Source organism: Actinomadura sp. CNU-125 (assembly GCF_001942465.1).
Taxonomy (GTDB): Bacteria; Actinomycetota; Actinomycetes; order Streptosporangiales; family Streptosporangiaceae; genus Spirillospora.
Genome location: NZ_MKJY01000033.1, coordinates 1 through 55,040 on the forward strand (window position 1 = coordinate 1; position 55,040 = coordinate 55,040).

General features: G+C 72.2%; 54 protein-coding genes, 1 tRNA gene and 9 pseudogenes (1 of these 64 running past the window's edge). 41 read left to right on the top strand and 23 right to left on the bottom strand.

Annotation, left to right across the window (positions count from 1 at the left end; genetic code table 11):
- The 4 genes and pseudogenes from BJF79_RS52800 to secF all read left to right on the top strand — a co-directional run.
- Positions 1 to 514 (top strand): helix-turn-helix domain-containing protein (locus BJF79_RS52800; protein ID WP_143219702.1); only part of this gene is annotated, 514 nt, incomplete at its 5' end.
- A 109-nt stretch (positions 515 to 623) separates the two neighbouring features.
- Positions 624 to 1,124: a hypothetical protein gene (locus tag BJF79_RS65240; RefSeq protein ID WP_316043270.1), complete on the top strand. Its 501-nt coding sequence runs from the start codon at positions 624 to 626 to the stop codon at positions 1,122 to 1,124.
- Positions 1,025 to 1,567, top strand: a pseudogene (locus tag BJF79_RS65245) (SecDF P1 head subdomain-containing protein); the annotation flags it as partial. The gene BJF79_RS65240 and the pseudogene BJF79_RS65245, both read left to right, overlap by 100 nt.
- A gap of 193 nt (positions 1,568 to 1,760) precedes the next feature.
- Positions 1,761 to 2,858, top strand: a complete 1,098-nt coding sequence (gene secF / locus BJF79_RS65250; RefSeq protein WP_316043266.1) for a protein translocase subunit SecF — start codon at positions 1,761 to 1,763, stop codon at positions 2,856 to 2,858.
- Positions 2,859 to 2,909: 51 nt separating this feature from the next.
- Here secF and BJF79_RS04890 read toward each other — a convergent pair whose 3' ends face one another.
- The 3 genes from BJF79_RS04890 to BJF79_RS04900 form a co-directional block, all read right to left on the bottom strand.
- Positions 2,910 to 3,992, bottom strand: coding sequence for a DUF4190 domain-containing protein (locus BJF79_RS04890; RefSeq protein WP_075895215.1), 1,083 nt, complete (start codon positions 3,990 to 3,992; stop codon positions 2,910 to 2,912).
- Positions 3,993 to 4,080: 88 nt separating this feature from the next.
- Positions 4,081 to 4,545 carry a hypothetical protein gene (locus tag BJF79_RS04895; RefSeq protein WP_143219703.1) on the bottom strand — a complete coding sequence of 155 codons (465 nt, stop codon included), beginning with the start codon at positions 4,543 to 4,545 and terminating at the stop codon, positions 4,081 to 4,083.
- Between the two features lie 686 nt (positions 4,546 to 5,231).
- Positions 5,232 to 6,035 carry a hypothetical protein gene (locus tag BJF79_RS04900; RefSeq protein WP_075895217.1) on the bottom strand — a complete coding sequence of 268 codons (804 nt, stop codon included), beginning with the start codon at positions 6,033 to 6,035 and terminating at the stop codon, positions 5,232 to 5,234.
- Positions 6,036 to 6,193: 158 nt separating this feature from the next.
- Here BJF79_RS04900 and BJF79_RS04905 point away from each other — a divergent pair, with 158 nt between their 5' ends.
- The gene (locus BJF79_RS04905; RefSeq protein WP_075895218.1) at positions 6,194 to 6,430 is read left to right on the top strand and encodes a hypothetical protein; all 237 of its coding nucleotides are present in this window, start codon (positions 6,194 to 6,196) and stop codon (positions 6,428 to 6,430) included.
- A 122-nt stretch (positions 6,431 to 6,552) separates the two neighbouring features.
- Here BJF79_RS04905 and BJF79_RS04910 read toward each other — a convergent pair whose 3' ends face one another.
- The 3 genes from BJF79_RS04910 to BJF79_RS04920 all read right to left on the bottom strand — a co-directional run bounded on the left by BJF79_RS04910 (position 6,553) and on the right by BJF79_RS04920 (position 11,009).
- On the bottom strand, positions 6,553 to 7,662 hold the full coding sequence (locus BJF79_RS04910; protein WP_075895219.1) for a DUF4190 domain-containing protein: 1,110 nt from the start codon (positions 7,660 to 7,662) through the stop codon (positions 6,553 to 6,555).
- A gap of 82 nt (positions 7,663 to 7,744) precedes the next feature.
- Entirely contained in the window at positions 7,745 to 9,007 is a 1,263-nt protein-coding gene (locus BJF79_RS04915) for a DUF4190 domain-containing protein (RefSeq protein WP_075895220.1), read from the bottom strand.
- Positions 9,008 to 9,122: 115 nt separating this feature from the next.
- Positions 9,123 to 11,009, bottom strand: a complete 1,887-nt coding sequence (locus BJF79_RS04920; protein ID WP_262401545.1) for a glycoside hydrolase family 15 protein — start codon at positions 11,007 to 11,009, stop codon at positions 9,123 to 9,125.
- Between the two features lie 330 nt (positions 11,010 to 11,339).
- Here BJF79_RS04920 and ppdK point away from each other — a divergent pair.
- The 7 genes and pseudogenes from ppdK to BJF79_RS04955 all read left to right on the top strand — a co-directional run bounded on the left by ppdK (position 11,340) and on the right by BJF79_RS04955 (position 19,474).
- Positions 11,340 to 14,028, top strand: a pseudogene (gene ppdK, locus BJF79_RS04925) (pyruvate, phosphate dikinase).
- Positions 14,029 to 14,239: 211 nt separating this feature from the next.
- Positions 14,240 to 14,845 (top strand): YdcF family protein, encoded by a 606-nt coding sequence (locus BJF79_RS04930; RefSeq protein ID WP_316043267.1) that lies wholly within the window; start codon positions 14,240 to 14,242, stop codon positions 14,843 to 14,845.
- 37 nt (positions 14,846 to 14,882) lie between these two features.
- A pseudogene (locus BJF79_RS04935) lies at positions 14,883 to 16,144 on the top strand (deoxyguanosinetriphosphate triphosphohydrolase).
- Positions 16,145 to 16,236: 92 nt separating this feature from the next.
- A complete protein-coding gene (locus tag BJF79_RS04940; protein ID WP_075895221.1) occupies positions 16,237 to 17,463 on the top strand; it encodes an NAD(P)/FAD-dependent oxidoreductase in 1,227 nt (408 codons plus the stop codon).
- A 161-nt stretch (positions 17,464 to 17,624) separates the two neighbouring features.
- On the top strand, positions 17,625 to 18,077 hold the full coding sequence (locus tag BJF79_RS04945) for a GtrA family protein (protein ID WP_075895267.1): 453 nt from the start codon (positions 17,625 to 17,627) through the stop codon (positions 18,075 to 18,077).
- Positions 18,007 to 18,939, top strand: coding sequence for an RNA polymerase sigma factor SigJ (sigJ, locus tag BJF79_RS04950; RefSeq protein ID WP_262401546.1), 933 nt, complete (start codon positions 18,007 to 18,009; stop codon positions 18,937 to 18,939). Before BJF79_RS04945 ends, sigJ (BJF79_RS04950) begins: the two co-directional genes overlap by 71 nt.
- Positions 18,940 to 19,042: 103 nt before the next feature.
- Positions 19,043 to 19,474, top strand: a complete 432-nt coding sequence (locus BJF79_RS04955; protein ID WP_262401559.1) for a carboxymuconolactone decarboxylase family protein — start codon at positions 19,043 to 19,045, stop codon at positions 19,472 to 19,474.
- A gap of 234 nt (positions 19,475 to 19,708) precedes the next feature.
- Here the strand turns inward: BJF79_RS04955 and BJF79_RS04960 are convergent.
- Positions 19,709 to 20,407: pseudogene (locus tag BJF79_RS04960) on the bottom strand (LLM class F420-dependent oxidoreductase); the annotation flags it as partial.
- A 272-nt stretch (positions 20,408 to 20,679) separates the two neighbouring features.
- On the opposite strand from BJF79_RS04960, the gene BJF79_RS04965 reads away from it, so the two are divergent.
- Positions 20,680 to 20,946, top strand: a complete 267-nt coding sequence (locus BJF79_RS04965) for a MerR family DNA-binding protein (RefSeq protein ID WP_262401547.1) — start codon at positions 20,680 to 20,682, stop codon at positions 20,944 to 20,946.
- Here the strand turns inward: BJF79_RS04965 and BJF79_RS58500 are convergent.
- Positions 20,901 to 21,956 (bottom strand): maleylpyruvate isomerase N-terminal domain-containing protein, encoded by a 1,056-nt coding sequence (locus tag BJF79_RS58500; protein WP_262401548.1) that lies wholly within the window; start codon positions 21,954 to 21,956, stop codon positions 20,901 to 20,903. The two genes, BJF79_RS04965 and BJF79_RS58500, sit on opposite strands and share 46 nt — an antisense overlap.
- Before the next feature lie 54 nt (positions 21,957 to 22,010).
- Here BJF79_RS58500 and BJF79_RS04980 point away from each other — a divergent pair, with 54 nt between their 5' ends.
- Positions 22,011 to 23,444 carry a PLP-dependent aminotransferase family protein gene (locus tag BJF79_RS04980; protein WP_262401549.1) on the top strand — a complete coding sequence of 478 codons (1,434 nt, stop codon included), beginning with the start codon at positions 22,011 to 22,013 and terminating at the stop codon, positions 23,442 to 23,444.
- Here BJF79_RS04980 and BJF79_RS58505 read toward each other — a convergent pair.
- Positions 23,425 to 24,237, bottom strand: coding sequence for a hypothetical protein (locus BJF79_RS58505; RefSeq protein ID WP_262401550.1), 813 nt, complete (start codon positions 24,235 to 24,237; stop codon positions 23,425 to 23,427). The genes BJF79_RS04980 and BJF79_RS58505 overlap by 20 nt on opposite strands.
- 23 nt (positions 24,238 to 24,260) lie before the next feature.
- Positions 24,261 to 24,707, bottom strand: coding sequence for an ABC transporter ATP-binding protein (locus BJF79_RS58510; RefSeq protein WP_262401551.1), 447 nt, complete (start codon positions 24,705 to 24,707; stop codon positions 24,261 to 24,263).
- Between the two features lie 163 nt (positions 24,708 to 24,870).
- Here BJF79_RS58510 and dnaG point away from each other — a divergent pair.
- From dnaG to BJF79_RS05000, 5 genes and pseudogenes are all read left to right on the top strand, one after another.
- Positions 24,871 to 25,992: pseudogene (gene dnaG / locus BJF79_RS04990) on the top strand (DNA primase); the annotation flags it as partial.
- The gene (locus BJF79_RS66510) at positions 25,956 to 26,576 is read left to right on the top strand and encodes a hypothetical protein (protein ID WP_410050050.1); all 621 of its coding nucleotides are present in this window, start codon (positions 25,956 to 25,958) and stop codon (positions 26,574 to 26,576) included. The pseudogene dnaG and the gene BJF79_RS66510, both read left to right, overlap by 37 nt.
- A complete protein-coding gene (locus BJF79_RS58515) occupies positions 26,483 to 26,914 on the top strand; it encodes a hypothetical protein (RefSeq protein WP_262401560.1) in 432 nt (143 codons plus the stop codon). The genes BJF79_RS66510 and BJF79_RS58515 overlap by 94 nt, the downstream gene beginning before the upstream one ends.
- A gap of 71 nt (positions 26,915 to 26,985) precedes the next feature.
- Positions 26,986 to 28,131, top strand: a complete 1,146-nt coding sequence (rpoD, locus tag BJF79_RS04995) for an RNA polymerase sigma factor RpoD (protein WP_075895224.1) — start codon at positions 26,986 to 26,988, stop codon at positions 28,129 to 28,131.
- Positions 28,132 to 28,294: 163 nt separating this feature from the next.
- On the top strand, positions 28,295 to 28,765 hold the full coding sequence (locus BJF79_RS05000) for a YbjQ family protein (RefSeq protein WP_075895269.1): 471 nt from the start codon (positions 28,295 to 28,297) through the stop codon (positions 28,763 to 28,765).
- A 55-nt stretch (positions 28,766 to 28,820) separates the two neighbouring features.
- Here the strand turns inward: BJF79_RS05000 and BJF79_RS05005 are convergent, their stop codons facing one another.
- Entirely contained in the window at positions 28,821 to 30,068 is a 1,248-nt protein-coding gene (locus BJF79_RS05005; RefSeq protein ID WP_083733173.1) for a molecular chaperone DnaJ, read from the bottom strand.
- A gap of 164 nt (positions 30,069 to 30,232) precedes the next feature.
- On the opposite strand from BJF79_RS05005, the pseudogene BJF79_RS05010 reads away from it, so the two are divergent.
- The 10 genes and pseudogenes from BJF79_RS05010 to BJF79_RS05055 all read left to right on the top strand — a co-directional run bounded on the left by BJF79_RS05010 (position 30,233) and on the right by BJF79_RS05055 (position 39,844).
- Positions 30,233 to 30,807, top strand: a pseudogene (locus tag BJF79_RS05010) (TerD family protein).
- A gap of 77 nt (positions 30,808 to 30,884) precedes the next feature.
- Complete coding sequence (locus tag BJF79_RS05015) at positions 30,885 to 31,463, top strand: TerD family protein (protein WP_075895225.1); 579 nt, start codon at positions 30,885 to 30,887, stop codon at positions 31,461 to 31,463.
- Positions 31,464 to 31,540: 77 nt separating this feature from the next.
- Complete coding sequence (locus BJF79_RS05020; protein WP_075895226.1) at positions 31,541 to 32,647, top strand: DUF475 domain-containing protein; 1,107 nt, start codon at positions 31,541 to 31,543, stop codon at positions 32,645 to 32,647.
- A gap of 108 nt (positions 32,648 to 32,755) precedes the next feature.
- A complete protein-coding gene (locus BJF79_RS05025) occupies positions 32,756 to 33,334 on the top strand; it encodes a TerD family protein (RefSeq protein ID WP_075895227.1) in 579 nt (192 codons plus the stop codon).
- 28 nt (positions 33,335 to 33,362) lie between these two features.
- Positions 33,363 to 34,577 carry an HpcH/HpaI aldolase/citrate lyase family protein gene (locus BJF79_RS05030; RefSeq protein ID WP_262401561.1) on the top strand — a complete coding sequence of 405 codons (1,215 nt, stop codon included), beginning with the start codon at positions 33,363 to 33,365 and terminating at the stop codon, positions 34,575 to 34,577.
- Positions 34,578 to 34,603: 26 nt separating this feature from the next.
- On the top strand, positions 34,604 to 35,986 hold the full coding sequence (locus tag BJF79_RS57000) for a phosphoribosyltransferase family protein (RefSeq protein WP_075895228.1): 1,383 nt from the start codon (positions 34,604 to 34,606) through the stop codon (positions 35,984 to 35,986).
- On the top strand, positions 35,983 to 37,095 hold the full coding sequence (locus BJF79_RS57005; RefSeq protein ID WP_075895229.1) for a cysteine protease StiP family protein: 1,113 nt from the start codon (positions 35,983 to 35,985) through the stop codon (positions 37,093 to 37,095). The genes BJF79_RS57000 and BJF79_RS57005 overlap by 4 nt, the downstream gene beginning before the upstream one ends.
- The gene (locus BJF79_RS05045) at positions 37,092 to 37,898 is read left to right on the top strand and encodes an HAD family hydrolase (protein WP_075895230.1); all 807 of its coding nucleotides are present in this window, start codon (positions 37,092 to 37,094) and stop codon (positions 37,896 to 37,898) included. Before BJF79_RS57005 ends, BJF79_RS05045 begins: the two co-directional genes overlap by 4 nt.
- A 106-nt stretch (positions 37,899 to 38,004) precedes the next feature.
- Positions 38,005 to 39,312 carry an amylo-alpha-1,6-glucosidase gene (locus BJF79_RS05050; RefSeq protein ID WP_075895231.1) on the top strand — a complete coding sequence of 436 codons (1,308 nt, stop codon included), beginning with the start codon at positions 38,005 to 38,007 and terminating at the stop codon, positions 39,310 to 39,312.
- Positions 39,313 to 39,349: 37 nt separating this feature from the next.
- Positions 39,350 to 39,844 (top strand): hypothetical protein, encoded by a 495-nt coding sequence (locus BJF79_RS05055; protein WP_075895232.1) that lies wholly within the window; start codon positions 39,350 to 39,352, stop codon positions 39,842 to 39,844.
- Positions 39,845 to 39,857: 13 nt separating this feature from the next.
- Here BJF79_RS05055 and BJF79_RS05060 read toward each other — a convergent pair whose 3' ends face one another.
- Positions 39,858 to 40,127, bottom strand: coding sequence for a YtxH domain-containing protein (locus BJF79_RS05060; RefSeq protein ID WP_075895233.1), 270 nt, complete (start codon positions 40,125 to 40,127; stop codon positions 39,858 to 39,860).
- Between the two features lie 147 nt (positions 40,128 to 40,274).
- Here BJF79_RS05060 and BJF79_RS05065 point away from each other — a divergent pair.
- Positions 40,275 to 40,347: transfer RNA gene (locus BJF79_RS05065), tRNA-Asn, on the top strand.
- A 50-nt stretch (positions 40,348 to 40,397) separates the two neighbouring features.
- Here BJF79_RS05065 and BJF79_RS05070 read toward each other — a convergent pair.
- On the bottom strand, positions 40,398 to 41,210 hold the full coding sequence (locus tag BJF79_RS05070) for a class I SAM-dependent methyltransferase (RefSeq protein WP_262401552.1): 813 nt from the start codon (positions 41,208 to 41,210) through the stop codon (positions 40,398 to 40,400).
- A gap of 66 nt (positions 41,211 to 41,276) precedes the next feature.
- On the opposite strand from BJF79_RS05070, the gene BJF79_RS05075 reads away from it, so the two are divergent.
- Positions 41,277 to 41,705, top strand: coding sequence for a helix-turn-helix domain-containing protein (locus tag BJF79_RS05075; protein WP_075895234.1), 429 nt, complete (start codon positions 41,277 to 41,279; stop codon positions 41,703 to 41,705).
- An 11-nt stretch (positions 41,706 to 41,716) separates the two neighbouring features.
- Here the strand turns inward: BJF79_RS05075 and BJF79_RS05080 are convergent, their stop codons facing one another.
- The 3 genes from BJF79_RS05080 to BJF79_RS05090 are packed head-to-tail and all read right to left on the bottom strand — an operon-like array spanning position 41,717 to position 42,999.
- Positions 41,717 to 42,028 carry a hypothetical protein gene (locus tag BJF79_RS05080; protein WP_075895235.1) on the bottom strand — a complete coding sequence of 104 codons (312 nt, stop codon included), beginning with the start codon at positions 42,026 to 42,028 and terminating at the stop codon, positions 41,717 to 41,719.
- Between the two features lie 40 nt (positions 42,029 to 42,068).
- Positions 42,069 to 42,383 (bottom strand): hypothetical protein, encoded by a 315-nt coding sequence (locus tag BJF79_RS05085; RefSeq protein WP_143219706.1) that lies wholly within the window; start codon positions 42,381 to 42,383, stop codon positions 42,069 to 42,071.
- Between the two features lie 4 nt (positions 42,384 to 42,387).
- Positions 42,388 to 42,999, bottom strand: a complete 612-nt coding sequence (locus tag BJF79_RS05090) for a TetR/AcrR family transcriptional regulator (protein WP_075895237.1) — start codon at positions 42,997 to 42,999, stop codon at positions 42,388 to 42,390.
- An 83-nt stretch (positions 43,000 to 43,082) separates the two neighbouring features.
- Between BJF79_RS05090 and BJF79_RS05095 the strand changes: the two are divergent.
- The 4 genes and pseudogenes from BJF79_RS05095 to BJF79_RS66515 all read left to right on the top strand — a co-directional run.
- Positions 43,083 to 43,906 (top strand): annotated as a pseudogene (locus tag BJF79_RS05095) (SDR family NAD(P)-dependent oxidoreductase).
- Positions 43,903 to 44,367, top strand: coding sequence for a hypothetical protein (locus BJF79_RS05100; RefSeq protein WP_262401553.1), 465 nt, complete (start codon positions 43,903 to 43,905; stop codon positions 44,365 to 44,367). The pseudogene BJF79_RS05095 and the gene BJF79_RS05100 overlap by 4 nt, the downstream one beginning before the upstream one ends.
- Positions 44,367 to 44,726: pseudogene (locus BJF79_RS05105) on the top strand (NAD(P)-dependent oxidoreductase); the annotation flags it as partial. The gene BJF79_RS05100 and the pseudogene BJF79_RS05105, both read left to right, overlap by 1 nt.
- Before the next feature lie 74 nt (positions 44,727 to 44,800).
- Positions 44,801 to 44,914, top strand: a pseudogene (locus tag BJF79_RS66515) (NAD(P)H-binding protein); the annotation flags it as partial.
- Here BJF79_RS66515 and BJF79_RS05115 read toward each other — a convergent pair.
- Both BJF79_RS05115 and BJF79_RS05120 read right to left on the bottom strand, forming a co-directional pair.
- Positions 44,884 to 45,723, bottom strand: coding sequence for a carboxymuconolactone decarboxylase family protein (locus BJF79_RS05115; protein WP_410050051.1), 840 nt, complete (start codon positions 45,721 to 45,723; stop codon positions 44,884 to 44,886). The pseudogene BJF79_RS66515 and the gene BJF79_RS05115 overlap by 31 nt on opposite strands.
- Positions 45,720 to 46,121, bottom strand: a complete 402-nt coding sequence (locus BJF79_RS05120) for a hypothetical protein (protein WP_075895241.1) — start codon at positions 46,119 to 46,121, stop codon at positions 45,720 to 45,722. The genes BJF79_RS05115 and BJF79_RS05120 overlap by 4 nt, the downstream gene beginning before the upstream one ends.
- 164 nt (positions 46,122 to 46,285) lie before the next feature.
- Here BJF79_RS05120 and sigJ (BJF79_RS05125) point away from each other — a divergent pair, with 164 nt between their 5' ends.
- Positions 46,286 to 47,233, top strand: coding sequence for an RNA polymerase sigma factor SigJ (gene sigJ, locus BJF79_RS05125; RefSeq protein ID WP_075895242.1), 948 nt, complete (start codon positions 46,286 to 46,288; stop codon positions 47,231 to 47,233).
- A 109-nt stretch (positions 47,234 to 47,342) separates the two neighbouring features.
- Here the strand turns inward: sigJ (BJF79_RS05125) and BJF79_RS05130 are convergent, their stop codons facing one another.
- The gene (locus BJF79_RS05130) at positions 47,343 to 47,858 is read right to left on the bottom strand and encodes a hypothetical protein (protein ID WP_075895243.1); all 516 of its coding nucleotides are present in this window, start codon (positions 47,856 to 47,858) and stop codon (positions 47,343 to 47,345) included.
- A gap of 104 nt (positions 47,859 to 47,962) precedes the next feature.
- Between BJF79_RS05130 and BJF79_RS05135 the strand changes: the two genes are divergently transcribed.
- Positions 47,963 to 48,667 (top strand): TetR/AcrR family transcriptional regulator, encoded by a 705-nt coding sequence (locus BJF79_RS05135; RefSeq protein WP_075895244.1) that lies wholly within the window; start codon positions 47,963 to 47,965, stop codon positions 48,665 to 48,667.
- 6 nt (positions 48,668 to 48,673) lie between these two features.
- Here the strand turns inward: BJF79_RS05135 and BJF79_RS05140 are convergent, their stop codons facing one another.
- Positions 48,674 to 49,117, bottom strand: a complete 444-nt coding sequence (locus tag BJF79_RS05140) for a hemerythrin domain-containing protein (protein WP_316043271.1) — start codon at positions 49,115 to 49,117, stop codon at positions 48,674 to 48,676.
- Positions 49,118 to 49,413: 296 nt separating this feature from the next.
- On the opposite strand from BJF79_RS05140, the gene BJF79_RS05145 reads away from it, so the two are divergent.
- Positions 49,414 to 50,637: a CynX/NimT family MFS transporter gene (locus BJF79_RS05145; protein ID WP_075895245.1), complete on the top strand. Its 1,224-nt coding sequence runs from the start codon at positions 49,414 to 49,416 to the stop codon at positions 50,635 to 50,637.
- Positions 50,638 to 50,731: 94 nt separating this feature from the next.
- Positions 50,732 to 51,268, top strand: a complete 537-nt coding sequence (locus BJF79_RS05150; RefSeq protein ID WP_075895246.1) for a DUF6939 family protein — start codon at positions 50,732 to 50,734, stop codon at positions 51,266 to 51,268.
- Here BJF79_RS05150 and BJF79_RS55105 read toward each other — a convergent pair.
- A complete protein-coding gene (locus tag BJF79_RS55105; protein ID WP_158079089.1) occupies positions 51,243 to 51,413 on the bottom strand; it encodes a hypothetical protein in 171 nt (56 codons plus the stop codon). The two genes, BJF79_RS05150 and BJF79_RS55105, sit on opposite strands and share 26 nt — an antisense overlap.
- A gap of 64 nt (positions 51,414 to 51,477) precedes the next feature.
- On the opposite strand from BJF79_RS55105, the gene BJF79_RS05155 reads away from it, so the two are divergent.
- Together BJF79_RS05155 and BJF79_RS05160 are read left to right on the top strand one after the other, a co-directional pair.
- Entirely contained in the window at positions 51,478 to 52,629 is a 1,152-nt protein-coding gene (locus tag BJF79_RS05155) for a sensor histidine kinase (protein WP_075895272.1), read from the top strand.
- On the top strand, positions 52,614 to 53,234 hold the full coding sequence (locus BJF79_RS05160; protein WP_075895247.1) for a response regulator transcription factor: 621 nt from the start codon (positions 52,614 to 52,616) through the stop codon (positions 53,232 to 53,234). The genes BJF79_RS05155 and BJF79_RS05160 overlap by 16 nt, the downstream gene beginning before the upstream one ends.
- Here the strand turns inward: BJF79_RS05160 and BJF79_RS05165 are convergent.
- Positions 53,219 to 54,043: a siderophore-interacting protein gene (locus BJF79_RS05165; RefSeq protein ID WP_075895248.1), complete on the bottom strand. Its 825-nt coding sequence runs from the start codon at positions 54,041 to 54,043 to the stop codon at positions 53,219 to 53,221. The two genes, BJF79_RS05160 and BJF79_RS05165, sit on opposite strands and share 16 nt — an antisense overlap.
- Positions 54,044 to 54,054: 11 nt before the next feature.
- Positions 54,055 to 55,040, bottom strand: the 3' portion of a protein-coding gene (locus BJF79_RS05170) for an ABC transporter substrate-binding protein (protein ID WP_075895249.1). Its footprint extends 37 nt past the window's final position; 986 of the gene's 1,023 nt are visible here — the last part of the coding sequence; its start codon lies beyond the right edge, outside the window; its stop codon occupies positions 54,055 to 54,057.

Below are 55,040 nucleotides of genomic sequence, written 5' to 3' on the forward strand. Positions count from 1 at the left end.
CCGGACGGCCGCGCGCGTCCTCGCGCCGGGGCGCTGCGCGTGCTGGCGGCGGCCGTCCCGGACGAGCGGACGCGCACCCTCCGCGAGGCGGCGCGGACGGCGGAACGCGGCGGGGACCGGCTGGAGCTGGCCCGGATCCTGGCCGACCTCGCCGCGTGCCACCGGATCGAGCGGCCCCGCCGCGCCCGCGAACTCGCCCGGCGGGCCGGGGAACTGGCCGCCGAGTGCGGCGCGGCCGGGATCGGCGGCGACCGGGTCCGGCCGCCGCGACCGGACCCGGCGGCGCGCCGACGCCCGCGCCGACCCGTTCACCGAGTTGAGCGACGCGGAACGCCGGGTCGCGGCGCTCGCCGCGGAGGGCTGGACCAACCGGCAGATCGCCAAGCGCCTGCACGTCACCACCAGCACGGTCGAGCAGCACCTGACCCGCGTCTACCGCAAACTGCGGATCAACCGCAGGACCGACCTTCCGCTGGACCTGGCCGGAATTCCGCCGCGCGACTTTCTCGCCTGATATCGCGGATTCACCGCCTCGCGGCGTTGGACGCCCTGACACGCTCGGGTGCGCCGGTTATTATTTCTTTGCCCTCGTAGCCCAATTGGTAGAGGTACTGGCGTTCGCCGTGCTCGCCGCATCGCTCTACTTCGCGCTGAAAGAACCGGCCCGGCTCGGCCTCGACCTGCGCGGCGGCACGCAGATCGTCCTTGAGGCGCAGGACACGCCGCAGGTCAAGGCGGACCGCGAGTCCACCGACCGGGCCCGCGAGGTCCTGCAGCGCCGGATCAACGCCCTCGGCGTCGCCGAATCGTCGATCACCCGCTCCGGCGAGCGGCGGCTGATCGTCGAACTGCCGACGTGCAGGACCCGTCCGGCGCCGCCGAGGTCATCGGCCGCACCGCCCAGCTCACCGTGCACCCGGTCCTGCCGCAGACCACCGGCGAACTGCAGAAGGGCCAGCAGCGGATCAACGACGAGAGCGGCCAGCCGATCATCATCGGACCGGCGAAGCTCACCGGCGACCAGATCGGCGGCGCCGAGGCCGTCTACGACCCGCAGAACCTCAGCGGCTGGGCCGTCACCCTGGACTTCCGGGCGAACGGCGACGACATCTGGCAGAAGATGACCGCCGAGGCCGCCTGCAAGACCGGCGACGAGCGGCGCGCCGCGATCGTCCTGGACGGGCGCGTCATCTCCTCCCCGGGCGTCGTGCAGAGCGTCCCGTGCGGGGTCGGGATCAGCGGCGGATCCACCCAGATCACCGGCGACTTCACCCCCGACGAGGCCAAGGACCTTGCCGCGCTGATCCAGGGCGGCTCGCTGCCCGTCCCCGTCAAGATCATCGAGCAGCGGGTGATCGGCCCGACGCTGGGCGAGGAGGCCATCGACGCCAGCGCCCGGGCCGCGATCATCGGCATCGCGCTGACCGCCCTGTTCATCACCGCCGTGTACCGCATCGCCGGCTTCCTGTCGATCATCGCGCTCTGCGCGTACGCGCTGATCTCCTACGCCGCGCTCGTCGCCATCGGCGCGACCCTCACCCTCCCCGGCCTCGCCGGGTTCGTCCTCGCCATCGGCATGGCCATCGACGCGAACGTCCTGGCGTTCGAACGGGCCAGAGAGGAACGCGGCATCCGCCCCGGGGCGACCTCCGCGGCTGGCCCTGGCGACCGGCTTCGACAAGGCGTGGTCGGCGATCGCCGACTCCCAGATCACGACCCTGCTGGCCGCCGCGCTGCTGTTCTTCCTCGCGTCCGGCCCGGTGAAGGGCTTCGGTGTCACCCTCAGCATCGGCGTCATCGCCTCGCTGATCTCCGCGATGCTGCTCAGCCGGGTGCTGACCGAAGTCGCCGCCACCTGGATGCCGCGGGTGATGAAGTCGCGCGCCGGCGGCCTCAGCGGACCCGGCCGCATCCGCCGCTGGCTGGAGAACAGCGGACCCGACCTGATGAAGCGCCGCAAGCTCTGGCTCGGGATCTCCGGACTCGCCGTCGTCCTCGCCGTCACCGGCATCGCCACCCGCGGCCTGAACTTCGGCGTCGAGTTCACCGGCGGCCGCATCGTCGAGTACTCCACGACCAAGCCGGTCGACATCGACGTCGCGCGCTCGGCCGTCTCCGACGCCGGGTTCCCCCGCGCGATCGTCCAGACGTCGGGCGACCAGGACATCTCCGTCCGCACCAGCGACCTCACCAACGAGGACGTCGAGAAGATCCAGAAGTCGCTCGCGGAGGAGGGCGGCGGCGCCACCAAGCAGCGCGACGAGCTGATCGGACCGAGCCTCGGGGACGAGCTGCGGCAGAAGGCGCTGATCGCGCTCGGTGTCGCGCTGCTCGTCCAGCTCGCCTACCTGACCATCAGGTTCCGCTGGACGTTCGGTGCCGGTGCCGTCCTCGCGATGTTCCACGACGTGCTGATCGTCGTCGGCGTCTTCGCGTGGCTCGGCAAACCCATCGACGGCGTGTTCCTCGCCGCCCTGCTCACCGTCATCGGATACTCGGTCAACGACTCCGTCGTCGTGTTCGACCGCGTGCGCGAACTGTGGGGCGCCAACCCGAAGAAACCGTTCGCCGAGATCGCGAACCAGGGCGTCCTGCAGACGATCCCGCGGACCATCAACACCGGCATGGGCGCCCTGTTCATCCTCGCGGCGCTCGCCGTCCTCGGCGGCGACTCGCTCACCGACTTCGCGATCGCGCTGCTGATCGGCATCGTCGTCGGCACGTACTCCAGCGTGTTCACCGGGACGCCGCTGGCGGTCGTGTTCGAACGGTACGCCAAGTCTCCGCCGCCGCACGCGAAGACGAAGTCCCGCCCGTCCCGTCCCCGCTCGTCGGGCGACTCGGGCGCCGTCGTCTGACGGCCCGCGTGCCGCCGGTGCCCGCGAAGGGCCCGGCGGCACGCCCCGTCCCTACTTCCGCACGATCGACTTCTTCAGCGGCGTGCCGCCCGGTAGGCCGACGAGGCAGACGGTCTCCCGCTGCCGCTCCCAGCTCGAAGAGGTCGGCATGAGGGGGACGACGGCGTACTCGCGGCCCGGCACTTCATTGATCGAGTCCCAGAGCCGTGCCTCACAGCCCTTCCCCGACTTCTCGGCGATGTACTCGTCGCTGGGAATCCAGTCGGGATCGCCGTCCTGGTACGGGACGTCGAAGGTCGCGTACACCTGGTACAGATGCGGTTCCGTGCAGGGAGCGGTCTTCACCGAGTCGAAAAGCCACCTGTGCACGTCGTCTTCCGGCCGATTTTCGACGCACATGCCGATCCGCAGGTCCCGGTACGACGTCCGACCTTTCTCGAGCGTCTCGGCGAGCGGCGACTGGAGGACCCCGGCGCCGGTGTAGTGCACCGAGCAGGAGACGCTGCCGGCATTCTCCGAGCCCGGCTCCAACACGTGGACGTACACGTCGAGATCCTCAAAGAAGGTGCTCGTCGCAAGATGTGTCGCCTTCTCGCTGCACAAGGCTTCGGCCGTCTCGCGTGAGGGCGCAGGTTCTGCGGACGTCCCCGCCGCGCCGACCGGTACCAGTGCGACGACCTCCCCTCGGTGCGAGGCGTTGCACGGACGTGCGTCCACGAGGGCGGTCCGCACTTCGTTTCCGAACCAGGTGTAGCAGTCGCCCGCCTCCAACGTCGAGAGGTGGACTTTCTCCGCTTGCGTAGTGGTATCGGACGAGCTGTTGTCGGCGGGGGAGACCGTCACGATCAGCACGACGACGGCCGTCCAGGCCATGGCCCAGGCGAGGGCCGCGGCCAGCCCGCCGATGGCGAGGCCCCGGCCTCTGCGCGTCCGGACGAGCGCGGCGACGCCGAACGCGATCGCGACGGGGACGATCCCGAGCAGGCCGGTGACGAGCGCGGTGATCGCGAGCCGGTTCGCGCGCGGTGGCCCCGCGGCGTCCGGAGCGCCGGCGTCCAGGGCCTCGTGGACGGTCTCGCGGGTGCTCTGTACGGGGGATTCGTCAACGCTATCAGCGTCTGGTGGCGTGGTCACCGGAGCGACAATAATGATCTTCTATAACAAGAGGCGCATTTCTGTCGTATGACGCCGAAACGTAACCAAATCCGGCGGCTTCCTGTCCTTACCCGGAGACGATCGACTTCTTCAGCCGCGTGCCGCCCGGCAGGCCCACGAGGCAGGTCGTCTCCCGGTCGGAGTTCCATGCCTGCGAGCTCGGCGGGAGGTAAGCGATCTCGTACTCGACGCCCGGCACCTCGTCGATCGCGTCCCAGAACCGGTCGTCGCAGCCGTTCCTGGACACCTTGTCGATGTACTCCTGGTCGGGGATGATCGAGGGATCCCCGTCCTGGTAGGGGACGTCGAAGTTCGCGTACACCTGGTAGAGGTGCGGCTCGGTGCAGGGCACCGTCCGCACGTACCTGGCGATCCAGGACCCGCCATATCCCCCGTCGAGGTCCTTGACGCACTCGCCGACCCCTAGGTAGATGTTCTCCTTCAACGCGTCGTCCAGGGTGTCCGCCAGCCGGGTGTCGAGCGTCCCGGCGCCGAGGTAGTGCATCGCGCACGACGTGCGGGTCGTCCTCACCGAGGGTCTCCGGCGCGTGCACGTACATCTTGAGGTCGGCGAAATAGCGGCTCTTGGAGAGGTAGGCGCTCCTGTCCCGGCAGATCGCGTTCTCGTCCTGGCCGAAGGCGCCGAACGCCATCCGGGCGATGACCTCGCCCCGGTGCGGCTCGGTGCAGGGCACCGCCTCCACGAGCGCGAGCCGGACCTCGTCCGGCGCGAAACCGGTGTAGCAGTCGCCCTCGCGGAGCGTCGCGATGTGGACCTTGCCTCCGTCCGTGACCTGGCCGGACGCGTTCCGGTCGACGGAGTACGTCGACACCGCGACGGTCGCCGCCACGACGATGACCGCGCCCCACACGAGCGAGGCGGCCAGCCCGCCGATGGCGAGCCCCCGTCCCTTGTGCGCCCGGCGCCGCACCTGGACGAGCGCCGCGATGCCGAGCCCGATCGCGACCGGGACGAGCCCGAGCAGCCCCGTGACCAGGGCGGTGACCGCGAGCGGGCTCGTCGGCGGCCGTTGCGGCCCGAAGGGCCCCGGCGCGGGCGGGGGAGGAGGCCCCCAGGCGGCCGCGGCGGGCGGCGGCGGGACGGAGACGGGCGGTCCGGTGTCTTCGGCGCGCGGGGCGTCCGGCAGCGCCCAGACGGTCGGGGCGGCTTCGGACGTCTGCGGGGGAGGGGTTTCCATGTCGTCGGTGCTCATGCCGTCAGCCCGTGACGATCGACTTCTTCAGAGGGGTGCCGTCCATCAAGCCGACGAAGCACACCACGCCGCGGCTGATGCTCCAGGAGAATTCGGTCGGGACGATCCACGTGATCTCGTAATCGAGCTGCGGCGCGTTCCTGAGCGCCGCGTCGAATCGCCTGTCGCACTGCTGCTCCCCCTGCTTGTCGAGGAACGTCTGTGAGGGGGCCTTGCCGGAGCCCGCCGCGTTCTTGGGGATGTCGAACTCGGCGTACACCTGGTACCGGTGCGGGGCGTTGCAGGGGAGGAGCTTCACGGCCCCGGTGACCAGGGATTCCTCGCCGTCCTCCTCGATCTCCGCGAGGCAGTCGCCGATCGTCAGCTCGCCGTAGGTCCGCCGGTCGGCGTCCACCGTGTCGGCCAGCGGGACGTCGAGCGTGCCGGACGCGGTGTAATGCATGGCGCAGACGACCTCCCCGTTCTCGTCGGCCGAGGTCAAGCCGCCTGGCTCGGGCAGGTACACGTACGGGTAGAGATCGGCGTAGAAGCGGCTCTTGCTCACCCACTCGGTCTCGCCCTGGCAGTACAGGTCGGCCCGCTCGAACATGGTGCCGGAGCCGAAGTCCTCGACCGGCCCGACCGGCAGGCGCGCGGTGATCTCGCCCCGGTGGGGTTCGTCGCACGGCACCGCCTCCACGAGCATCACCTCCTCGGCGTCCGGTGCGAACCCGGTGTAGCAGTCGCCCTTCTTCAGCGCCGCGAAGTGGACCCTGCCCCCGTCCGTGATCGCGCCCGACGCGTCCCGCTCGACGCTGAACTCCGACACGACCGCGCCGCCCGCCGCGACGATCCCGATCGTGCTCCAGACCCGCCGCGACGAGGCCGCCGATCGCGAGGTTCCGGCCCCGGTGCGTCCGGCGTCGCGCCTGCACGAGCCCGGCGATGCCGAACCCGATCGCGACGGGGACGAGTCCGAGAAGCCCGGTGACCAGCGCGACGATCGAGTGCGGGCTCGTCTTCGACGGCTCGGCGAGCGGCGGTGGCCCGGGCATCGGGCCACCGAACGGCCCCGGCGGGACGGCTCCGGGCGGCGGGGGCGGGAACGCGCCCCCGGCGTGCGCCGGGGGTGCCGCGAAGGCTGCCGGCGGGGCGTCCCCGGTCGAGGCGGAGCCCGGTTGTGCCCAGACGGTCGCCGGGTCCGAGGCGGGCGTCTCGGGATGAGCGTCCGGGAGGCGATCGTCAGCGTTCGGTGGCATGGTCACGGCGCAGGACCGTAATGATCTTGCATAACGAATCACGCAGTTTCGGCACTTACTGCCGAAACATGACCGGTACCGGACACCTCACCCGGGCATCAGGGAGCCTTCGAGCCCCGGGCCATTGGCGCCCAGGTAGCAGACGACGGTCAGTATGCCGATCTCCCAGTCCTCCGGAGCCGGCCACCTGGCGCCGATCGACACCCCCGCCTTCGGGGGAACCCTTTTGAAGATCCTCCGGGCCTCCGCGATGCATCTGCGTTCCGTCCCAAGGCGAAGAAGTTCGTCGGCGGGACGGGGCGGAAGGGTGCCCGGAGCGTAGGTGCCGCCCAGGGAGATCTCGTAGGTGGCGAACACCTCGGACCAGTGAGGTTCGCCGCACGGCACGGTCGGGATGATGTCGTCGACGGTCGTCAGCCTGCTGACGCACGTTCCCGGGGTCAGTTCCTGGTACGTCTTCAGAGAGGTGTCCACCGTTTCGACCAACGGAGTGGTGAGCTCGCCGCCCGCGCGATGTATTGCGCAGATGACGTCTCCCTCCCGAGGCGTCGGGAGTCCGATGTACGGCTCGAGTTGAGTGCGCACACGGCTTTTGCGGAGATATGTGGACCTTCCCCTGCACAGGGTGAACGCCGCGTCGATCCCGTCCGGGGAGGCCTGGGGGGCACGCGCGATGACCTCGCCGGTGTGGGCTTCGGTGCAGGGAACGGCCCGCACCGGCCCGGGGCGGGCGATCTTCGTGGCGTAGTCGTACCGGTACCCGGTGAAGCAGTCGCCTTCGCGCAGTTCCGAGAACGGGGCCTCGCCGCCGACGGTGATCGTTCCCGTCGCGTCCCGTTCGAGCGTGGAGCCGGACGCGACGAGGACCACCGCGAGCGTCCCCGCGATCGTCCAGGCGAGGGACGCGGCCAGGCCGCCGAAGGCGAGGGCCCGGCCCTTCTCCGTGCCCCGCCGGAGCCGGACGAGCGCGGTGGCGGCGAACGCGATCGCTACCGGGGCGAGGCCGATGAGCCCGGTGACCAGCGCGGCGACGGCCGTCCGGTCCGTGCGGCGCGGGTCTGCGGACGGCGGCGGGGCCGGGGCTCCCGGCGCGGCGGCGCCGGGCACGCCGGACGGTTCCGCGGGCGGGACGTCCGGCGGCGCCCACTCCCGCGCGGGGTTCGAGGCGACGTCGTCGGCGTTCGGTGGCGTGGTCACGGCGCAGGAATGTAATGATCTTGCATAACGAACCGTGCACTTTCGGCACCTGTCGCCGAACCGTGATCGCCGGGGGCGCCCGTCACCTCGGGACGAGCGAGCCTCTCAGGTCCCGGCCCTTCGCGGTGAGCATGCACACGGCCGTCCGGATCCCGCTCTCCCAGTCGTTGGGGGAGGGCGGTATCGCGAAGAGTTCGAGTCCGGCGCGCGGGGGGCGGGCGAAGATCGCGGCGAGTCGTGCTTCGCACTTGTCGAGCACCTGTGGAGTGAGGGCGTCCATGCCCGGATACCGCGGGTATTCGAGGGGGTCGTCCTCCACCTTCGGGCTGATCTTGTACGTGGCGAAGACCTCGGCGAAATGCGGCTTTCTGCAGGAGACCGGTGAGATGACCGGGTGTGTCTCCCGCGCCCAGGTCTTGAGGCAGTGTCCGCGCTTGAGTTGCTCGTAGGTGTACAGCTTGGTGTTCACCGAGTCGGCCAGTGGGCCCTCGATCGCGCCACCGTCGTGGTGCAGGGCGCAGGTGATCTGCCGGTTGCCCGCGTTCCAGGCGGCCGACTTCGGCCACTCGTAGTAGGGCTTGAGGTTCGGATACAGGGGGCTCTTGCGGAGCCTGGCGGATTCGGTTCCGCATACGACGTGCGTCGCGTTCTCGGTGCGATCGTCGCCCGGGTAGGGGCCGTCGGGCAGTGCCGACCGCGTGACGATCTCGCCCGTGTGGGGTTCGGCGCACGGCACCGCGTCGACGATCCGGAGCGGCTTGGTGGGGTTGTAACCGGTGAAGCAGTCGCCCTTGCGGAGGGTCGTGAACAGGGCCTTGCCGCCCTTGGAGATCGCGCCCGACTCGTCGCGCTCGACCGAGAACACCGATTCGAGGACGGCGGGGACGAGCATGCCGATGGCCACGGACCAGGCGGCCGAGGCGGCGATGCCCACGATGGCGAAGCCCTTGCCCTTCCGGGTCTTGCGCCGCCGGTGGACGAGCGCGGCGATGCCGAATCCGAGCGCGAGGGGGATCAGGCCGAAGAGGCCGGTGAGCAGGGCGGTGACCGCGAGCCCGCTCGTCCGCGGCGGCTCGTCCGGCGGCCGCGGGGCGGGCGCCACGGGCGGAGGCGGGAGGGAGCCCGCCTGCGGGAAGGCCGTGCCCGGACGGCCGAAGGGAGGCGCGGCGTCCACCTCCGGGAGGTCGGAGAAGGGGATCGCGCCGGTGCCGGGCGGGTCGGTGAAGGGGACGGCTCCCGTCGGAGCCGGGGGAGCGGCGTTCATCTCGGGCAGGTCCGAGAAGGGGACGGCGCCCGGTGGCGGCCAGGCGTGGTGGTCGTCGGCGCCGGGGGCGTCCGGTGGCATGGTCACATCGCCGAACTTAATGATCTTGGACTGGCGGCGGCGCGTTTCCGGCACCCGGTGCCGAAGATGGCCGTTTGCGGCCGTGGCCGGGGCGGGGCCCGGCCACGGCGACAGGTCAGGCCAGTGGCGGCTGGTCCTCGTCGTTCTCGGCCCGGATCACCTGCATGACCGCGTTGATCAGTGCCAGGTGCGTGAACGCCTGCGGGAAGTTGCCGAGGTGGCGGCCCGTGTGCGGGTCGATCTCCTCGGCGTAGAGCTGCAGCGGGCTCGCGTACGACAGCAGCTTCTCGCACAGCGCCCGGGCGCGGTCGAGCTCGCCGATCAGGACGAGCGTCGACACCAGCCAGAACGAGCAGATCGTGAACGTGCCCTCGTCGGACTCGAACCCGTCGTCGGTCTCGGCCGCGCGGTAGCGCAGCACGAGGTCGTCCTCGGACAGTTCGTCGGCGATCGCCAGGACGGTCTCACGGACCCGCTTGTCGTCGGCGGGCAGGAAACCGAGCAGCGGGATCAGCAGCGCGGACGCGTCGAGGGCCGTCGCGCCGTAGTGGGCGGTGAAGACCCCGCGGTCGTCGAGCGCGTTGGCGAGGACGTCCGCGTGGATCTCGTCGGCGGCGGCCTGCCAGCGGCGGGCGCGTTCGGCGTCGCCGCGGATGCGGGCCAGCCGGGCGCCGCGCTCGGCCGCCACCCAGCAGAAGACCTTGGACGAGGTGAAGTGCTGGGGTTCGCCCCGCACCTCCCACATGCCGCAGTCGGGGGTGCGCCAGTTCGCGAGCGCGTCCTCCACCTGCTTCACGACGATCTTCCACAGCCGGTCGTCGAGGCGGTCGCGCTTGCGCACGAACAGGTAGACCGACCCGATGATCGCGCCCCAGACGTCGTGCTGGGCCTGCATGTACGCCTCGTTGCCGATGCGCACGGGACGGGCGTTGTCGTAGCCCGTCAGATGATCGAGCGTCGACTCGGGCAGCTCCTCCCGGCCGTCCAGCCCGTACATGATCTGCAGCTTGCCCTCGGCGGCCTCGGCGACGTCGGTGATGAAGTAGAAGAAGTCGTTGGCCTCCCAGTCGTAGCCGAGCGTGTAGAACGCCCACAGCGCCATCGTGGAGTCGCGGATCCACGTGTAGCGGTAGTCCCAGTTGCGGTCGCCGCCGGGGGTCTCGGGCAGCGAGGTCGTCGCCGCCGCCGCGACCGCGCCGGACGGCCCGAACGTCAGCCCCTTGAGGGTGAGGGCGCTGCGCTGCAGGTGGGCGCGCCACGGGTGGTCCGGGAACCGGCCCCGGTCGAGCCAGTGCTGCCAGTGGTGGACGGTCCAGACGAGCCGTTCCTGCGCCTCCTTGTAGGTGGCGGGAGCGGCGTGCTCGCTCCACGAGAGCGCGACGAACCGTGACTCGCCCTGCTTCAGGAGCGTGCGGGCCGTCGCGAGGGACCCCTCGAAGCCGACGTTCATGTCGGTGGTGAGCCGCAGCCCGACGCCGTTCCCGCGCGCGGCGGCCTCGTGGTATCCGGCGCCGGTGTGCTCCCAGCGGGCGGGCGTCTGGCCGTAGTCGAACACCGGCATGCAGTCGAGCCGGACCTGGACCTGGCCGTTCACGCAGCGCACCATCCGCAGCAGCACGTGGTCGGCGTCGTAGTCCGTGGGGGCGCGGCGGTGCGTGTGGGACCGTTCCGTCTCGTGGTGCCAGGGCCCCATGAGCAGCGCGTCGGTCACCACCAGCCAGCCACCGTGCACCCACCAGGTCGTCTCCATGACCATGGTGCCGGGGATGTAGCGCTGCGCCGCGGGGACCTCCACCCCGGCCGGGCCGACCCGGAAATACCCGGCGTCGCGGTCCAGGATGGACCCGAAGACGCTCGGGGAGTCCATCTTGGGCAGGCACATCCACTCGATGTTGCCGCTGGGGGCTACCAGCGCGGTCGTCTCGCAGTCGGACAGGAATCCGTAATCGGCGATGGGGGCGAACGGATCTCCCGCCCGGCCGCCGGCGACCTTCGGCCTCACAGCCTCACCTCCTTGATCCTCCATCATTCCCTCTCGCGTCCGGTGGCTACGCCATGGGCGGGCGCGAATGTGCCCCCGGGCGTGTTCGGCCCGGGGAATCTGTGACGCATGTCCGGAGTGTCCTAGTGGAATAGACCACTATCCGGGGTTTGACCTGCGAGAACGCCCCTCCGGTGGTGGGGCGCCGAGCGAAGCCTCGCGGCGCGGGTACAGTCCCGGCAAACAGGGCAGCGGACCCGCCGCTGCCTGGGGGAACGCGATGACGCGCGCCTCCGGGCGAGCGGGACCGGCACTGTCCCTGGCCGAAACCGGAGCGAAAAGGAGCTCCCCGTGGCGAAGTTCGTGTACGACTTCACCGAGGGCAACAAGGACCTCAAAGATCTGCTGGGCGGCAAGGGCGCCAACCTGGCCGAGATGACCAACCTCGGACTGCCCGTTCCTCCCGGGTTCACGATCACCACGGAGGCGTGCCGGTACTACCTGGAGCACGGGGGCCTGCCCGCCGGGCTCCAGGACGAGGTGGACCGGCACCTGGCCGAGCTCGAACGCGCGATGGGCAAGCGGCTCGGGCAGAGCGACGACCCGCTGCTGGTTAGCGTCCGGTCCGGCGCCAAGTTCAGCATGCCGGGCATGATGGAGACCGTCCTCAACGTCGGCCTCAACGACGAGTCGGTGCACGGTCTCGCGGCCCAGGCCGGGGACGAGCGGTTCGCGTGGGACTCCTACCGGCGGCTCGTCCAGATGTTCGGCGGCACGGTCCTCGGCATCGACGGCGAGCTGTTCGAGGACGCCGTCGAGGACGCCAAGCGGGCCCGCGGCACCAAGGACGACGTCGACCTCACCGCCGAGGACTTCAAGGACCTCGTCGGACGGTTCAAGACGATCGTCCGCGAGCAGGCCGGACGGGACTTCCCGACCGACCCCCGCGAGCAGATGGACCTCGCCGTCCGCGCCGTGTTCGACTCCTGGAACGCCGACCGCGCGATCCTGTACCGCCGCCAGGAGCGCATCCCCGTCGACCTCGGCACGGCGGTGAACATCTGCTCGATGGTCTTCGGGAACCTCGGCATGGACTCCGGGACGGGCGTCGCGTTCACCCGCGACCCCGCGTCCGGCCAGCAGGGCATCTACGGCGACTACCTGCAGAACGCGCAGGGCGAGGACGTCGTCGCCGGAATCCGGAACACGGTGCCGCTGACCGAGCTGGAGCGCCTCGACAAGGCGTCCTACGACCAGTTGCTCCAGATCATGGAGAAGCTGGAGAACCACTACCTCGACATGTGCGACATCGAGTTCACCATCGAGAGCGGCAAGCTGTGGATGCTGCAGACCCGCGTCGGCAAGCGGACCGCCGCGGCCGCGTTCCGCATCGCCTGCCAGCTGCTCGACCAGGGGCTCATCGACGCCGACGAGGCCGCCCGCCGCGTCAAGGGCGACCAGCTCGCGCAGCTGATGTTCCCGCGCTTCACCTCCACCGCCCACGGCATCACCAAGCTGACCCGCGGCATGAACGCCTCCCCGGGCGCCGCCGTCGGCAAGGTCGTGTTCAACTCCGCGCGGGCGGTGGAACTGGCCGAACGCGGCGAGGACGTCATCCTCGTCCGCCGCGAGACCAACCCCGACGACCTCGCCGGGATGATGGCGGCGCGGGGCGTCCTGACGTCCCGCGGCGGCAAGACTTCGCACGCGGCCGTCGTCGCCCGCGGCATGGGCAAGACGTGCGTGTGCGGCGCCGAGGAACTCGACGTCGACGTCAAGGCGGGCCGGTTCACCGCGCCGGACGGGACGGCCGTCACCGAGGGCGACGTGATCTCGATCGACGGGTCGTCCGGCGACGTGTACCTCGGCGAGGTCCCGGTCGAGGACTCCCCGGTCGTCCGGTACTTCGAGGGCGAGCTGGCCGCCGAAGACGGCGACGACCTCGTCAAGGCCGTCGACCGGGTCATGCGGCACGCCGACGGGCGCGCCGCGCTGGCCGTCCGCGCGAACGCCGACAACCCGGAGGACTCGGCGCGCGCCCGCCGGTTCGGGGCGCGGGGCATCGGGCTCTGCCGCACCGAGCACATGTTCCTCGGCGACCGGCGGCGGCTGGTCGAGAAGCTGATCCTGGCCGCGGACGACGCCGAGCGGCGCACGGCCCTCGACGCCCTGGAGCCGCTGCAGCGCAGCGACTTCGAGGGCATCTTCGAGGCCATGGACGGGCAGCCGGTCACCATCCGGCTGATCGACCCGCCGCTGCACGAATTCCTCCCCGACCTGACCGAACTGTCGGTGAAGGTCGCGCTCGCCGGCGACGGCGCGGACCCCCGGGACCGCCGCCTCCTCGAGGCGGTCAACCGACTGCACGAGCAGAACCCTATGTTGGGATTGCGGGGCGTGCGGCTGGGTTTGGTGATTCCCGGCCTGTTCTCCATGCAGGTGCGCGCGATCGCCGAGGCCGCGGCGGCGCGGCGCGCGCGCGGACGGCGACCCGCGCCCGGAGATCATGATCCCGCTCGTCGGCGCGGTGCAGGAACTGGAGGCCGTCCGCGACGAGGCCCGCGAGGTCCTCGCCGCCGTCGCCGCGGAGACCGGCGTGGACGTCCCCGCGCTGATCGGCACCATGATCGAGCTGCCGCGGGCGGCGCTGACCGCCGGGCAGATCGCCGAGGCCGCCGAGTTCTTCTCGTTCGGGACGAACGACCTCACCCAGACGACGTGGGGCTTCTCCCGCGACGACGTCGAGGCCGCGTTCTTCTCCCGGTACCTGGAGCTCGGGATCTTCGGCGCGTCCCCGTTCGAGACGCTCGACCGAGACGGGGTCGGACGGCTCGTCCGGATCGCCGCGCAGGAGGGCCGGCGCGCCCGTCCGGGCCTCAAGCTCGGGATCTGCGGGGAGCACGGCGGCGACCCCGACTCGGTGCACTTCTGCCACGAGGTCGGGCTCGACTACGTGTCCTGCTCGCCGTTCCGGGTACCGGTGGCGCGGCTGGAGGCGGGCCGCGCGGCGATCGCGGCGGCGGACGCGGCCGCCCGCTGACCGTGCGTCCGCGCGGCGGCCGGGAGTGCCCGGCCGCCGCGCGGAAACGCCGGTGCGACGAAGGCGACACACGACGTTCGAGAACTTCGCGCATCCGCCGGGCCATCTAACTAACGTGTCCGTCGAGATGACGTTGGATCTGGATTTGCCGCACTCCGCATCGGGGGGCCGGGGCGGACGGTCCGGCAGGCGCCGCGGGTCGGCGTGGGTCGTGCTCCCCGTCGGCCTCGTGGTCGGCCTGCTGATCGTCGCCCTGCTCACGCCCCTCACCCTCGCCGCTCGCGTCTGGTACGAGGCGCGCCAGGACGAGCGTCCGCGCTCGGACGCGATCATCGTCCTCGGCGCCGCGCAGTACAACGGGAAGCCGTCGCCGACGCTGCGCTGGCGCCTGCAGCACGCGCTGGACCTCTACCGGGACGGGGTCGCGCCGACGATCGTCACCGTCGGCGGCAACCGGCCCGGCGACGAGTACACCGAGGCCGGTTCGGGCCGCCGCTGGCTGATCGAGGAGGGCGGGGTGCCCGCGGGGGACGTCGTCGCGGTCCCCACCGGAAGCGACACGCTGCAGAGCTTCGAGGCGGTCGGGCGGCTGTACGACGACCGCGGCTGGGCGTCCGGGGTGATCGTCTCCGATCCGTGGCACTCGCTGCGCTCCGAGCGGATGGCCGAGGACCACGGCATCGAGGCCGCGGCGTCCCCGACGCGCAGCGGCCCGACCGTCCAGACCCGCGAGACGCAGGCGTACTACATCGTCCGGGAGACCGCCGCCTACCTGTCCTACGCGTTCCTCGGCGGCGACGGCGATCCCGCGGCCTGACCCGCCGCCCGACCCGCCCGCTTAACCTGGACGGGAGATGACCACCTACACCGAAGACGACCGGCGGCGCTGGGCGCCCGAACCGTCCAAGCGGCGCGACCGCACCGCCTTCGAACGCGACCGGGCGCGCGTCCTGCACAGCGCCGCGCTGCGCAGGCTGGCGGCCAGACCCAGGTCGCCTCGCCCGGCGCGGACGCGGGCGACGACACCGTGCAGAGCCTGCGCACCCGCCTCACCCACTCGCTGGAGTGCGCCCAGGTGGGCCGTGAGCTGGGCAAAGCGCTCGGCTGCGACCCCGATCTGGTGGAGACGGCCTGCCTGTCGCACGACATCGGGCACCCCCCGTTCGGGCACAACGGGGAGGCCGCCCTCGACGTCGTCGCGCGCGACTGCGGCGGGTTCGAGGGCAACGCGCAGAGCCTGCGGGTGCTGACCAGGCTGGAACCCAAGTCGTTCGCCCCGGACGCCCCGCCGCTGCTCGGCCGCAGCGTCGGCCTCAACCTGACGCGGGCCGCGCTGGACGCCGCGATGAAGTACCCCTGGACGGCCGGCACGCCGCAGTGCGACGCCGCCGGCGGCAAGTTCGGGGTCTACGACGACGATCTGGACGTCGCGCGCTGGGTGCGCGAAAGCGCCGAACCCGGCCGGACGTGCTTCGAGGCCCAGGTCATGGACTGGAGCGACGACGTCGCCTACTCCGTCCACGATCTGGAGGACGCGCTGGTCGCCGGGCACATCGACTTCGTGCGGCTGGCCGACCCCGCCGAGCGCCGCCTCGTCGCCGCGACCGCGCGCAAGCTGTACTGCGCCGACGCCGACCTGGCCGAACTGGAGGAACGCTTCGCCGCGCTGCTCGCCGAACCGTACTGGCCGTCCCGCTACGACGGCACCCCGCGCAGCCTCGCCGCGCTGAAGAACCTCACGAGCACGCTGATCGGCCGGTTCTGCCTGGCCGCCGAGGACGCCACCCGGGCCGCGCACGGCGACCGCCCGCTGACCCGGTACGCCGCGGAACTCGTCGTCCCGCGGGCGACCCGGCTGGAGAACGCGCTGCTCAAGGGCATCACCGCGCACTACGTGTGGATCAGCCACGAGGAGGTCAGGGCCCGCCAGCGCACGCTGATCACCGAGCTGGCCGAGCTGATGCTCGCGGGCGCTCCCGGCACCCTCGAACCGGGGTTCCGCGCCGCCTTCGAGGAGGCGGCCGACGACGCGGGCCGGCTGCGCGCCGTCGTCGACCAGATCGCCTCGCTCACCGACATTTCCGCCATCGCCCGCCACAGGCTGCTGACCGGCTGACCGGCCGATCACGTAAGACGCGCCCGCCCCGGGACCCTTGTCTCATCACAGATGTCACGTGAGGATGACTCAAGGTGACCATAGGAGGCATCATGCCCGAGGGGACGTTCGTCATCGTGGGCGCCGGCCTGACCGGCGCCAAGGCCGCGGAGACGCTCCGGGAGGAGGGTTTCGCCGGACGGATCGTGCTGATCGGCGAGGAGATCGAGCGCCCGTACGAGCGGCCGCCGCTGTCGAAGGGGTTCCTGCTGGGCGCGGAGCCGCGGGACAAGGCGCACGTCCACGACGCCGAGTGGTACGGCGAGCACGACGTCGAACTGCGGCTCGGGGTGGCGGCCGACGCGCTCGACGCGGCCGCGCACGTCGTCCGGCTGGCGAGCGGCGAGCGGATCGGCTACGACCGGGCGCTGCTGGCCACCGGCGTGGCGCCGCGGCGGCTGGACGTCCCGGGGGCGCGGCTGCAGGGGATCCACTATCTGCGGACGATGGCGGACGCGGCGGAGCTGAAGCAGGCGCTCGTCCACGGTGGCCGCCGGGTCGTGGTGGCCGGGGCGGGCTGGATCGGGCTGGAGACGGCCGCGGCTGCGCGCGCGCACGGCAACGACGTGACGGTGATCGAGCCGGAACCCGTGCCGCTGCACCAGGCCGTCGGGCCGGAGATCGGCGGGATGTTCGCCGACCTGCACCGCGACAACGGCGTCGACCTGCGCCTGGAGCAGGGCGTCGCGGGGTTCTGGGGCGCCGGGCAGGTGTCGGCGGCGGTGACGTCCGGCGGCGCGGAGGTGCCCGCGGACGTCGTGATCGTCGGCATCGGGGTGCGGCCGAACACCCGGCTCGCGGAGGGCGCGGGCCTGGAGGTGTCGGACGGGATCCTGGTGGACCAGTCGCTGCGCACGTCCGACGCCGACGTGTTCGCGGCGGGCGACGTCGCCAACGCCTACAACCCGCTGCTGGGCCGCCGGATCCGCGTCGAGCACTGGGCGAACGCGCTGAACGGCGGCACGGCCGCCGCCCGCGCGATGCTCGGCCGCGACGTCGTCTACGACCGCGTCCCGTACTTCTTCAGCGACCAGTTCGACCTCGGCATGGAGATGTCGGGCGTCGCCTCGCCGGGGGAGTACGACGAGGTGGTGTACCGGGGCGACCGTGCCGCCGGCGAGTTCGTCGCGTTCTGGCTGTCGGGCGGGCGGGTCGTCGCGGGCATGAACGTGAACGTGTGGGACGTGACCGGCGACGTCCAGGAACTCATCCGGTCGGGACGGCCGGTGGACGCGGCGCGGCTCGCCGATCCGGCCGTCCCGCTCGCCGACCTGCGCTGACGAGGCGTTCCGGGGCGGACGGCGGCGCGTCGGCGGCGTGTCGGCGGCGTGTCGGCGGCGTGTAGGCGGCCCGCCGCCGCGGGCCGCCGGCCTCGGGCGTCCCCGCAGGCTCCTCCCAAGGTATGAGTTTCCCTCGGGTAAGGTCTGGGCGAGTGAGCACCATGCAACGGTCGAGGCCGACCGAAACGGTCGCGACCGTCCGGCCGAAACGCACGTTCCTGCGCGAGCTGCTCACGTTCGGTTTCGTCGGGACCATCGGCACGCTGATCATGATCCTGGGCGCGAACCTCATGCGCGCCTGGCTCGGCGACAGCCCCATCACCAGCGTCGTCGTGCCCGGGATCGTCTCCACGCTGACGTCCTACCTCGCCAACCGCTTCTGGACGTTCCGGCACCGCGACAGCGACGGGTCGGGCCGCGAGGTCGTCGTCTTCTTCGCGCTGAACGGCCTCGGGATCCTCATCCAGGTGGCGTGCACCGGGTTCACCTACTACACGCTCGGCCTGCACGGCGGCATCGCCTACAACCTCGGGCTGCTCGCCGGTGTCGGCCTCGGCGCCGCGTTCCGGTACTGGTCGTACAAGAAGTGGGTGTTCACCCCTGCCACGACCTGAGGCGGGCCGCCTGGACGACGAGTGGGCGCTGCACCGTCCGGCGGTGTTCGGCGCCGCGTACCGCATCACCGGCTCCGTCGCCGACGCCGACGACATCGTCCAGGACACCTGGCTGCGCGCGGCGGACGCGTCCCTCGACGACGTCCGCGACCTGCGCGCCTGGCTGATCACGGTCGCCGCGCGCCGCGCCTACGACGTCCTGCGCTCCGCCCGCGCCCGCCGCGTCGACTACGTCGGCCCGTGGCTGCCCGAACCGCTCCTGACCGGCCCGGACGCGGCCGAGCCGGTGCTCGTCGACGACACGCTCGGCACCGCGATGCTGCTGGTGATGGAGGAGCTGTCGCCGCCCGAGCGCGTCGCGTTCGTCCTGTACCGGGCGTTCGGCGTCCCGTACGAGCGGATCGCGGAGGTGCTCGGGAAGACGCCCGCCGCGTGCCGCCAGCTGGTGTCGCGGGCGGGCCGTAAGGTCGCCGCCGCCCCGCCGCCGTCCGGCGGGCCCGAAGGCGCCCGCGTGCTGGCCGCGTTCCGCGCCGCCTACGAGCGCCGCGACGAGGCCGCGCTGCTCGAACTGCTGGACCCGGACGCCGCCTACACCACCGACGGCGGCGGCCGCGTCTTCGCCGCCCGCAAGGTCGTCCGCGGTGCCGCGCGGATCGCGACCGCGCTGCTGCGGACGTCCGTCAATTACGGCTTCCGGTCGACCCCCGCCGAGGTCAACGGCGGTCCCGGCATGCTGGTCCACCGCGACGGACGGCTCGTTGCCATCGACGCGCTGGAGATCGCGGACGGTCGCGTGGTCGCCTACCGGCGCGTCCTCAACCCGGCCAAGCTCGACGGCGGCGGCCGCGCGGACGCGCGCTGAATCGAGCGCCGAACCGCGCGCCGAATCGGACCCGGGTATCGCTGTCACAACCCCGGCGGGTGCGTCGTCTCCCTGGCGACGAAAGGAGACGACCATGCCGCGCATGCTGCTGCAGGAGGCCAGCCCCGAGGTCTACCAGGGGATCATCAAGACGGCCGGGGTGATCCACAAGGGACCGCTCGACCCCGCCGTGCGGGAACTGATCAAGCTTCGGGCGTCCCAGCTCAACGGGTGCGCCTACTGCGTGGACATCCACTCCCGGGACGCGCGCGACCAGGGCGAACGGGAGGAGCGCCTGCACCACCTCACCGTCTGGCGGGAGTCGCCGCACTACACCGGTGCGGAGCGGGCCGCGCTCGACTACACCGAGGCGGTCACCCGGCGCGAGCCGGTCACCGACGAGATGTGGAAGGCGCTGCGCGAGCACTACCCGGACGACCGGGAGGCCGGCGACCTCGTGGGGCTGGTGGCGATCATCAACGCGCTGAACCTGTTCGGGGTGCCGCTGCACTACCACGAGATGATCCCCGGCTGAGGAACGCGCGGCGCCCCGGACTCCGGGGGCGGCCGCGCGCGTCACCGTCCGGCCGGGACGGGCTTCACCGCCCCGCCGGGACGATCTTCTCCGTCTGCGCCCGGGCCTCGCCGAGCAGGCCGACCAGGTCCTGGCCGGTGCTCTGCGAGAAGAGCCCGTGGTCGCGCCCGCCTCGGCGAGCCTGCCGATCGTGTCGACGGCCGCGTCCACCGACGGCGGGCCCTGGAAGATCGACAAACAGGTCTTCTCGATGTCGGCGTAGTCGCGTCCCTCCCGCTCGCAGTGCTCGCGCAGGACGTCGAGCTTGCGTGGCAGCTCGTCGCCGTCGAACAGGTTGCAGGCGTCGGCGTACTTCGCGACGAACCGCAGCGTCTTCTTCTCGCCGCTGCCGCCGATCAGGATCGGCGGGTGCGGGGGGCGCAGCGCGGGCGGCGAGTTCAGCGGACGCTCCAGCCGGTAGTGCTCGCCCTCGAACGGCGCCTCGTCGCCCCGCCACATCCGGTGGGCGATCCGCAGCGTCTCCTCCAGCCGCTCGAACCGCTCGGCGGTCGGCGGGAACGCGATGCCGAGGCCCCGCGACTCCTCGTCGTTCCACGCCGCGCCGATGCCGAGCCACGCCCGTCCGCCCGACAGGACGTCCAGGGTGGTGACCGTCTTCACGAGGATCCCCGGGTGGCGGTAGGTGACGCCGGTGACCAGCGTCCCCAGCGTGATGTTCTCCGTCAGCGCCGCCGCGTACGACAGCGCCGAGTACGCCTCCAGCATCGGCTCCTCGGGAGGGCCGACCATGTCGATCTGGAAGAAGTGGTCCATGACCCACAGCGAGTGGAGCCCGGCCTGGTCGGCGTCTCGGGCGATGCCCCCGAACGTCGGGCCGATCTGCTCGGGCCCGCCGGGGAAGGTGAAGCTGGGGACCTGAAGTCCGATGCGCATGCTGGTCCTTCGTCGGTGCCGGTGGACGGTGTCGTCGCAACCCTGGTGCCATCACTCTGCGACCTGGAGCGCGCTCCAGGTCAAGCGCGCCGTACCCGCCATCGGGGTGCGGTGAACGTCTCCTTGACCTGGAGTGCACTCCAGGTGGGAAGCTGGCCGGGTGAGTTCTTACACTCCGTCCGAAACCGCCGAGAAGAGCGGCTTCAGCATCGACACCCTGCGGTACTACGAGAAGATCGGCCTGCTGTCGGGCATCGCGCGGAACGCGGCGCGTGTTCAGCGACGACGACCTGCACTGGCTCGGCCTGCTGCGGTGCCTGCGCGAGACCGGGATGCCCATCGCCGAGATGCTGCGCTACTCCGAGCTCGTCCGGGGCGAGGGCGAGACGGTGCGGGAGCGCCTCGACCTCCTGCGGGCCCACGACCGGCGGGTCGAGGAGCAGATCGCCCGGCTGCGCGACCAGCAGCGGCACATCCACCGGAAGATCGACCTCTACCGCGAGAACCTCTGCGACGGCGCCGCCCCCGCCCCATCCTGACCCTGCCCCTGATTCGAACCCGTGAGGACGAGTTCGGCGCGGGCCCACGTCGCGGCCCTGTCGAAGACGTCGGCGGCGTCCGTCTCCCACGTGACGGAGCGGATCTCCCCGCGGTCGCGGTACCGCCGCATGATCGCGACGTGCTCCGGAAGCCGCACGAAGCCGCGCAGCGCGGCGCCGTCCGTCCAGACCGACACCGAGCCGCACCGGCGCTCCCGCGGGAGCGACCAGAGCCAGAGCCCGACCGCGCCCGGCAGGTCCGGCCAGGAACGGCGCAGCGCCGTGCCCGCCCGGAAGACGCCCGGGAGGTCGCGTGCGCGGGCGCACGTGAAGTCGGTGACGGCGACGAGGAGGGACCCCGAGCCGGGAGCCGGGAGGGGAGCCGGGCCGGGGGTCCAGGCGCTCCTCAGCATCGGACGGGGGAGCGGCCGAGGAGGGCGAGCAGGCGGTCCCGCGGTCCGCGCCGTCGGCGGCCGGGACGGGCGCGGCGAACGCCTCGCCCGGTCCGCGCCCGTCCGCCGGGACGATCGCGGCGATCGCGAGCGACGCCTCGACGAGATCGGCGTCCGGCTCCCACCCGGCGCCGACGCGACGGCCGCGTCCCACGCGTGCACGACCACGTCCACCAGGTGGAACCCGATCGCGAGGGACGCGGGCACCGTGACGCCGTCGCCGATCTCGGGGAGGAAGAACTCGTCGCGCGGGCCGGTCGCGGCGAACGCGGCGGTGACGCGGTCGGCGGACGCCTCGGCGGCGGCGTGCGGGTCGCCGCCGAGGTCGGTGCCGCGCCAGACGGACGGGCGCGCGCCCTCGCCCCGCGCGGCGGCGGCGAACCCCGAGTCCTGGTCGAGCTGGTGCCGGATCAGGCCGTGCAGCGTCCAGTCCGGGCACGGTGTGGGCAGGGCGAGCATGTCGGTCCCGACCTGCGCGATCGTGCCGAGCCAGAGGTCGAGGCCGCTGCGGTCGAGGTCGCGGAAATCGGTGGAAAGCAGCTCTTTCGTGAGGCTCATGCCGTCACCGTAAGGCGGCAGAGCGGCCCGGTCACAGGGCCAAAATTGCGCCGAATGACTGAGCCGATCTACCGTCACCGGGTGGACCTCCATGTCAGCCTGGTCGGCCGGAAGGACCTGTCCGGGCAGATCTACCGGCAGTTGCGGGACGCGATCCTGGACGGCAGGCTGCGGGCCGCCGAGCCGGTGCCGCCCACCCGCGAACTGGCCCGGCGGCTCGCCGTCTCCCGCAACACCGTCGCCGTCGCCTACGACCGCCTCGCCGCCGAAGGGTTCCTGCGCAGCCGCGTCGGCGCGGGCACGTACGTCCAGGACGCGGGCGCGGCCCCGCGCGGCGCCCCGGCCGCGTCGCCGCTGCGCCCCCGCCCCGTATGGGACGAACTGTCGGTCTGGCCGCGGCCCATGCCGGGCATTCGCTTCGACCTGCGCGCCGGGATCCCGGACGTGCGGCTGTTCCCGTTCGAGGCGTGGCGGCGGATCACCGCCGGGGTGCTGCGCCCGTCCGGGCTGCGCGACGCCGCGTCGGCGGGCGACCCGGCCGGGCTCGCCGGCCTGCGGGAGGCGATCGCCCGGCACGTCGGCGTCTCCCGCTCGGTACGGGCGAGCCCGGCGGACGTCGTCGTCACCTCCGGCACGCAGCAGGCGATCGACCTGATCGTCCGCGTCCTGCTCGAACCCGGCGACGTCGTGGCCGTCGAGGACCCCGGCTACCCGCCCGTCGTCACGCTGCTGCGCGCCGCCGGGCTGCGGGTGGCGGGCGTGCCCGTGGACGGCGACGGACTGCGGGTCGACGACCTGCCCGGCGACGCCCGCGCGGTGTACGTGACGCCGTCCCACCAGTTCCCGCTGGGCATGCCCATGTCGCTGCCCCGCCGCCGCGCCCTCCTGGACTGGGCGCGGCGCCGCGACGCGGTGATCGTCGAGGACGACTACGACACCGAGTTCCGGTACGGCGGACGCCCGATCGAACCGCTGCAGAACCTCGACGAGGACGGCCGCGTCCTGTACACCGGCACGTTCTCCAAGGTCATGCGGCCGGTGCTGCGCCTGGGGTTCCTCGTCGCGCCGCCGTCCCTGCACCGCGCGTTCCGGCTGGCCCGCTACGCGTCGAGCTGGCACGCCGAACTTCCCGCGCAGGCCGCGCTCGCCCGGTTCATCGACGAGGGCCTGCTCGCCCGGCACGTCCGCCGCTCCCGGCGCGCGTACCGGGCCCGGCACGAGCGGGTCGCCGAACTCGCGGGCCGCTGGTCGCGGCCCGTCCCGTCCGAGGCCGGGCTGCACCTGAGCGCGCTGCTGCCGGAAGGGACGGACGACGCGGCGGTCGCGCGGCGCGCGCTCGCCGCCGGGGTCGGGCTGTTCGCCCTGTCGGAGTTCGCCGTGACCGGGCCCGCGGCCCCCGGCCTCGTCCTCGGCTACGGCGCCGTCGCGGAAGCCGGGATCGACGCGGGATTCGCGCGGCTGGACCGGATCATCGCCGGACGGGCGTGACCCGCCGGCCGTCCGCGTCGAAGATCAGCATCCGGTCGAACGAGACGGTCAGCGCCACGTGCTCGCCGGGGTTCGGCCGCTGGCCGGGCCCGATCCGGAAGATCAGGTCGGACCGGCGATGGTGCCCCGAGTGCTCCTCCTCCGCCGGCGGCTCGGCGGCCGCGGCGGGACGGCCGCCCAGCATCGCCCGCACCCGGTCGCGCACCCCCGGCCGTCCGGTCTCGGCGTACCCGACGCGGACGGGACGGCCCACCTCGTTCGCGTCCACGGTCGGGATCCCCGCCCCCGCGTAGGCCAGCCACTCGTGCCCGTGGAACTCCAGCGACCGGACCTGCCCGGACAGGACCGTTCCCGGCGGGGCCGGCGTCCCGGCGGCGATCGGCGTCAGCGTGTCCGGGCGGATCCCCACGATCACCTGGCGGCCGTGCTGGCTGATCAGCCAGGACGCGCGCGGATCGTCCCACGGCACCAGCAGCCGCTGCGCGCCGAAGTCCAGTTGCAGGCCCTCGCCCTCGACGGCCCACAGCGTCGCCTGCAGCAGGTTGATCGGCGGCGAGCTGAGGAACGCCGCGACGAACACGGTCGCCGGATCCTCGTAGATCTGCTCGGGCGTGCCGACGTCCTCCAGCACGCCGTCGCGCAGGACGGCCATGCGGTCGGCCATCGTCATCGCCTCGATCTGGTCGTGCGTGACGTAGACCGTGGTGGTGCGGCTGGAGCGCACCAGCGCGGAGATCTCCACGCGCAGCTCAGTGCGCAGCCCCGCGTCGAGGCTCGACAGCGGTTCGTCCATCAGGAACAGCGACGGCTCGCGGATCAGCGCCCGGCCGATCGCCGCCCGCTGCCGCTGCCGCCCGACAGCGTCGCCGGCAGCCGGTCGATCATCGTGTTCAGGCCCAGCGCGCGCGCCAGCTCGACCACCCGCGCGGACGCCTCGGCGCGATCGTCCCCCGACACCTCCAGCGGGAACATCATGTTCCCCTTGACGGTGCGGTGCGGGTACAGGGCGCCCTCCTGGAACACCATCGCGACGTTCCGCTCGCGCGGCGTCAGCTCGTTCGCCACCGAACCGTTCAGCCACAGGTCGCCCGAGGTGATGTCCTCCAGCCCGGCGATCATCCGCAGGATCGTCGACTTGCCGCAGCCGGACGGTCCCAGCAGCACGAACAGCTCGCCGTCGTTGATCCGCAGGCGCACGTTGCGGACGGCCGCCTGCCCGCCGGGATAGATTTTCTCGACGCCGTCGAGCACAACATCCGTCATCGGGTCCGCCTGGGGGTGGGCAAAATCTCGGTTCGCCATCACACCGCGCACCGGTCCCGGTTGTCCATAGCCGCACCATGGTTACCCGCCGTTAACCGGACCGGGTCCGGCCACCGGCGTTCCCGACCGGCCGGGGGCGCCGGTTCCCGCCGGGATGCCTCGGATGTCGTTCCCCCGCCGTAGACTCCCCGACGTGGCAGGCCGTATTCGCAATGAGGACATCGCGCTCGTCCGCGAGCGCTCGTCCATCGCCGACGTCATCGGCGAGTACCTGCAGCTGCGCAACGCGGGCGGCGGCAACCTCAAGGGGCTGTGCCCCTTCCACGACGAGAAGTCCCCGTCGTTCAACGTGACCCCGGCGCGCGGCCTGTACTACTGCTTCGGCTGCGAGGCGGGCGGCGACGTCATCAAGTTCGTCCAGGAGATCGACCACCTGTCGTTCTCCGAGGCGGTCGAGCGGCTCGCCGCCCAGGGCGGCATCCAGCTCCGCTACGAGGACGACGGGCGGCGCGGCCCCCGGCAGGACGGCGGGCAGCGCGCCCGGATGCTGGAGGCGCACAAGGCCGCCGCCGAGTTCTACGCCGAGCGGCTCGCCGCGCCCGAGGGCGAGATCGCCCGCCGGTTCCTGTCCGAGCGCGGCTTCGAGCCCGCCGACGCCGCGCGGTTCGGCGTCGGGTTCGCGCCCCGCGAATGGGAGGGGCTCGTCCGGCACCTGCGCGGCGCGCTCGCCGACCGGGACGTCGTCACCGGCGGCCTCGCCAAGGAGGGGCGGCGCGGGCCGATGGACCGGTTCCGCGGCCGGCTGATGTGGCCGATCCGCGACCTGAGCGGCGACGTCGTCGGGTTCGGCGCGCGGCGCCTGTTCGACGACGACGAGGGCCCCAAGTACCTGAACACCCCCGAGACGCCGCTGTTCCACAAGGGATCGGTGCTGTACGGGGCCGACCTCGCCAAGAAGGCGATCGCGCGGCGGCGGCAGGCCGTGGTGGTCGAGGGCTACACCGACGTGATGGCGTGCCACCTGTCGGGCGTCGAGACCGCCATCGCGACGTCCGGGACGGCGTTCGGCGACGACCACATCAAGGTGCTGCGCCGCCTCCTGATGGACCAGGACGAGTTCCGCGGCGAGGTGATCTTCACGTTCGACGGCGACGCGGCCGGGCAGAAGGCCGCGCTGCGGGCCTTCGACGACGAGCAGAAGTTCGTCAGCCAGACGTTCGTGGCCGTCCAGCCGGACGGTCTCGACCCGTGCGACCTGCGCATCCGGCACGGCGAGGCGGCCGTGCGCGACCTGGTGGCGTCCCGGGTGCCGCTGTTCGAGTTCGCGGTGCGCAGGCCATCGAGCGGCACGACCTCGACACCGTCGAGGGGCGGCTCGCCGCGCTGGACGCCGCCGCCCCCGTCGTCGCGGCGATCAAGGACCGGTCGCGCCGCCACATGTACGCGATCAACCTGGACCGCTGGCTCGGCATCATGGACGAGCAGTTCGTGTTGCGCCGCGTCCGCGAACTGGCCGCCCGCCGGCACGGCAACGGCGGCCAGAACGGGCGGGGCGGCCCGAACGGGCGGGGCGGCGACCGCGCGGCGGGAACGCGAACGCCCGGAACGGCGGCGGCCCCAACGGCGGCCGGAACGGCGCCGGTCCGAACGGCGGCCCGAACGGCGGCCCGAACGGCGGGGCGCAGGCGTCCGGGGGGCCCGCGGCGCCCGCTCGTCCGGCCGTCGACCCGAACGATCCCGAGGTGCAGCGGGAGCGCGAGCTGCTCAAACTGGCCGTGCAGCGCCCGGCGCTGCTCGGGCCGGGCTTCGACGAGGAGGTCCTGCCCGAGGCGTTCCTCGCGCCGCAGCACGCCGCCGTCCGCACCGTGATCGGCTCGGCGGGCGGCGTGACGGCGGCCGGCGCGATCTCCGAGTGGGTCGGCGCGCTCCTGGAGCTGTCCCCGAACGAGCAGGTCAGAGACCTGATCACCATGCTCGGAGTCGAGCCGGTACGGTCCGCGTCCGAATCGGACGACCGTTATGCCGCGGAACTGCTGGCCCGAATCCAGGAGCGGCAGCTCACCCGCATGATCGCCGACGCCAAATCTAAACTCGGGCGGCTGAATCCGGCCGAGAACCCCGAGGAGTACAACCGGCTCTTCGGCGATCTTGTCGCGCTTGAGCAGCAGCGACGGGTGTTGCGTGAGCGCGGTCTTGGAGCGCAGTAGGTCAAGCGCCCGCAAAATGGGTCCTGTGATCTAGGCCGCATTTATCGCAGACTGTCCACGTGGGCCCTTCGGTGCTGCCTAGCGAGGCGCCATCGGTTGATCAGGTGGCGGACCTCGTCGCACGTGGCAGAGAGCGCGGCGGTGTGACCGTCGCGGACGTCGCTGCCGCGCTCGACCGCTCGGACTTGCCGGACGACTCCCTGGAACGGGTCGTCCGGATGCTCGCGGAGCAGGGGGTGGACGTCCTCGAACCCCAGCAGGAGAACGAGGACGCCGCGCGGGTTGATGAGGGAGACCTCGGCAAGCGGGCGCCGACGAGCGACCTGGTCCGGATCTATCTGAGAGAGATCGGTCGCGTACCGCTTCTCACGGCAGAAGATGAAGTAGAACTCGCGAAGTCGATCGAGGCGGGACTGTTCGCGGAGGAGAAGACGGCGCGCGCCGCCGTCCTCGACCGCGGCGAACGGATCGACCTCGAACTCCTCGCCCGCGAAGGCAGGCGGGCGAAGCAACGACTGATCGAGGCCAACCTGCGGCTCGTGGTCTCGATCGCCAAACGCTATGTGGGGCGGGGAATGCTGTTCCTCGACCTGATCCAGGAGGGAAATCTCGGACTCATCCGAGCGGTCGAGAAATTCGACTACACGAAAGGGTTCAAGTTCTCCACCTACGCCACGTGGTGGATCCGCCAGGCGATCACCCGGGCCATCGCCGACCAGGCCCGCACGATCCGGATCCCCGTGCACATGGTGGAGACGATCAACAAGCTCGTCCGCGTGCAACGCCAGCTCCACCAGGACCTCGGACGCGAGCCGACGCCCGAGGAGATCGGCCTGGAGATGGCACTGACGCCCGTCCGGGTCGTGGAGATCCAGCGGATCTCCCAGGAACCGGTCTCGCTGCAGTCGCCGATCGGTGAGGAGGACTCCGACCTCGGCGACTTCATCGAGGACGCGGACGCGGTCGTCCCGATCGAGGCCGCGGCGTTCATCCTGCTGCAGGACCAGCTGGAGGACATCCTCGGCACGCTGTCGGAACGGGAGCAGCGCATCATCCAGCTGCGCTTCGGCCTGGCCGACGGTCATCCGCGCACCCTCGAGGAGGTCGGCCGGGAGTTCGGCGTGACCCGGGAGCGGATCCGCCAGATCGAGTCCAAGACGCTCGCGAAACTCCGCCACCCGTCCCGCGCGCAGATGCTGCGCGAATATCTGGAGTGAACCCCATGGCCACGGCGGGCGCGCGCGCGGAGGGCCGCGGTGGGGAACGCGGCGAGAGCCGCGCCGGGCGCGCCCGTCCGTGGCGGGGGACGCCCGCGCGCGGCGATGCGCAGGTACGGGCGAACGTCGCATTCCGTCCGTCCCGTCGATTACCGTTGTGACCATGCTGATCGTGACCACTGACGGCCTGGCGGGTTTCGAGATCCGCAGCGTGCTCGGCGAGGTCCTGGGCGCCGCCGTCCAGCCCGACCAGGGCATGGCGCCGCAGCACGGGCCGTCCGGCAGCAGCTCCACGTTCCGGGTGACGGGGGAGCGCCCGGCGCCCGGGCTGAGCGCGGCCCGCCGCGAGGCGGTGGACCGGCTCGGCGAGGAGGCGCGCCGCAAGGGCGCCAACTCGGTCGTCGGCATGCGCTTCGACACCGCCCCGATCGGCGGCGGCGCCTACGAGGTCTGCGCCTACGGCACGGCCGTCTGGGCCGAGCCCGCCGCCGCGCCGCCCCGCGACCAGGCGCCGCCCATGCCGCAGCACGGGCAGCAGCACGGGCAGGTGCCCCCGTACAAGGACCCCGGCCCCGGCGGCCCCCCGATGGCCGCGCGCAACCTGACGATGGGCGTGCACGACCGTCCGCGCTGATGGCCGCGCCGGCCGTCCGTGCCGACCGTCCGTGCCGCCCTGGCCGTCCGGGGCGTCAGCCCTGCGCGGCCCGCTCGGAGCGGATGCGGGTGACGACGTCGCCCGCCGCCGTCTTGATCGACTCGAGTTCTTGCAGGTACGCCCAGTAGTCGGGGTGCGTGCCCGTGAGGCGTCCCGGCGCCTTCTCCAGCCGTTCGACGAGGCCGTCGAGGACGCGCGCGTGGTGCGGGGCCGCGCCGCCGGGCTGCGCGACGGCGAGGCGCTGCGCGTCCCGGACGGCGAACCGCACGCCTCGACGGGTCCGGCGGGATCGGCGGCGACCTCGTCCAGCCGCTCGACCCGTCCGGTGACCTGCCCGGCGCGGCGGTCGGCGGCGTTCAGCTCGGTGCGGGCCGCGGTCAGCGCCTGCTGCGCCTGCTTCCACTCGGCGCGGCGCGGCGTGATCGGCGGCCTCGTCCAGCCGCTCGCGGGCGCGTCCCACGCCCGCCTCGATCGCGTCCGGCGCGCCCCGCAGGTCCTGCCAGCAGGACTGCGAGTACTTGCGCAGCATCGTCTTCATCGCCTGCCGGACGGTCCCGACGCGGTTCGCGACGACGTCCACCCGCGTTCTGACCGAGTTCAGCGAGTTGCGGACCTTCTCGCCCTGCTTCGGCAGCTCGGCCGCCGCCTCCCGCGCGCGTTCGGCGGTGTCGCGGATCTCCTCGGCCCGGCGCAGCGCGCCGTCCAGGCCGAGCCCGCCGAGGCCGCGGGACGACAGGACGCCGAGGGACTCCTTGGCCCGGTCGAGTTCGGCCGCCGGGTCGGACGCGTCCATCCCGGCCTCCCGCGCCGCCGTCACGGCGGCGTCGGCGGCGGCCACGGCGTCGCGCGCCGCGCCCAGCTTCGGCGGCAGCCGGTCGAGGGCCGACTCCAGGCGCGCCATCTTCGGCGAGAGCCGCTCGGCGAAGCCGTTGAGGTCCCGGGTGGTCTTCTGCAGCCGCTCGGTGCACGCGACGAACGCGCGGCGGGCCGCGTCGTACTCCGCCGGTGACCGATCCTGGTCGCTCACGTCGTGCGCGTCGACGACCGAGATGTACGCCACGGACGCGGCGTCGGCGGCCTCCGACAGCCCGGCGAACTCGCGCCGGGCCGGTTCGGCCGCGCGGGCGTCCAGATCCTCGAAGACGGTGACGCGGCCGCCGATGAACTTCTGCGCCTGGTCCATGTCGTAGAAGGCGGACGCGGCCGCCTCCCTGGCTTCGATCGCCGCCGCCGCCTCCTGCGCCCCCCGGCCTCGCCTGCGCTGGTCGCCCGCACCCCGCAACGCCGCCTCCCTTCGTCCACTGTCCAGTGTCGCGCAGTACGGCCCCCTTCCGGTAATGCCGACGTCCCGGATGGAACGGATAGCATCGCTGCTACGTCGATATACCGGGACGCCCGTACGAACCGAGGTGCGTCCGGTGAAGACATGCGATCTTGGAGGAACACGTGGGCGTCAGTCTCAGCAAGGGCGGCAATGTCTCGCTCACCAAGCAGGCGCCGGGGCTGACGGCGGTGACCGTCGGCCTGGGCTGGGACCTGCGCACCACCACCGGCACCGACTTCGACCTGGACGCATCCGCGCTCGTCCTGGAGGCTCCGGCAAGATCATCACCGACCAGCACTTCGTGTTCTTCAACAACCTGCGCACGCCGGACGGCGCGGTCGAGCACACCGGCGACAACAAGACCGGCGCCGGTGAGGGCGACGACGAGCAGATCAAGGTCGACTTCGGCGCGATGCCGGCCACCGCCGAGCGGGTGGCGTTCGCCGTGTCGATCTACGACGCCGACTCCCGGAGCCAGAACTTCGGGCAGGTCCGCAACGCCTTCATCCGCGTGATGAACCAGGGCGACGGCACCGAGCTCGCCCGTTACGACCTCACCGAGGACGCCTCGATGGAGACCGCGATGGTGTTCGGCGAGCTGTACCGCGCCGGTGCGGAGTGGAAGTTCCGCGCCGTCGGCCAGGGCTACGCGTCGGGGCTCGCCGGAATCGCGACGGACTTCGGCGTCAACCTCTGATCGCTCGCCCCCCGCCCGTGAACCGGGCGGGGGGCGAACCGCACGGAAACAGTCTGCACGGAAGGGGTGGCCCGTACATGGGTGTCTCACTCGCCAAGGGCGGCAACGTCTCGCTGACGAAGGCCGCGCCCAATCTCACGGCGGTCGCCGTCGGCCTCGGCTGGGACGTCCGGGCCACCACCGGCGCCGACTTCGACCTGGACGCGTCCGCGCTGCTGCTCGGCGAGTCCGGGAAGGTGCTGTCGGACCAGCACTTCGTGTTCTTCAACAACCTGACGAGCCCGGACGGGTCGGTCGAGCACACCGGCGACAACCTGACCGGTGAGGGCGAGGGCGACGACGAGGTCGTCAACGTGGACCTCGGCGGCGTGCCCGCCGAGTGCGAACGCATCGTGTTCCCCGTGTCGATCTACGACGCCGACAACCGGCACCAGAACTTCGGCCAGGTCCGCAACGCGTTCATCCGGATCGTCAACCGGGCCGACGACGCCGAGCTGGCGCGCTTCGACCTGTCCGAGGACGCCTCGACCGAGACCGCGATGGTGTTCGGAGAGTTGTACCGTCACAACGGTGAGTGGAAGTTCAGAGCGGTCGGCCAGGGGTACGCCTCCGGTTTGGCCGGCATCGCCATGGACTTCGGCGTCAATGTCGGCTGAACGACCGTCGGCTGAACAACGGCCCCCGCTGGCCGGGCGGGACCCGTCCGGCCGAACTGACTAGCAGAAATACGCGCATGATTCTTCGCACCTTCGGGTGGTCCTTCGGCATCACGGTCCTCGGCCTGGTCGCCGCCTTCTTCTATGACAGGGCCACGGGCCTCGCGCTCGTCGCGGTCCTGGCCGTTCTCGAGATCTCGCTCTCGTTCGACAACGCCGTGGTCAACGCCAAGGTGCTCGACCGGATGAGCGCGTTCTGGCAGAAGATCTTCTTGACGATCGGCATCGCGATCGCGGTGTTCGGCATGCGGCTGGTGTTCCCGCTCGTCATCGTCGGGATCACCGCCCGGCTGGGGCCGATCGAGGCGTTCGACCTGGCGTTGAACGACTCCGGCAGGTACCACCACCTGATGGAGCAGGCGTACCCGACCATCGCGGCGTTCGGCGGCATGTTCCTGATGATGCTGTTCCTGAACTTCGTGTTCGAGGAGCGCGACGTCCAGTGGCTGACGTGGCTGGAACGCCCGCTCGCCGTGATCGGCAAGCTCGACCAGCTGGCGGTCGTCATCGCGGGCGGCGCCCTCGCGCTGGTCGCCACGATCTGGGCCGACGACCCCGGCGAGGTCATGATCGCCGGTGTGCTGGGCATGGTCACCTACATCCTCGTGAACGGGCTCGGCGAGCTGTTCTCCGAGGCGAGCGAGATCGACGACGATGACGACGGCGCCGAGGACGAGGTCACGATCCGGCGGTCCGGGCCGAGCGACCTCGCCAAGGCCACCGGCAAGGCCGGGTTCTTCCTGTTCCTCTACCTGGAGGTCCTGGACGCCTCGTTCAGCTTCGACGGCGTCATCGGCGCGTTCGCGATCAGCACCGACCCGATCATCATCGCGCTCGGCCTCGGCATCGGCGCGATGTACATCCGGTCGCTGACGGTGTTCCTCGTCCGCAAGGGCACCCTGCACACCTACGTCTACCTGGAGCACGGCGCCCACTGGGCGATCGGCGCCCTCGCCGTCTGCATGCTGATCGGCATCGGCGGCCACGTCCCCGAGTGGATCACCGGCGGCGCGGGCCTGATCATCGCCGCGTTCGTCAGCTCGGTGATGCGCAACCGGAACGGGGACGACGGCCCGGCCGCCCCGTCCGGCGAGGACAAGACGCTGCACGCCGGAAAGGTCTGATACCCGGACCGAGCGCCGACGGCCCCGCCCCCGACCCCGGCCCGCTCCCACCCCGCCCCCTGTCCGACGACCCACGCGAATCCCCATCGATCACCGAAGGAGCCGACGATGTCGATCTCGCTGCAGAAGGGGCAGAAGGTCTCGCTGGCCAAGCCCGGGGGCGGCAGCCTCACCCGCGTCCGGATGGGCCTGGGCTGGGACGCCGTCGCCAAGAAGGGCCTGTTCGGCAAGAGCCGCGCCCAGTCCATCGACCTGGACGCGTCGTGCCTGCTGTTCGACGCCGCCGGGAACCTCGCCGACCAGGTGTGGTTCCGCCAGCTGCAGAGCAAGGAAGGGGCCGTCCACCACACCGGCGACAACCTGACGGGCGAGGGCGAGGGCGACGACGAGGTCATCAACGTCGACCTGCAGCGGATCCCCGACAACGTCCACCAGTTGGTCTTCACGGTCAACTCCTTCACCGGCCAGGACTTCTCGCAGATCGCGAACGCGTTCTGCCGGCTGGTGGACGAGAGCACCGGGCAGGAGATCGCGCGCTACGAGCTGTCCGAGGGCGGCCGGCACAACGCGCAGATCATGGCGAAGGTGTCGCGGGACGGGAGCGGCTGGTCGATGACGGCGATCGGCGCGACCGCCTCCGGGCGGACCTTCCAGCACCTGCTGCCCGCGGTGTCGGCGCACCTGTGAGCGACCCGATCGGGCGGCCGTGACGGTCATGCACCACCCCGGAACGGGACGCGCCGAGCCGGACGGGGGCTCGCGGCGGTCCGGCATGCGGCATTTCGATCATGTCGATGCCGCCCGCCGCAAGCACCTGTTCTTCCGGCACCCGCGCCCGTTCGCCCGGCACGACGACCCGTCGGTCCTCGCCGTGGCGCTCGGCGCGACGCTCTACTGCCCGGCGACCCGCCCGGCCCTCGCCGACGCCATCGGCAAGGCCGCGCGGCGCGGGGTGAAGAGCATGGTCGTGTGCCTGGAGGACGCGATCGCCGACGGCGACGTGGTCCAGGGCGAGGCGAACCTGGTCGCCGCGTTCACCGACCTGCACGCGCGCGGGGGAGCGGCGCCGCTGCTGTTCGTCCGCGTCCGCGCCCCCGGGCAGATCGGGGACCTCATCGACCGGCTCGGCGGCGCCGCCGAGCTGGTCAGCGGGTTCGTGCTGCCGAAGTTCGGCGCGTCCGCCGGTGGAGCGTTCCTGGACGCGCTGGCCGACACCGCCGCCCGCAGCGGGCTGCCGCTGCTGGCCATGCCGGTGATCGAGAGCCCCGAGACGGTCTACGGCGAGACGCGCGCCGAGATGCTGCACGACGTCGCGCGGCTGCTCGCCAAGCACCGCGACCGGATCCTGGCGGTCCGGCTGGGCGCGACCGACATGTCCGCCGCGTACGGGCTGCGCCGCCCCCCGGACCTGACGATCTACGACATCCGCCCGGTCGCGGGCGTGATCAGCGACGTCGTCAACGTGCTCGGCCGCGCCGACGGCACCGGCTTCGTGATCACCGGGCCGGTCTGGGAGTACTTCTCGGCGGGCGAGCGGATGTTCAAGCCGCAGCTGCGCAGCACCCCGTTCGACGTCCAGCGGGCGGCGCCGCTGCGGCAGCGGCTGATCACCTCCGACCTGGACGGGCTGATCCGCGAGGTGCACCTCGACAAGGCCAACGGCCTGATCGGCAAGACGGTGATCCACCCGAGCCATGTCGCGGCCGTCCACGCGCTGTCGGTCGTCACCCACGAGGAGTACTGCGACGCCGCCGACATCCTCGGCGTCGCCGGGGGCGGGGCGATGGCGAGCGCGTACGCGAACAAGATGAACGAGGCCAAGCCGCACCGGGCCTGGGCGGAGCGGCTGATGCTGCGCGCCCGGGTGTTCGGCGTCGCCGCCGAGAACGTCACGTTCGTCGAGCTGCTCGAAGCCGCCGACGTGCCATGATGCGAAATATGGGGAGGCGACCGGAGATGACCGGCGCCGGTGCACGGGCCGGTGCGTGGGCGGGGACGTGGGTCGCGGAACGGCTCGGCGTGCGGCTGACCGACGGCGCGCGCCCGGTCGGCGCCGGGCTGTCCGACCTCGTCGGGCTCGCGGTCCGCCGGAACCCGCGCCGCGCGCACCTGCTGGTGTCGGCGGTGCTGGGCAAGCACGTCCCCACCGACCCGCGGCTGGTGTACGGCGCCGGGCTGCTGCTGGGCGGCCTCGTGCGCGCGCGCCTGAACGACGCGGACGTACCGTCCCGCGCGGGTTCGCTCCTCACGGGCGCTCTGGACGGCGCACCGGGCGCGGCGGCCGCACTACGGGACGTCCTGTGCGAGCCTCAGCAACCCCAGGACGCGATCGTGTTCGGCTATGCGGAGACCGCGACGGCCCTGGGGCACTCCGTGGCGGATGCTCTGGGCGGCGCGTACTACCTGCACTCCACGCGCCGTCCGGTACCGGGCTTCACCACCTACGGAGGGTTCGAGGAGGAGCACAGCCACGCCACGAGCCACCTCCTGCTCCCCGCGGACTCCGCCGCCCTCGACCGCGACGTCCCCATGGTCCTGGTGGACGACGAGCTGTCGACCGGACGCACGGTGCTGAACACGATCGAGGCGCTGCACGCCGTCCGCCCGCGCCGCCACTACGTCCTGGCCGCCCTGGTCGACCTGCGGGGCGACGAGGACCGGGCCCGCATGGACGCGCTCGCCGCCCGGCTGGGCGCCCGCATCGACGCCGTGGCGCTCGCCGCGGGGCGCGTCGAACTGCCCGAGGGCATCCTGGCGGCCGGGCAGGCCCTCGTGGCGAGCCTCACCGAACCCACCGAATCCGGGGCGGCTCCCGCGGGCGACGCGTTCCCTGTGACCCGTGCGCGGCTCGACTGGCCGTCCGGGCTTCCCGACGGCGGGCGGCACGGGTTCCTGCCCGCACACCGCGCGCGCTTGGAGAAGGACCTGCCGCGTATGGCCGACACCATCGCGGACGGTCTCGGCGACGGATTCTCCCGGGTGCTCGTCCTCGGCTTCGAGGAGCTGATGTACGCGCCCCTGCGTCTCGCGGAAGCGCTCGCGGACGCCCTGCAGGGCGTGGGCGTCCGGTACTCGACGACGACGCGTTCGCCCGTCCTCGCGGTGGACGACCCCGGCTACGCCATCCGGACGCGCCTCGCGTTCCCTTCGCACGACGATCCCGCCGACGGGCCGGGGGAGCGGTACGCCTACAACGTCTCCGCGGGGTTCGACCGGATCGTGTTCGTGGTGGACGGCCCAGGGGACACCGACGTCCTGGCCAGTGGCCTTCTGCCCCGGCTGCGCGCGCTTGCCCCGGTGACGATCGCCACCGTCCCGTCCCACAGGAGACCAGCGTGAAGCCGCTGCACGGCCCGGAATTCGGCAGCTACCCCGCCGAGGACGTCACGTGGCTGCTGAAGGACCTCTCGGACGTGGAACTGGAGGCGCCCACCGAGGAACGCGAGGCCGCGATCCAGGCGGGCCGCGCCCACTACGCGGAGTCGCTCCCCGTCGAGTACCAGCCCGGCCCGGAGTACCGGCGGCTCTTCCACGCGGCCCTGGACGCCTCCGCCGAGCGCATCGCGTACGCGACGGGCCTCGTCACCGAGCTCGTCCTCGCCGAGCGCGGCCCGGACGCCGTCCTGGTGTCGCTCGCCCGCGCCGGAACGCCCGTCGGGATCCTGATGCGGCGCTGGGCGCGGTTCGCCCACGGGCTCGACCTGCCGCACTACGCGATCAGCATCGTGCGCGCCCGGGGCATCGACGGCACCGCCCTGCGGTACCTCGCCGGGCGCCACGACCCGTCCCGCGTGATGTTCGTCGACGGCTGGACGGGCAAGGGCGCGATCACCCGGGAACTCACCGACGCCCTCCGCGGCGGCCCGTTCCGCCCCGACCTCGCCGTCCTGGCCGACCCCGGGCGCTGCACCCCGCTGCACGGCACGCGCGACGACTTCCTGATCCCGTCCGCCTGCCTGAACTCGACCGTGTCCGGGCTGGTCAGCCGCACCGTCCTCAACGCCGACCTGATCGGCCCCGGCGACTTCCACGGCGCGAAGTTCTACGCCGATCTCGCCGCCGACGACGTCTCCGCGCTCTTCCTCGACGCCGTCCGCGCCCGCTTCGACGACGTCGCCGAACGGGTCGCGAAGGACCTGCCCGCCCTCCGCGCCGCCGACCGGACACCCGACTGGTCCGGGTGGGACGCCGTCCGCCGCTGGGCGCGCGCGCAGGGCACCGACGACCTCAACCTCGTGAAACCGGGGATCGGGGAAACGACCCGTGTACTTCTGCGACGGGTGCCCTGGAAGGTGCTCATCCGCGCGGACGCGGGGCCGGAGGTGACGCACATCCGCCTGCTGGCCCGGGAACGCGGCGTCCCGATCGAGGAAGTCGCCCCGGACGCCTTCCCGTACGCCTGCATGGGCTTCATCCACCCGAAGTTCGGCAAGGGGGCCGTTCAGTGACCGTCCTTGTGTGTTCCGACCTGGATCGCACGCTCATCTACTCGCAGGCCGCGTTCGCCTTGGACGGCCCAGACGAAACGATGCCGCGCCTCCTGTGCGTGGAGTTCTACCAAGGAAAACCGCTCTCCTACATGACGGAGAAGGCCGCACGCACCCTGGAGGACCTCGCGGCCGCGGCCACGTTCGTCCCGACCACGACGCGCACGCCCGAGCAGTACCGTCGCGTCCGCCTGCTGGAGAAGCCGCCCGCGTACGCGATCTGCGCCAACGGCGGGCACCTCCTCGTGGACGGCGCCGACGACCCCGACTGGTCCGCGTCCGTCCGGACCCGCGTCGCCGGCGAGTGCGCGCCCCTCGCGGAGATTCGGGAACACCTCACGGGCGTCTCGGGCGACTTCGTCCTGAAACGCCGCACCGCCTCCGACCTGTTCGCCTACACCGTCGTCGACCGCGCCGCCCTACCCGCGGGCTGGGTGGACGACCTCACCGGCTGGTGCGCCGACCGCGGCTGGCGCACGTCCCTGCAGGGCAGGAAGGTGTACTGCCTGCCGTCCGGCCTCACCAAGGCCGCCGCCGCGGCCGAGGTCGCCCGCCGCACCGGCGCCGCGTCCATGCTCGCCGCCGGGGACAGCCTCCTCGACGTCGACCTCCTCGACGCCGCCGACGCCGCCGTCCGGCCCGCGCACGGCGAGCTGCACGACACCGGACGGACGTCCCCGACCACGAGCGTCACGGCGTCCGGCGGCATCGTTGCGGGGCAGGAGATCGCGGAATGGCTCCTGTCACGGGCCGCCGCACCGTAGAAAATCACGTGCCTCTACCCCGCATCGTCGGGAACGAACTTCGCCAGGGGGCTCGTCGTGGCACGGATATGGGGTCACAATCGCAGTGAGGAGGCCCCCTGAACACATGAGCTCCCGGCTGACCGGAGACGAGACCGCGCTGTGGCAGGCCGCGGCGTGCGTGCTGGACGCCAACTGGACGGGCGCCGCGACCGCCGCGTCGCCCGGCCTCTACCCGCACCAGTGGAGCTGGGACTCGGCGTTCGCCGCCCTCGGCCTCGCCCGGCACCGCCCCGACCGCGCCCGCCGCGAACTGCTGTCGCTCTTCCGCGGCCAGTGGGCGGACGGGATGCTCCCGCACATCGTGTTCAACACGCGCCTCGACCGGCGGGCGTTCTTCCCCGGCCCGGAACTGTGGTGCAGCGAGCGGCAGCCCGCCGCGCCCCGCGGCGTCCGCACGTCCGGCCTGACCCAGCCGCCGCTGCACGCCCTCGTCGCGCTGCGCCTGCACCGGGCCTCGCCCGACCGCGCGTTCGCCGCCCGCCTCTACCCGATGCTCGCCGCCCAGCACCGCTACCTCGCCCAGGTGCGCGACCTGGAGTCCAGCGGCCTCATCGCGATCTGCCACCCGTGGGAGTCCGGTCTCGACAACAGCCCCGCCTGGGACCGTCCGCTCGGCGGCATCGACCTGCCGCCGGACGCCTTCGCGCCCGCCCGCAGCCCGCGCGCGCTCCCCAGCGGCGAGGACTACGACCGGTACGTCCGGCTCGTCACCCTGCTCCGCGAGACCGCGTACAGCCCCGGCCACATCCGCGAGACGCACCCGTTCGCCGTCGAGGACCCCCTCGTCAACGCCGCCTACCTCGCCTCCACGCACGCCCTCGCCGAACTCGCCGAGATCGTCGGCGCCGACCCGGCCCCCCACCGCGAGCGCGCCGCCCGCATCCACGGGGCCCTCCTCGACCGCCTCTGGGACCCCGACGGCGGCTGCTTCCGCGCCCGCGACCTGCGCGCCGACCGGCTGCTGCCCGCCGTCACCGTCGGCGCGTTCGGCCCCCTGCTGGATCCCGAACTGCCCGCCCCGATCGTCCGCGCCCTCGTCGACCTCCTCCTGTCGGCCCGCTTCGCGGGAGCCGCCGGGTACCCCGTCCCGACGTGCGACATCCAGTCGCCCGCCTTCGACCGCTCCGGCTACTGGCGCGGACCCACCTGGATCAGCACGAACTGGCTGATCTGGTACGGCGCCCTCGTGCACGGCCTCCCCGTCGTCGCCGACCTCCTGTACGGCTCCACGCTGCGGCTCGTCCGCCAGTCCGGCTTCCGCGAGTTCTTCGACCCCTTCGACGGCTCCGGTCGCGGCGGCCACGACCACTCGTGGTCGGCCGCGCTCGTCCTCGACCTCCTCGGCGCCCGCCGCGCCCCGCGCGCGGCCTGACGCGCCCGCGCACCGCCTGATCGCCTACTTTGGGGGCATGCGTCTTCTCCGGGGCTCCCTGCCCGCCGCGCTCCGCACCGCGCTGTCGCTCGAACGGGGCGAGCGCGCCCTCGCCCACGCCCCGACCCGCGGCGGTTCGCACGTGGTCGCCACCACGACGGCCCTGCACCTGCCGTCCCCCGAGGACGGGTTCGTCCGCATCCCGTACGAGCGCATCGACAGCGCGTCCTGGAAGGACGGCTGGCTGCACGTCACCGAGACCTCGCGGGCCGCGCACCACGTGCGGCTCACCGAACCCGGGTCCGTCCCGGAGACGATCCGCGAGCGCGTCACCGCGACCGTCGCGGTCAGCCACCGGGCCGAACTGCCGGGCGGCGGCGGGGTCCGCATCGCCGGACGCCGCCCGGCCACCGGCGGCGACGTCCGCTGGACGTTCGTCTTCGACGCGGGCATGGACCCGGACGACCCGGGCCTGCGCGCCCAGGCGGAGCAGATCCTCGAAGGCCTGCGCCGCCAGACGGGCCTCTACTGACCGTTCCGTCCGTTCAGCCGGGGTAGACCGTCGGACGCTCGTGATGCTCCGGCTGCTCGGGCACGTGCTCCTTCGAGCCGCGCATGTTCCCGGCCTTGTCCCGCGCGGCCCCGGCGAACTCCTCGCCCTTGGCCCGCAGCATGCCCTTGGCGTCCTGCACGTTCGGGTTCTCCTGCAGTTGCCGCGTGAACCGCTTGAGCTGCTCGTATCGCTCCTGACCGGCCTTCGTCCCGAGGACATAGCCGATCGCGGCGCCCGCGATGAACGTCATGCGGTGCTTCATGGTGGTTCCAACCCCCGGGTAAGAGCGGATGATGCCCGGCCCATACCCACGATCGCCGCCGCCACCCATTAACCGTGCGCGAACCACCCTGGAGATGCGCTAATCTAGACGCGCCGACGGGGACCGAGGCCCCGAGGCGACAAACGATCCCGCGTAGCTCAATCGGCAGAGCAGCCGGCTGTTAACCGGCAGGTTATTGGTTCGAGTCCAATCGCGGGAGCTCACGGGAACACGCCCCGTCCGACACGTTCGGACGGGGCGTGACGCGTTTCAGGACGCGCGGGCGGTGACCAGCCACACGGCCGCGCCGAACCGGACTTCGCCGCCCCGCACGAACGGGTCGAACGCGGGCCGCACCGCCTCGACGACCTTCTCGCGCGTCCGTTCGTCGATGTCGGGCAGGAGCCGGCCCACGGGCCCGAACCGGGTGATGTAGGTGTCCAGGGCCGACCCGGGCAGGACGCACTCCACATCGACCGGCCGGATGTCGACGTCGTCCCATCCGGCTTCCTCGAGAATGCCGCGGACCTTGCCCGCGTCGGCGAACGCGAACTGCCCGGGCGCGTCCGGACGCCGCTCGGGAAGGTCCGGCAGCAGCGGCGCCGCGGCGCGCTCGGCCGTCGTCATGAACGGGTTGTCCTCGGCGCCGCGCCACACCACGAGCCGCAGCGCGCCGCCGTCCGCCGTGGCGCGCCGCAGGTTCGCGAACGCCTTCACCGAATCGGCGAAGAACATGACGCCGAAGCGCGACATGACCGTGTCGAAGGAACCCGGCTCGAACTCGTGCTCTTCCGCGTCGGCGCGAACGAACCGGACGTCCGCGCCCGCCCGCTCCGCGCGCGCCCGCGCCGCCTCGACCATCGGCTCCGAGACGTCGATCCCCACGCTTTCCGCACGCCGCGCCACGGCCACGGTCGTCCCGCCCGTCCCGCAGCCGACGTCGAGCACCCGCCCCCCGGCCGGGACCGCCTCGACCAGCAGGTCCTCGATGGGCTTGAACAGTTCGTCGACCATCCCCTGGCTTTCGACCCATGCCTGCCCGGCGGTCTTGTTCCAGTGCGTCGACTGCTCGGTCTCGTCCATGCTCATCTCCTTGACTCCGCGATCCATTACCGACACTCTGCTCCTTAAAGTCGACTTGAGGTCAAGATGAGCGATCTGGACATTGCCGAGGTCTCGCAACGCGCCGGTCTCCCCGCCTCCACGCTGCGGTACTACGAGGAGAAGGGGCTGATCGCCTCGACCGGCAGGCGCGGCCTGCGCCGCCAGTTCGCCCCGGGCGTCCTGGACCGGCTGGCCATGATCGCGCTCGGCCGCGCCGCCGGGTTCTCCCTGGACGAGATCGCCCGCATGTTCGCGCCCGACGGACGCCCGGACATCGACCGGCGTGTGCTCAGCGAGAAGGCCGACGAACTCGACCGGAAGATCGCCGAACTCGGCGTCCTGCGCGACTCCCTGCGCCACGCCGCGGCCTGCCCGGCCCCGCGTCACGCCGAGTGCCCGACGTTCCGGCGGATCCTGCGCGCCGCCCTGCCCGGCCGCGGCGGCGATCGCCGGAGGTGGGACCTCGACGCATAGCCGGATCTCCGTCAGGAGACGACCGCGCGCAGGCCGAACAGCGCTCCCAAGGTGATGAGGCCGAGGGGGATCGCGGCGAGAAGTCCCGTGGTGCCGTTCAGGCGTCGCGCGGGCGGACCGAGGTCGCCGCCGCCGCGCGTCCAAAGCGGGCGGGGTTCCAGGAGCAGGTGCAGCAGCACACCGGACAGCCCGACCGTGTACAGCCAGAACCAGCCCCAGCGGCCGGCGTACCGGTGAGCGCCCGTGCCCGCCATCACCGCGAGCATGACCGACCAGAGCAGCCAGCGCCCGAGGCGAAGTAGGCCGGGTGACGGTTCGTCCACCAGGGATGCTCGTCATGCGGGTCGGGAACCGGTGTCACTTTCACCCCGTGAAGGGCGCCGGTCTCCCACTCCGGCCCGTGACCCGGGTCTCATGCCAGGTCAGCAGGCCGCTGGACCACCGCACCGTACCGCCGTCGTAGTACGCGTTCTCGCCGGACTCCTTTTCGAGGTGGTCCACCTTTCCCTCGCGCAGATCCGCGTGCAGTTGCGCGGGAGGGACTTCCTGCGGGAACGCGCGGGTGAACGCCAACAGCCCGCAGGCCGGCAGGATCACCAGCATGACCGGTCGCAACACGCGAGCGGCCGGGTTCGGCGTCGACGGTGAGGACTTCCTGGGGGCTTCCGTGTCGATCACTGGATCAACTCCGAGGAGCGGACGGCCCCGCCCGGTGGACGGCCGTGGCGGCGGCCCCGATGATACGCGCGAGATCGTCGGTGGTGCGGGCCTGATCGCGGGCGGCGAGCGCGTCGTAGGTCTCGAACGAGGTCAGCTGCCAGATCACGTCGACCGTCGCGTCGTCCGGGGTCTCGGCGAGCCGGCGGAGCAGCTCGGTCAGGGCGGTGCGGCGCATCTCGTCGCGGCGGCGCAGCAGGAGCTCCAGGTCGCGGTCGAGGACGGCCATCCCGCGGAGCCTGCGCAAAACCGGCCGGTCGCTCGCCCAGAATCCGCAGAACGTTTCGGCGAACCCGGTGAGAGCCGATGCCGCGTCGGGCGCGGCGAAGGCGTCCGACAGGCCCATGCCCGCACGGTCGGCCAGCGCGTCGAACAGCGCCTCCAGCAGCCCGGACTTGGACCCGAAGGCGTTGTAGACGCTCTGGCGTGACACGTCGGCCGCCTTGGCGACCGCGTCCACCGACAGGCGTGGCGGCGCGTCGCCCGCCAGCAGGGCGCGGGCGGCGTCCAGGATCCGCCGCCGCGTCTCCTCGGCGGCGGCCCGGCGCTTGTCGGACCGGTACTCGCGAGGACTCATCTCCTTGACCGCTCCCAAATTTAGATTTACTGTCTGTCCAAAGAATTCTAGCAGCACCGGCATCCGATGAGAAGGAGCAGGTCATGACTACCGCACGTCCCCTGGACGGCAGGGTCGCCATCGTCACCGGCGCGAGCCGGGGCATCGGCGCGGCCACCGCCCGGGCGCTGCACGAGGCCGGGGCGGCCGTCGTCCTGGCCGCCCGGGACGGCGCCGCGCTGTCGGAGCTCGCCGCCGAGATCGGCGCGGCGGGCGGCCGCGCGCTGGCCGTGCGACCGACGTGTCGGACCCGGACGCGGTCGAACGGCTCGTCCGCCGCGCGGTCGGGGAGTTCGGGCGGCTGGACGCCGCGGTCAACAACGCGGCCGGCGGCGGCCACCCGCCCACCCCGCTGGCCGATGTCGCCGTCGCCGACTACGACAGCGCGCTGGCGGTCAACCTGCGCGGCGTCTTCCTGTGCATGAAGCACCAGATCCCGGCGATGCTCGACGGCGGCGGGGGCGCGATCGTGAACATGGCCTCCACGGCTGGCCTGCAGGCGGTCGGCGGCCTGGCGGGCTACGTGTCGAGCAAGTTCGGCCTCATCGGGCTGACCCGGTCGGCGGCACTGGACTACGCCGAGACCGGGCTGCGGATCAACGCGCTGGCGCCCGGGCCGATCCACACCGAGCAGCTCGAGCGCGCCGGTGAGCAGGCGCGGGAGGCGGCCGGGCGGGCCATGCCCATGCGCCGGATCGGGCGCCCCGCCGAGGTCGCGGACGCGGCCGTGTGGCTGTGCTCGGACGCGGCGTCGTTCGTCACCGGCGCCACCCTCCCGATCGACGGCGGCAAGCTCGCCGGGAACGCCCCGTTCGGCCCCCGGCCCGGCACCGCCCCCGCGCGGCACCTGGAAGGAGAGCCGGCATGACCGCTGACGCGACAGGAGAAACCGCCTCGGAAAGCAGGATGCCGGAGGCCGGGCGCGGCTCGGGTCGACGACGGCGGTCGGGGCCCGCGATCGCGCTGGCCGGCGGGGTGATGTCGGCGGTGGCGATGGCGCTGTGCGGGGTGCTCGGCTGGGCGGCGTCCCGCTCGGGTTCCCCGCAGAGCCCCGTGCTCGCCCGCACCCTCGCCGACCTGATGTTCGCGACCGGCGGCCCCGCCCACGTGGTGGCGTTCGGGCTGCTCCTCGCGGGCGTCGCGGTTCTGGCGCTGCTCCTGCGGCTGGTGCCCGCCGGGCTCGCCTGGTCCGGGATCGGGCTGCCCATCGCGCGGTTCGGCGGGCTGATCTGGCTGATCGCGGCGAGCGTGCTGCTGCCCCGCGAGCGTCCGCGACGGAACCGGCCGCGGCCCGCGGGACCGGCCGCCGTCGGGGCGGCGTCGGCGTGATGGACGGCACGGGCCGAGGGAAACTGGTCGTGGTCGGCGCGGCGGGCCGCACCGGCCGGCTGATCGTCGAACACGGACTGGCGCAAGACTACGAGGTACGGGCGGTCCTCCGTGATCCGAGCCGTCTCGGGACGACGCATCGGCGGCTCGAAACGGTCACCGCCGACGTCCTCGACCCCGGCACCCTCGACGCGGCCCTCGACGGAGCGGACGCCGTCGCCGTCGCCCTCGGAACACCGGACCGCAAGGCCGTCACCGTCTTCTCGCGGGGGATGCGCAACCTCCTGGGCGCGGTGCGCGGATCGGGCAGTCGGCGTCTCCTCGCCATGTCCTCGGCCGGGCTCGATACCGCGCACCTGTCGCCGGTGCAGCGGCTCGTCTCGCGGTTCTCGTCGACCGGGTGTACCGCGACGTCCACCTCGACCTCGCGCGGATGGAGGACGAGATCGAGGCGAGCGGGCTCGACTGGACGATCGTGCGCGTCCCGATGCTCAAGGACGGACCCGCGACGCCGGACTACCGGGCGGTCGTGGGCGGCCACCTGACGAAGGCCGGAGGCGCGACGCGCGCGAACGTCGCCCACTGGATCGTCGAGCACCTCCACGACGCGTCGACGTTCCGGCGGAGAGTGGAAGTGGGCGACGGATAACCGAACGGCTCCTCGACGGGCGCCTCGGCGGGCAGCCCGGCGACGGGCGGTGCGAGCCCGCGGCGTTCGAGCCACGCCCGCCACGGTCCGTCCACATGGATCGCGCGGGGGCTGCCTGAGCTACTGGACGTAGTTCTTGCCGGGAGGCTTACCGGGGATCGGCCTGGCGATGAGGGCGACGGGGATGAAGAAGCAGATCTGGCTGATCGCGATGGTGAGGGTCCAGAGCGCTTGTCGTCATAGTGGGCGGAGGCTTCGGCGTACAGCTCGTCGGAGACGCGCTCCCCGGACGGGTTCGGGGTGAGGACGGCCTCGACGAGCTCCAGCGCGACCCGTTCGGCGCCGGTGAAGTAGGTGGCGTCCCGCCATGACGCCACGGCGGTGATGCGTTCCTCCGTCTCCCCGGCCTTGCGGAGAAGGCCGGTTTGCCGGACGGTGTGGTACGTGCTGCCGACGATCTGTCCGGCGCGCAACTGCACCAGGCCGATGGTGGTCGGCGGAACCGTGCCGTTCCGGGTGGCCTTGGACATCGCTACCGCGATCGCCGCGATCTCGGGAAAGTACTGCGCGGGGTCGGGCAGACGCGATCGGGGATCGTTCTGCTCGATCGTCGTGGAGGTGGACATGGCGAGGATTTCCCTTCTCGATTTCAGCAACGATCGGAGAGGCCCGGCCGGTGAGGCCGGAGGCGACGCGTCGGCCGTCATGCCGCGGCGGCGGTGCGCCCGCGCCGGTCGGTCCAGATCCAGACGGCCTGGAGAACGCTCATGCCGAACATGAGGACGCCCAATGGGACGTGCAGAGTTTTCACATGCGCGATGCCCAGCGCTATCTGGCCCAGCGTGAGCGCGAAGAACCCGCCCGCGTACAGGATGGGCTTGGGTGAGCCGCCGCCCCGCCGCCACATCAAGATCGCGACGACCAGATGCAGCAGCACCACGAAGAACAGCCCGTACGACCCGGCACTGTGCAACACCCTGATGTCGGGCGAGGACAACAACAGCCCTGCGGTGATCGCCTGCACGAAAACCACCACAGTTTGCAGAGTGACCGCGATACGCAAGAACGTGAGGTCGGCCTCCTTCGTCATCGCGGGCGTGGACATGGCGAGGTTTCCTTTCCGAGCGTCAACGAAGCCTGTGGCGTCCGGTACGGGCCTTACCGGTCCGACGAAACAGCCCGAGGGATTGTGACGCGCCGGCCTCACAAGTCGGCACGCTGTCTCGTCGAACCGGTGAGGGCAGACGCGACGAAGGAAATCGAGACACCGTGACCACCACACCCGGGCCGGGACACGGCCGCCACGATCCGAGCTTGAGCGCGATCATGAGCGAGCGACGACAGCTGATCAACCTCGCTTACCGGCTCACCGGCTCCCTGGCCGATGCCGAGGACGTCGTACAAGAGACCTACGCTCGCTGGTACGCCATGTCCCGGCGGCAACAGGAGGCCATCGCGTCTCCCGGCGCCTGGCTGACGAAGGTCGCCGGGCGCATCTGCCTGGACCTGCTCGGCTCGGCGCGCTCCCGGCGCGAGTACTACGTGGGCGAATGGATCCCCGAGCCACTGCCCGACCGTACGGAGTGGGGCGACGGCCGGACGCGCGGCGACGCGGACCCGGCCGATCGGATCACTCTCGACGAGTCGGTCAACATGGCGTTCCTCGTCGTTCTCGAGTCGATGGCCCCGGCCGAGCGCGTCGCCTTCATCCTCCACGATGTCTTCCGGTATCCCTTCGCCGAAGTGGCCGACATCGTCGGCCGCACACCGGCGGCATGTCGCAAGCTGGCCTCCTTGGCGCGCCGTCGGGTCCGCACCTCGCAGGCCCCCGCGGTCCCGACGGCCCGGCAGGCCGTCCTCGTCGGAGAGTTCAAGCGGGCATGGGAGTCCAAGGACATCGGCGCCCTCGTCGGCCTCCTCGACCCCGACGCCACGGTGATCGCCGACGGCGGCGGCCTGGCCGGCGCCGCGCTGCGCCCCATCGAAGGCGCGGAGCAGATCGCCCGCTACCTCATCGCCATCGCCGGCCGGGCACCCAACCTGACGATCTTGAAGCGGACGGTCAGCGGTCAGCCCGGCCTGGTGGCCCAGCACGACGGCGTCACCGTGACCGTGGCGGCGTTCGGCGTCCAAGGCGATCGGATCAAGAGCATCTGGGCGGTACGCAACCCCGACAAGCTCTGGCCTTGGACGGCCCACCGGGGCAGCGGCGCCTGAATCCGGTCGACGGCCTTCTCCGGCATGCCCTGGTGGTCGTGCCGTTGCCGAACGGCATCAGGTCGTTGATGGACCGAATACGCGACGCCGACCCTCGGGTACGCGAGGGTCAGGTCAGCAGGGCGGCGATGCTTCCGGTGACCAGGCCGACGACGACGATCAGGGGGCTGCCCTTGATCGCGGCGCCGAGGTGGAAGCGGAGGTCGCGGTACTCGGCCATCCCCTCGGTGCCGGGAAGGGCCAGCAGGCGGGGTCGCAGCCCCGCGAAGATGATCCAGTCGAAGACGACGAGGTCCCAGAGCGACAGCGTGGCGAAGACCAAGGCCGCGCACAGTGCCGCGGGGAGGAACGTCAGGCCGTCGTCCAGCGCGCCGTCGAGCCCCGCCATCGCCGCGATCATCAGCGGAAGCCCGCAGAGACCCCAGACGACCACGCCGAACAACGCGGCCACCCGCCGTCCGCGCACGCTCTTGGGCCGGCCGTACCGTTCCTGGATCGCGGGCGGATAGTCGTTCAGCAGGAAATCCCTGCTCATGGCGGCCCCGGCGAACACCGCGGCGGTGAAAGCCACGCTGAGGGCCAGCCCGTAGGCCACGCCGTACCCGGCAACCACCGACCACTGCATGCCAACCTCCCGAAACGATCTGGAATCCGGTAAGGCTCACCTAACCTCCATTACGGCCTTAAAGTCAACACCGTATGAAGTTCAGTGCTCGCTACGATGGCCCGGTGTCCACACCAGACGGTGCCGAGCCCGCCGCCAGGAGCCGGAAGCGGCCCGAGTTCCGCAGCGGCCGCCCCACCCTGACCAGGGAGCGGATCGCCCGGGCGGCCCTGGAGATCCTCGGCGAGGCGAGCCCGGCCGAGGTGACGATGCGCGCCGTCGGCGCCCGCCTCCAGGTATCGCCGCGCGCCCTCTACAACTACGTCTCCGATCGCCGCGACCTGCTGGGCGAGATGGTGGCCGTCTGCCAGAGCGACCGGCCCCGGCCGTCGCTCGACACCGGCCGGTGGCAGGAAAGCCTGCGGACCTACTGCCGGGAACTGCGCGCCTGGTACCGCGCCCACCCGGGCATGCTGGCGCTGGCCCGCGCCGAGGACCTCACCCCGTTCGCCTCGCCGGATCTGCTTCGGGCCGACGACACGGTGGTGGGCTTCTTCCTGGAGCTGGGGCTGTCGCCGCAGGACGCCTACCGTGCCTGGTCCATCACCGTGCTCCAGGTGGCCGGGTTCGCCGAGGTCTGGGACGCCTGGCACGACCGGCCACCGGCCGGTCCGGATCCCGCCGCCTGGACGGGCGTGCCGCCGCAAACGGCACCCGCGGCGCTGCCGAACCTGCGGCGCCTCGCGTCCGAGTCTGTGAACGAACCTCCGGACGCGCTGTTCGAGTCGGTCCTGACCATGCTGATCGCCGGAGTGCAGGACATGCGGTGACGCGCTTCACAGGGGGCCGAGCAGCTCCCGGGGGTCCGCCTCCAGGTCCAGCGTCGCCAAAGCGCCGAGGAGGCGCCGCTCCTCGAACCGGAAGTGGGATTCCATGATCGCCGCGAGCCCGTCCAGATGGGACGTCAGGACGCTCGGCGCGGCACCCGAGGACAACGCGCGTTCGAACCGCGTCAGCAGCGCCGCGATCAGCTCGTGGTCCTCCTGGAGTTTGGCGATCGTGGGGCGCAGTTCCGGGTGGCGCGCGGCCAGTTCGGGGAACAGCCCGGCGTCCTCGCCGACATGGTGACCGTCGAGCGCGGCGCAGAACCCCTTGCAGTAGAGCAGCAGGTCACCGCTCGCCGAAGCGGCATCGGCGGCGTCCCCGGCGCGCAGCGCCTGACGCGCGAGACGCAGTGCTCGACGCAGCGCTCGTGCGCGGCCGACAGTTCGCGGTTCCAGGCGATCAGCCTGTTCTTCTCGCTCTCACTCACGGGTGAGAGGGCAGGGAAAGGGTCATGTCGACCACCTTCCTGGTCCGGCGCCTCCATGCCTGACGCGGTCCGCCACCGGCACGCGACGCTGCGCCCAGCCTAGCAACCGCGCGTGTCCATATGGTGAGGGGAGCGCCCGATCGTCCTAGCCCAAAGGGTCCTAGCTTGAGGGGCTTTCGGCAGCGCCGTCGTCGCCGACGATGAAGATCATGAACGCACAGCACTTCGACGGTTTCCGGCGGCACGGCGAGTCCCGGTACGACCATGTCCGGTGAGGCGACCACGGCACGACGCGTACTGGTGATCGCCGGTGTCGTCGTCATCGCCGCCAATCTCCGGACGGCCATCAGCGCCATCGGGCCGGTCCTCGACCCGATCCGCGGCGACGTGGGACTGTCCGCCGGTGCGGCCGGTTTCATCGTCGGCACGCTGCCGCTGCTCACCTTCGGCGCGGTCTCGCCACTGGTCGTCCCGCTCACCCGGCGCCTGGGCACCGACCGGGCGCTCTGGCTCGGCCTCGCCGTGCTCCTGGCGGGGGTGGTGCTGCGATCTCTGCCGGTCACCGCGCTGCTATGGGCCGGGACGATCCTGCTGGCGGCCGGGGTGGCCGTCGGCAACGTCCTGCTCCCCAGCGTGATCACCCGGGACTTCCCCGACCGCATCGGCCAGATGACCGGGGTCTACGCCGCCACCGCCGGCATCGCCGCGGCTCTGGCCTCGGGCGTCACCGTCCCGCTGGCGGACGTCCTCCCGGGCGGCTGGCGCTCGGCGCTGGGCGTCTGGGCCGGTCTGGTGCTCGTGGCGCTCGGCGTATGGGCGCCCCGAGCGGCACGGCGCCGCGAGCCGTCCGGCGGGGAAACCCCGCGGACGGACTCGGCCGCGGCGCCGGTGACCGGGCTCAGCCCGTGGCGCTCGCCGCTCGCCTGGGAGGTCGCGGCCTTCATGGCTCTGGCCAGTGCCGGGTTCTACACGGTCATCACCTGGTACCCCACGATCCTGAAAGACCTCGGCACGGGCGAGGCGAGCGCGGGCTGGCTGCTGTCCCTGTACCAACTCCTCGGCGTCGTGATGAACGTGGCCGTCCCGCTGCTTATCCGCCGCATGGCCGACCAGAGGACGATCGCGGCGGGCGCCTCGGCCATCCTCGTCGTCGGCTACGCCGGTCTCGTCCTGTGGCCCGGCCTCGCCTGGCTGTGGGTCACCGTCACGGGCCTCGGCGCCGGTGCGGCCTTCCTGCTCGCCCTCACCTTCTTCAGCCTCCGCGCCGCCGACGAGCGGTCGGCCGCCTCCTTGGCCGGGATGGGACAGGCGATCGCCTACCTCTTCGCCGCGACCTGGCCCCTGCTGTTCGGCGTCCTCTACGACACCACCGGCGGCTGGACCCTGCCCTTGTGGACGCTCGCCGCCCTCGCCGCCGCCCAGACCATCGTCTCGGCACGGGCCGGCCGGGACGCCCGATTCCGTGCGACACCGGATCCCGCGTCGTGAACCGCTCGCCCCGGCGATCGCGCACGTTCGTCAGCGTGTTCGGGGGAGAAGCGCGTGGCGCTTTGTTGTCGGGGGCGGGTGGGATCGTCGTGGGATGGCGCCCTGGGTTGCGGGGCGGCGGCGCGGGGCGAAGTCGCTGGAGGCCGAGTTTCCGGGCGCGGTCATTCTGGACGTGACGTCGAAGGGGCCCGAGCCGTGGGTGCGGTTCAGCCCGTTCTGGCCGCACGGGGGCGTTCCCGTGCCCGGAATGCCGGGGGTGTTCAGCGAGTCGGTCGAGGGCGTGTGGCAGGGGCTCAAGGTGTTCGAGGGGGCCGATGCCGATCCGGGGCGGTTCCGGATCACGTCGATGCGGGGGATCAAGCGGACGGTGCGGAAGTACGGGCCGGTGCTCGGGCATCGGCTCGGGGACGAACTGGTGCCGTACGAGCGGGCACGCCGGGAGATCTACCTGCCGACGTACCGGTGGGTGCTGGAGCATCGGCTGGGGGCGTTGGTCGAGCGGTTGCGCGGGATGGGCGACGTGGTCCTGCTCGACTACACGGTGAACGGGGACGTCGGTGAGCTGCGCGTGCCGTTGTCGCACGCGCAGCTCGTCCGGTCGTGGGTCAGTTCTGGGGTCGTCGGCCGCTGAAGACGCCGGCGACGCCCCAGGCGCCGCCGACGATCAGTGCGCCGACCGCGGCGATGACGCCGAGGGCCTCGACGTCCAGGATCGCGAGCAGGGCGATGATCAGGCCGTAGGCGATCGTCGCGGCCATGAGGACGGTGCGGTTCATGCCTTGATGTTCCTGCGGGAGGTGAGACGGTGGTATCCACCGATCGGTGGACGGGGTGGCGGGCATGACCGGTCCGGAGGCGGCGCGGGCCGAGGACGTTTGGCACCGGGCCTATCCCCTGTGGGAGGCGTATTTCGCGATGGTGCTGGTCGGCACGGTCGTGCTGACGTGCGCGGAGGACGTGCCGCGGGGGCGGCGGGCGGCGGCGGTGGGGCTGCTGGTGCTGCTGGGCCTCGTGTACGCCCGGTGGGGACGGGCGGGGCTGCGGGCGGACGGGCGCTGGCCGGGCCACCGGGTGTTCGCGGCGACGCTCATCGTGCTGTTCGTCCCGGCGACGCTGCTGGCACCGGTGGCGGCGACGGGCCTGGCGGCGCTGTCGCCGATGACCTACATGCTGTACCGGGCCGGGCGCGGCCTCGCGGTGATGGCGGCGCTGTGCGCGGGGCCGACGGTGATGCTGCTCGCGGAGTCCGGCATGGACGCGCCGCTGGCCGTGGTGATCATCGCCGCCGGGCTGGCGTCCGGCACCCTGATCGCGGTGTTCGTCGGACGGGTCGGCGAGCAGAACCGGGAACGGGCGCGGCTGATCGGGGAGCTCGACCGGACGCGGGACGTGCTGGCGGCGGTGAGCCGGGAGGCGGGGGCGCTCGCCGAGCGGGAGCGGCTCGCGCGCGACATCCACGACACGATCGCCCAGGGGTTCACCGGCATCCTGATGCTGCTGCAGGCCGCCGAGGCGGAGGTGGGCGGGAACCGGTACCTGGAGACGGCGGCGCGGACGGCGAAGGAGAACCTCGCCGAGACGCGGGGCCTGGTGGCCGCGCTGGCGCCGCCCGCGCTGGACGGGACGTCGCTGCCGGAGGCGCTGCGGCGGCTCGCGCGGGCCTTCGGCCTTCCGGTCGGGCTGCACGTCACCGGGGACCCGCGCCCGCTGGGCGTCCTGGAGGTGACGCTCCTGCGCGTGGTGCAGGAGTCGCTGGCGAACGTGCGGAGGCACGCGGGGGCGACGACCGTCCGGGTGACGCTGGAGTACGGGGAGGGGGTCCGGCTGACGGTCGCGGACGACGGGTGCGGGTTCGACCCCGGGACGGTGCGGGACGGGTTCGGGTTGCGGAGCATGCGGGGACGGGTGGCGGAGTCGGGCGGGACGTTCGACGTGCGGAGTTCGCCGTCGGGCACGGAGGTTTCGGTGGAGGTGCCGTGCCGCGGGTGCTGATCGTGGACGATCATCCGGTCGTCCGGGAGGGGCTGCGGGGGATGCTGGCGGCGGAACCGGACATCGACGTGGCGGGGGAGGCGGCCTCGGGGGAGGAGGCGGTCGCGCTGGCGCCGAGGGTCGATCCGGACGTGATCCTGATGGATCTGCGGATGCCGTCGGGCGACGGGGTGAGCGCGATCCGGCGGCTGCCCGGCCGCGGGATCCTCGTGCTGACGACGTACGACGATCGGGCGGAGATCGCGCGGGCCATCGAGGCGGGGGCGGCGGGCTGCCTGCTGAAGGACGCGTCGCTCGCCGAACTCGCGGCGGCGGTCCGCGACGTCGCGGCGGGACGGCCGGGGCCGCGGCCGCCGGACGCGGCGCGGCCCGCGCGGGAGGCTCCGCCGCCCGTCCTGTCGGCGCGGGAGGCGGAGGTCCTCGGGCTGGTCGCGCGGGGGCTGACGAACGCCGAGATCGGCGCGCGCCTGCACATCGGCGAGGCCACCGTGAAGACGCACCTGCTGCGGGCGTTCGGCAAGCTCGGCGTCTCCGACCGCACGGCGGCGGTCGTGGCGGCGCTGGGGCGCGGACTGCTCCGCGCCCCTGATCACTCTTCGCCGTAGGGGTTCTTGCCGGCGTCGTACTCGGCGAGCAGGTCCTCCTCGCTGGCGCCGCGCCGCCAGTAGCCGCAGAAGGTGACGGAGCGGCGGTGGACGCCGCGTTCGTTCACCATGTGGCGGCGCAGCGACTTGACGGTGGCCGACTCGCCCGCGATCCACACGTAGGCGCCGTCCGGGACGTCGGCGGCGCGGACGGCGCCGAGGAGGTCGGGGACCCAGGCGATCTCGGCGTCGGCCTTGGTGGGAAGGTCCTGGCGGTCCTCGGCGTGCGGGACGGAGACGAAGACCCGGGTCGGCGTGCCGGCGGGCAGCCAGGCGAGGTTGCCCGCGATGGCGGGCAGGGCGGTGATGTCCCCGGCGATGAACGACGGGGGCGCCTCGGGCGGGCGGAAGTCGTAGCCGCCGTTGTCGGGGCCGGTGGGGCCGAGGACGGAGATGCGGGCGCCCGGCGCGGCCGCGGACGCCCACGAGGCGGCGGGGCCGGAGCCGCCGTCCGTGTGCATGGCGAAGTCGATGTCGAGTTCGCCGGGGCGCTGGTCGCGGACGGTGTAGGAGCGCATGATGCCGCGTTCGGCGGGGTCCATCGCGCGCCAGTCCTCGAACCAGGTCTCGGCCGTCCAGTTCGCGGGCATGACGGGCGCGTCCTGGTGCGGGTGCGGGAAGAACAGCTTGATCCGCTGGTCGCGCCCGGCGGAGGCGAAGCCGTCCAGGCCGGGGCCGCCGAGGGTGATCCGGACCATGGACGGGCCGAGCTTCTCGGAGCGCAGGACGTGCAGGTCGAACAGGCCGTAGGGGTGCGTGGGAGTCGTCATGACGAAGCCTTTCAGCCGGTCTTTTCGGCGGACTCGATGGCCTTGGCCAGGTTCTCGAGGATCGGCGCGCAGCCCAGGTAGGAGAAGCGGGGCTCGGCCTCCCACGGGACGACCTGGCCGGCCTTGACGGCGGGCAGGTCGCGCCAGGCGGCCTTGCCGCCGAGGTCTTCGGGCTGCAGGGCCTGGGTGCGGCTGTCCAGGATGATGAGGTCGGCGGGGTAGCGGTCGGCGTTCTCCCAGCTCAGCTCCTCGTAGAAGCCGTTCTCGCCGAGCTTTTCCGGGGTGATCAGCTCGACGCCGAGTTCCTTGAAGAAGATGAGGTCGCTGTTCTTGTCGGGGCTGGACGCGTAGAAGAGGTCGGGGCTCGCGGACGCGGCGAGCACTCGCACGCCCTTGTTGGCCTCGACGGCGGTGCGCACGGCTTCGGCGGCCTTGTCGAACCGGGCCTTGGCCTCGGTGACCTTGGGGGCGTTCGGGTCGGCGCCGAGCGCGACGGCCAGTTCGCCCATGCGCCGGAGGGGCTTGGGCAGGGAGACCGCGCCGGTGGAGATCGCGAGGCTGGGGGCGAGGGCGTAGATCTTGTCGGCGCTCTCGGACGGGACGTAGAACAGCTCGCCGTCGACGAACATGTTGTCGACGAGGAGGTCGGGACTCAGCGCGGCGTACTTCTCGATGTTGAACTCGCCGAACGCGTTCCCGATGATCTCCAGGCGGTCCACCGGGAGCTCGCCGGCCTGCGGGTCGGGGGAGCCGTCCTGGAGCTTGGTCGGGCCGAACACGCCGACGAGCCGCTCGTCGACCCCGAAGTCGTACAGGGCGGCCGCCGTGCCGACATAGCCGACGACGCGGGTCGGGCGGGCCTTCAGGTCGATCTCCGTCCCGCGGTCGTCGGTGAAGGACCACGCGCCGAGGCCCTGGGTGACGTTTCCGCCGTCGTCCCCGCCGCACGCGGCCAGCACGGCGCCGAGCGCGACGGCGCCGCTCGTCCCGAGGAAGC

Bases quoted from the DNA above. Each gene is read 5' to 3' on its own strand.
- BJF79_RS05155 (WP_075895272.1), top strand. From the start codon at position 51,478: ATGACCGGTCCGGAGGCGGCGCGGGCCGAGGACGTTTGGCACCGGGCC.
- BJF79_RS04940 (WP_075895221.1), top strand. From the start codon at position 16,237: ATGCCCGAGGGGACGTTCGTCATCGTGGGCGCCGGCCTGACCGGCGCC.
- BJF79_RS58505 (WP_262401550.1), bottom strand. From the start codon at position 24,237: ATGGACGAACCGCTGTCGAGCCTCGACGCGGGGCTGCGCACTGAGCTG.
- BJF79_RS05120 (WP_075895241.1), bottom strand. From the start codon at position 46,121: ATGTCCACGCCCGCGATGACGAAGGAGGCCGACCTCACGTTCTTGCGT.
- BJF79_RS05060 (WP_075895233.1), bottom strand. From the start codon at position 40,127: ATGAAGCACCGCATGACGTTCATCGCGGGCGCCGCGATCGGCTATGTC.
- BJF79_RS05150 (WP_075895246.1), top strand. From the start codon at position 50,732: ATGGCGCCCTGGGTTGCGGGGCGGCGGCGCGGGGCGAAGTCGCTGGAG.
- BJF79_RS05075 (WP_075895234.1), top strand. From the start codon at position 41,277: ATGAGCGATCTGGACATTGCCGAGGTCTCGCAACGCGCCGGTCTCCCC.
- BJF79_RS05030 (WP_262401561.1), top strand. From the start codon at position 33,363: ATGCACCACCCCGGAACGGGACGCGCCGAGCCGGACGGGGGCTCGCGG.
- BJF79_RS05100 (WP_262401553.1), top strand. From the start codon at position 43,903: ATGACCGCTGACGCGACAGGAGAAACCGCCTCGGAAAGCAGGATGCCG.
- BJF79_RS05070 (WP_262401552.1), bottom strand. From the start codon at position 41,210: ATGGACGAGACCGAGCAGTCGACGCACTGGAACAAGACCGCCGGGCAG.
- BJF79_RS05025 (WP_075895227.1), top strand. From the start codon at position 32,756: ATGTCGATCTCGCTGCAGAAGGGGCAGAAGGTCTCGCTGGCCAAGCCC.
- BJF79_RS05020 (WP_075895226.1), top strand. From the start codon at position 31,541: ATGATTCTTCGCACCTTCGGGTGGTCCTTCGGCATCACGGTCCTCGGC.
- BJF79_RS05055 (WP_075895232.1), top strand. From the start codon at position 39,350: ATGCGTCTTCTCCGGGGCTCCCTGCCCGCCGCGCTCCGCACCGCGCTG.
- BJF79_RS04915 (WP_075895220.1), bottom strand. From the start codon at position 9,007: ATGCCACCGGACGCCCCCGGCGCCGACGACCACCACGCCTGGCCGCCA.
- BJF79_RS05165 (WP_075895248.1), bottom strand. From the start codon at position 54,043: ATGACGACTCCCACGCACCCCTACGGCCTGTTCGACCTGCACGTCCTG.
- BJF79_RS05115 (WP_410050051.1), bottom strand. From the start codon at position 45,723: ATGACGGCCGACGCGTCGCCTCCGGCCTCACCGGCCGGGCCTCTCCGA.
- BJF79_RS05015 (WP_075895225.1), top strand. From the start codon at position 30,885: ATGGGTGTCTCACTCGCCAAGGGCGGCAACGTCTCGCTGACGAAGGCC.
- BJF79_RS05000 (WP_075895269.1), top strand. From the start codon at position 28,295: ATGCTGATCGTGACCACTGACGGCCTGGCGGGTTTCGAGATCCGCAGC.
- BJF79_RS05050 (WP_075895231.1), top strand. From the start codon at position 38,005: ATGAGCTCCCGGCTGACCGGAGACGAGACCGCGCTGTGGCAGGCCGCG.
- BJF79_RS57000 (WP_075895228.1), top strand. From the start codon at position 34,604: ATGACCGGCGCCGGTGCACGGGCCGGTGCGTGGGCGGGGACGTGGGTC.
- BJF79_RS05145 (WP_075895245.1), top strand. From the start codon at position 49,414: ATGTCCGGTGAGGCGACCACGGCACGACGCGTACTGGTGATCGCCGGT.
- BJF79_RS05090 (WP_075895237.1), bottom strand. From the start codon at position 42,999: ATGAGTCCTCGCGAGTACCGGTCCGACAAGCGCCGGGCCGCCGCCGAG.
- BJF79_RS58510 (WP_262401551.1), bottom strand. From the start codon at position 24,707: ATGACGGATGTTGTGCTCGACGGCGTCGAGAAAATCTATCCCGGCGGG.
- BJF79_RS04945 (WP_075895267.1), top strand. From the start codon at position 17,625: ATGCAACGGTCGAGGCCGACCGAAACGGTCGCGACCGTCCGGCCGAAA.
- BJF79_RS04980 (WP_262401549.1), top strand. From the start codon at position 22,011: ATGACTGAGCCGATCTACCGTCACCGGGTGGACCTCCATGTCAGCCTG.
- BJF79_RS05130 (WP_075895243.1), bottom strand. From the start codon at position 47,858: ATGCAGTGGTCGGTGGTTGCCGGGTACGGCGTGGCCTACGGGCTGGCC.
- BJF79_RS55105 (WP_158079089.1), bottom strand. From the start codon at position 51,413: ATGAACCGCACCGTCCTCATGGCCGCGACGATCGCCTACGGCCTGATC.
- BJF79_RS04955 (WP_262401559.1), top strand. From the start codon at position 19,043: ATGCTGCTGCAGGAGGCCAGCCCCGAGGTCTACCAGGGGATCATCAAG.
- BJF79_RS58500 (WP_262401548.1), bottom strand. From the start codon at position 21,956: ATGAGCCTCACGAAAGAGCTGCTTTCCACCGATTTCCGCGACCTCGAC.